Here is a 46,222-nt window from a genome sequence, read left to right as displayed (position 1 = left end):
GCCCTGCGCTCCATGAAGGCGCCCGGGACCGCGTACGACGACGACGTGCTCGGCAAGGATCCGCAGCCGGACTCGATGGATTCCTATGTCCGCACCAGTTCGGACAACGGCGGGGTGCACCTTAACTCCGGGATCCCGAACCGCGCGTTCTACCTTGTGGCGGCGGCTATCGGAGGAAACGCCTGGGAAACCCCCGGGCGGATCTGGTACGAGACCCTGACCGGAGGTTCGCTGAAGCCCACTGCCACGTTCAGTGCCTTCGCCAAGGCCACGGCGGCCTCCGCCCAGGAGCTCTTCGGTGCGGAGTCGGCAGAGCATGACGCCGTCCGGAAGGCGTGGGAAACTGTGAAAGTGAGGCTGTAAGCGGCACGTGCCGACCGAGCACGACGACGAGTCCCGGTGGAGAGACACCCATGAAGATCACGGTTCAGCGCAGCGGCGGCGTAGCCGGGATCCAGCGTGTCTGGAGCGTGCAGCCGGAGACTCCCGACGCCCTGGACCAGTGGCAGGGCCTCATCGAAGCCTGCCCGTGGGACAACCTGCCCGGGGACGACACCGGACAGCCCGACCGCTTCGTTTACCGGATCCGTGCCGGCCAGCGCCGCGCCACCCTGCCCGAGCGGCACGTCACCGGACCCTGGCGTGCCCTGGTTGACTGTGCCCGGGCTTCCGCCGGCGACGTGCCGCCGGACGAGGCTTGATAGAGGCCTAGCACCAGGTCAGAGGGACCTAGACCGCCGCCAGGTGCCCGCGGAAGGTGCGCCGGTATGACTGCGGGCTGGTGTCGAGCACCTTGGCGAAGTGGTGGCGGAGCAGCACTGAGTGGCCGAACCCGGATTCGCGGGCGATCTCGTCAATATTGAGGTCGGTCGTTTCCAGGAGTTCCTGGGCGCGGAGGACCCGTTGGGAGTTCAGCCAGGCGGCCGGCGTGGCGCCGGTCTCGGCACGGAAACGGCGGGCGAACGTCCGCGGGGACATATGCACGCGCGCGGCGAGTTCATTGACGGAGTGGTCCTCGTCCAGGTTCCGGACCATCCAGCGCAGGAGTTCCTCCATCGGCTGGGATCCGCAGCGCGGCATCGGGCGGTCAATGAACTGCGCCTGCCCTCCGTCGCGGTGCGGCGGAACCACCATGTCGCGCGCGATGCTGGCTGCGACGTTGGCGCCCAGTTCCACCCGGACCAGATGCAGGCTGGCGTCGATTCCCGCGGCCGTTCCGGCGCTGGTGATGATTCGGCCGTCCTGGACGTAGAGCACGTTTTCGTCCACAAGCGCCGCCGGGTACCGGCTGGCGAGCTCCTGCGAGTAGTGCCAGTGGGTGGTGCAGCGGCGGCCATCCAGCAGGCCCGCCCGGGCCAGCGCAAAGGCCCCGGAGCAGATCGACATGACCCAGGCCCCGCGTGCGTGCGCGGCCCGCAGCGCCTCCAGCACGGACTCCGCCACATCGGAGTCCTTGCCGAACGGAGTCATGATGACCAGGTCCGCGTCCGCGGCCGCCGCCAGTCCGAGCGGCACGTGCATGGACAGCCCCGACTTCATGGGCACATCCCCGGGCTCCGGCGTGCAGACCCGGAAATCAAAGGCGGGGACCCCGGATCCGCGGTCCGACCGGTCCACGCCGAACACCTCGAAAGCGGTCCCGAATTCGAAGACCGAGAAGTTGGGAACCACAATCATTGCCACTGATTTGATCATGTATCCAGTGTGGCAGAAATTATAGTTTTTTGGTCGTTTCTGCCACTTTTTTTGGATCCAGTACCGGAGAACCATGGAGGTATGGAACTCATCGGAATTGCCCTCATCATCCTGGTCCTCGCCGCCGTGGCCGCCACCCTCCGGAGCCTCCGGAAGGACGGGCTCGGCCACAATCCCCCTGTCCGTTCGGAAGAGTACTGGATGGCCCACGACCTTCCCAGCACCAGCTACAGCCTGCGGTTCTTCTAGCCCGCAGGGCGCCCCGCACCCCCAATCACCAACCCCACCTGCTGCCCGGCCCCGCCAGGGACCGGGCAACTCTCTGCCCGGCGCGGCGGACAGTAGACTGTTTTCAGCCATGACACTGCATATCTCCTACCCCGCCGATCTGCCGGTCTCCGAACGGCGCGAGGACCTGATGGCCGCCATCGCCGCGAACCAGGTGACCATCATCGCCGGCGAGACGGGCTCCGGTAAGACCACCCAGATCCCCAAGATGTGCCTGGAGCTCGGACTGGGCGAGAACGGCCTGATCGGACACACGCAGCCCCGGCGGCTCGCCGCCCGGACCGTGGCTGAGCGCATTGCCGAGGAACTTGGTGTGGAGATCGGCCAGGAAGTCGGTTTCCAGGTCCGCTTCACCGGCGAGGTCAGCCGCTCCACCAAGGTCAAGCTGATGACCGACGGCATCCTGCTGGCCGAGATCCAGCGCGACAAGCTGCTGCGCAAATACAACGCGATCATCATCGACGAGGCCCACGAACGCAGCCTCAACATCGACTTCATCCTCGGCTACCTGAAGYGCATCCTGCCCCAGCGCCCGGACCTGAAGATCATCATCACCTCGGCCACCATCGATCCGGAGCGCTTCGCCAAGCACTTCGGCAGCGAGGAGGACCCCTCCCCCATCATCGAAGTGTCCGGCCGGACATTCCCGGTGGAAATCCGCTACCGTCCGCTGTCCCAGCCGGCCGGTGGTCCAGGCGCCGATGGTGACGGCGAGGGTTCCGACGACGAACTCGAGGAAGACCGCGACCCGCTGGACGCCGTGTGCGACGCCGTCGACGAGCTCGCCACGGAGGCCCCCGGCGACATCCTCATCTTCTTCTCCGGCGAGCGCGAGATCCGGGACGCCGCGGAGGCGCTCAACGCCCGGATCCAGGCCAACCGGCGGCTCGCCGGCACCGAAGTGCTGCCGCTCTTCGCCCGCCTGAGCCTCCAGGAACAGCACAAGGTGTTTCACCCCGGCAGCAAGCGCCGGATTGTCCTGGCCACCAACGTCGCCGAAACCTCGCTCACTGTTCCCGGCATCAAGTACGTCATCGACACCGGCACCGCCCGCATTTCGCGGTACTCGCACCGGACCAAGGTCCAGCGCCTGCCCATCGAACGGGTCTCCCAGGCCTCGGCCAACCAGCGCTCCGGCCGGTGCGGGCGCGTCTCCGACGGCATCGCCATCCGGCTCTACTCCGAGGAAGACTTCGAGTCCCGCCCGCAGTTCACCGATCCGGAAATCCTCCGCACCAACCTCGCCGCCGTCATCCTGCAGATGACCGCCATGGGCGTGGCCCGGGGACCCAAGGACGTGGAGAACTTCCCGTTCGTTGAGCCGCCGGATTCCCGCGCCATCAACGACGGCGTCTCCCTCCTGCGCGAGCTCGGCGCCCTGAATGCCGTCCGCAGCCAGGAGCCCGCGGGCGACGCCGGCGCGCGCGGCGGCCGGAACGGCGGGACCAACCGCAACAACCGCAACGGCGGCGGGCTGACCGCCGTCGGACAGCAGCTGGCCCAACTCCCGGTGGATCCGCGGCTGGGCCGGATGATCGTCGAGTCCGGGAAGCGTGGCTGCGTCCGCGAGGTCATGATCCTGGCCGCTGCGCTGACCATCCAGGACCCGCGCGAGCGCCCGACCGACAAGCAGCAGCTCGCCGCGGAGAAACACGCGCGGTTCCGGGACGAGAACTCCGATTTCACGGGCTACCTGAACCTGTGGAACTACCTGCAGGAGAAGCAGCAGGAGCTCTCCTCCACCGCTTTCCGCCGGCTGTGCCGCACCGAGTTCATCAACTACCTGCGCGTCCGGGAGTGGCAGGACCTCTTTGCCCAGCTGCGCCAGCTCGCCCGGCCGCTGGGCATCAGCCTCGACAACAAACGGCTCACCGATCCCGTGGGCAACCACGAAGGCATCCATATCAGCCTGCTCTCGGGCCTGCTGAGCCACATCGGTATCCTCGACGAACGCAAACGCGAGTACGCCGGCGCCCGCGGCAGCCGGTTCGCGATCTTCCCCGGCTCCGCCCTATTCAAGGAATCCCCCACCTTTGTGATGGCCGCCGAGCTGGTGGAAACGAGCAGGCTCTGGGCCCGGGTAGCCGCGAAATTCGATCCCCTCTGGGCCGAGCAGGTGGCGCCCGACCTGGTCAAACGCAGCTACAGCGAGCCGCACTGGTCCAAGAAGATGGGCTCGGTGATGGCCCATGAGAAAGTCACGCTGTACGGCGTGCCGATCATCCCCAGCAGGCGGGTTAACTACGGGCGGGTGGATCCGGAGCTGTCCCGCGAGTTATTCATCCGGCATGCCCTGGTTGAGGGTGACTGGCAGACCCACCATAAGTTCTTCCACCGCAACCGTGCCCTGCTGCAGGAAGTCGAGGAGCTTGAGGCCCGGATGCGCCGCCGGGACATCCTCGTGGACGATGAGGCTCTGTTCGGGTTCTACGACGCCCGCGTCGGCAAGGACGTAGTGTCCGAACGCCACTTCGACAAGTGGTGGAAGGAAGCACGCCAGCAGGACCCCGCGCTGCTGGACTTTGACCAGTCGCTGCTCATCAGCGAGGACGCCGACGCCCTGGATGACTCGGCCTACCCGAAGATCTGGCAGCACAAGGGCTTCGACCTGCCGCTGAGCTACGAGTTCCATCCGGTGGCTCCGGGCTCGCCACCGAATCCGTCCGACGGYGTCACAGCCGAAGTCCCCGTCCTGTTCCTGAACCAGCTGGACGACGCCGCATTCCGCTGGCTGATTCCCGGCCAGCGGGTGGAGCTGGTGACGGCCCTGATCAAGTCCCTGCCCAAGCAGGTCCGGAAGAACTTCGTCCCGGCTCCCGACGTCGCACGGCAGGCCGTCGCAGCCCTCGAAGCCGACTTCGATCCCGCCGCCGATGAACTCGAGCCGTCACTGGAACTGGTGCTGCGCCGGATCCGCGGCCAGGTCATCCCGGCGGGGTCCTGGAACTGGGACGCCGTGCCGGCCCACCTGCGGGTCAGCTTCCGCGTGGTCGACTCCAGCGGCAAGGTCCTGGACGAAGGCAAAGACCTCGCCGCCCTGCAGGAGAAGCTGGCCCCCGCCACCCGCCGCGCCATTGCCGAGTCCCTCGGCGCCACGCCCTCCACAGTGGGGGCCAAGTCCGGTAACCGTGGCAATGGACAGAGGGACGGCAAGAACGCTGCGCCTGACGCCGCGCCGGCACGCCAGGCTGCCGGCCCCGCCGGATTCACTGAACTGTCCGGGCTGAAGGACTGGACCTTCGGGACCGTCCAGCGCCAGGTACAGGGCACCGTCAAGGGTCACACAGTCACCGGCTACCCGGCGCTGGTGGACGAGGGTACGTCCGTGGCGTTGCGGCTGTTCCAGACCACGTCCGAGCAGGAACAGGCCATGCGGGGCGGGGTCATCCGGCTGCTCGCCCTGAAGGTGCCGCCGCCGGACCGCTATGTCCTGGAGCACCTGAACAACACCGAGAAATTGACGTTCAGCCAAAACCCGCATGGCTCCGTGTCCGCCCTCATCGCGGACTGCTCCCTGGCAGCGATCGACAAGCTCACGCCGGAGGCCCTGCCCTGGGACGAGGCGTCATTCAAGGACCTGTACGAACTGGTCCGGGCCGAGCTGATCGATACGGTCTTCACGGTGACCGTCGTCGTCGAACGCGTCCTGGCGAGCACGCGGAGGATCGAAAAACAGCTTAAGGGGACCACCAGCCTGGCCCTGATCAGCGCGCTCAATGACGTGAAAAGCCAGCTGGAACAGCTGGTCTTCCCCGGCTTTGTGGCACGCACGGGTTACGCCCAGCTCAGCCAGCTGCCGCGCTACCTCGCAGCCATCGAAAAGCGCCTGGAGAAGCTTCCCGGGAACGTCCAGCGCGACGCCCAACACATGGCAGCCGTCCAGGCCCTGGAGGACGATTACGACGACGCCGTCTCGGCGCTGCTGCCGGGCCGGCGCCTGGGCACCGAGTTAACCCAGGTCCGCTGGATGATCGAAGAACTCAGGGTGAGCCTCTTCGCCGTCGAACTCGGCACCGCCTATTCGGTCTCCGAAAAGCGGATCCGGACAGTGCTGAACAAGGCCCTGGCACCGGCCTAGCGGCTTCGCGGCCCTAGGCGTCCGGCACGTACGCGCCGTGGCCGGCGTCGCGCAGCCCTGCCCGCAACTTCTCCGCGTTGGCGTCCAGCCGGGCGGGGTCCGGGTGCTGATCCACCGCGCCGAAGTCGAAGTCGGCCATCGAGTTGGAGGGCCAAACATGCACGTGCATGTGGTTGATCTCGTAGCCGGCCACGATCAGGCCCGCACGGGCGGCGTCGAACACCTTCACCTGGACGGCGCCGATCCTGCGGGCCACCTCCATGACCCTGCCCACCGTGTCCGCCGACGCATCGGTCCAGCGGTCGACTTCCTCGGTGGGGACCACCAGGGTGTGGCCGTCGGCCAGCGGACCCACGGTCAGGAAGGCGACGACGTCGTCCTCGCGCCACACGAAGCGGCCCGGGATCTCGCCGTTGATGATCTTGGTGAACAGGGTGCTCATGCGTCCGCCTTTTCCGCCGGGGACCCCAGGGTGCTGGCGTCCAGAACAAACCGGTACTTCACGTCGCCGGCCACCATCCGGTCGTAGGCTTCGTTCAGCTGGTCCGCGCTGACCACTTCGACGTCGGACACCACGCCGTGCTCGGCACAGAAGTCCAGCATTTCCTGGGTCTCTGCAATCCCGCCGATGAGAGACCCGGCATAGGCGATACGGCGGCGGATCAGGGCGCCGGGGTTGACCGGCGGCATCGCCTCGGAGGGCAGACCGAGCTGGAACAGGGCGCCGTCCACGCGCAGGGTCCGGAAGAAGGGGTTGAGGTCGTGCGGGGCGGCGACGGTGTCGATGATGACGTCGATGCTGCGGTCCGTGGCCTCCATCGCCGCCGGGTCCGTGGACAGGACCACGTGGTCGGCACCGAGCTCGCGGGCGGCCTCAAACTTGCGCTCCGAGGTGGTGAAGACCGTGACCTCTGCCCCCATGGCTTTGGCGATCTTGACCGCCATGTGCCCGAGTCCGCCCAGGCCCACCACACCCACAACGTCGCCCTCTTCAACCTCGAAGTGGTTGAGCGGCGAATAGGTGGTGATACCGGCGCAGAGCAGGGGTGCCGCGGCGGCGGGGTCCAGTCCTTCCGGAACCCGGAGGACGTAGTTCCRGTCGACGACGATCGACGTCGAGTAGCCGCCCTGGGTGATGGCGCCGCCGTTGCGGGCATCCTTGGCGCCGTAGGTTCCGGTCATGCCGTTTTCGCAGTACTGCTCGAGGCCGTCGAGGCAGCTGTCGCATTCGCGGCAGGAATCAACCATGCAGCCGACGCCGACGCGTTCCCCGACCGTGAAGTCGTCGACGGCGGAGCCGACGCGGGTGACGCGGCCGACGATTTCGTGCCCGGGAACGAGCGGGTAGTTCTGGGTGCCCCATTCGCCGCGGGTGGCGTGCACGTCCGAGTGGCAGAGGCCGCAGAACTCAATGGCGATCTCGACGTCGTCGGCCTTGGGCGCGCGCCGGGCGACGGTCAGCGGGACGAGGCCGCTGTCGCTGGCGGTGGCGCCGTACGCGGCGGCGAGCGTGGCGCTGGCGTCAGCGCCGGCCGCGGTGAGGTCGGGAAGCGGCTTGGCGAGGGGCGGCGGTACGGGGCGTCCTGGAGTCATGGCTCGACGCTACCCCCGGGAGCGCTTTCGGTGCCAGTTTGCCCGCACGGGCGGGGGTGGGCGGAGCCGGCGTTCTGGCGCTTTTCCGCAGTTCAGCCGCCCTATCCTTGGAGGGTGACTGTCTATCAAGCCGTTCTCTCTTTCGCCGTTGTCGCCGGGCTGCTGACCCTGGTGCCCGGCATCGACACCGCACTGGTGCTCCGCTCTTCCATTTCGCGGTCCCGCGGCTTCGCTTTTGCCACCGCCCTAGGCATCAGCACCGGCGCCATGGTGTGGGGCATTGCCGCGGCCGTGGGGGTTTCGGCGCTRCTCGCGGCCTCCGAACTCGCATACCGCCTCCTGACACTGGCCGGCGCGGCGTACATGATCTGGCTGGGTCTGTCGCTGCTCTGGAAAAGCTGGCGCAGCAGTGACGGGACGACGGCGGGGCACGCCGAAGCGTCCCTGCCTGCGGCCGGCGGACGCCAGCTGCTCAGGGGCTGGCTCACCGGGGCCGGCACCAACCTGCTGAATCCGAAGGTCGGGGTCTTCTACATCGCCACGATCCCGCAGTTCATTCCTTCCGGGGCCTCTCCCCTGCTGATGGGAATGCTGCTGGCCGGGGTGCACTGCGCGTTCTCCATGCTCTGGTTCACGCTGCTGATCTTCGCGACCGGCTTTGCCTCCAAGTGGCTCAAAAGTGCCCGGAGCATCCGGGTGATCGACCGGATCACAGGAACGGTCCTGGTTGGCTTTGGCCTGAAGCTCGCCCTGGAGCCGGGGCACTAGGAACCTGCCAAGGTTGGCCGGCTACGACGCCGGCGGTCCGGGTTGGAGTGCGTCCTCCGGGCAGGGAGGCCTGGTCACAGGCCCTGGACATCTGGCTCTGCGGCGGGGGCGCCGTGGCCTGAGCGCTGCTTCAGGAGATTGACCGCCTCACCCCGTTGCGGCACAGGGGTCTCAGGAGCCAGCGGCCCTGCTGCACGGCCGATTCTGCCGCTGCTTATATTGTCAGAGGTCGCTGGAACAGTATGACTATGGACGGCAACAGCAATCCGGCAATGGTTTCGGCGGGGCATTCCGGCGCGGTTTCGGCCGGCCGGCCCCTGACCCACCGTGTGACGGTCGAGGACTTTGCCAAGCTCCTGCCCGGCATCCCGACGCCGGCCAGTCCGGCTGCCCTCATTGACGAAATACGGGCCCTGGAGAACCTGAGGTCCGCCGTTTCAGCCCGCCAGGCCAGGCTGGCGGTTGCCTTTGACATGCTTCAGCGCCGCGCGCAGGCCGACGCCGGCCTACCGGCGGACAGGCTGGGCACCGGCATTGGCGCCCAGATTGCCCTGGCCCGCCGTGAATCGCCTGCTCGGGGTGGCCGCCTCCTGGGACTGGCCACCGCGCTCGTTACGGAGATGCCTCGCACCCTCGCCGCGCTGGAGACCGGACAGCTCAACGAATGGCGCGCGACCCTTGTGGTGCGAGAAACAGCATGCCTGTCCGCTGCAGACCGCACTGCCGTGGATCAGGAGTTGGCGGCCGACGCAGGCAGCTTCGAGGGCTCAGGAGACCGGGCCATTACCGCCGCAGCGAGGGCGGCAGCCTACCGCCGGGACCCACGGTCCGTGGCAGACCGTGCCAGTCGCGCCGAAGGGGAGCGCCACGTCAGCCTCCGTCCGGCCCCGGACACCATGTGTTACCTGACAGCCTTGCTGCCCGTCGCCGCTGGTGTGGCAGTGCACGCCGCACTGATCCGGCACGCCGATGCGCTGCGCTCCGACGGCGATCCCCGCTCGCGCGGCCAGATAATGGCCGACGCCTTGGTGGAGCGCGCCACCGGGAAAGCCGGCGGCCTGTCGGGGACCGAAATTCAGCTTGTTATGACCGATCGCACCCTGTTGCAGCGAGACAGTGAGCCCGCGAGAGTGCCCGGCTACGGCATCGTGCCTGCGGGGTGGGCGCGGAAGCTCCTATCCAGCGGCCCCGCCCGCAGCCCGGGCGACGGACGGACCATGGCCGCCTGGCTGCGCCGGCTCTACACCGCACCGGCCACCGGTGAACTCCTGGCAATGGACTCGCGGGCCCGGCTCTTCCCCGCGGGACTGCGTCGCTTCATCCACGCCCGCGACGACACCTGCCGCTCCCCCTACTGTGACGCACCGATCCGTCACCTGGACCACGTGGTCCCGTGGCACGCCGGTGGCACCACCTCCGCCAGCAACGGCGCGGGGCTCTGCGAAGCCTGCAACCACACCAAGGAGACGCCCGGGTGGAGCGCCACGCCGCGGCCTGGCCCCACGCACACCATTGAGGTCACGACGCCGACAGGCCACAAGTATGCCTCCGCCGCTCCCCGTCTGCCCGGATGTCCGGCAGCGCCCCGACCCGATCCGCATCCTGATCCGCGTCATCATCAGCGGAGGGTGCAGCGACACCTTGCCCGAAGATCCCTGATGGGCTCCCGGTCGGCGCGGCTGCCCGCTGCCTAAGCCGGGTCGGCGCCGGTGACCACGCTGTTGGACGGGTTGTTCGACCACTCCGAGAATGACCCGGGGTACAGGACCGCGGGGAAGCCGGCGATCTCCAGTGCCGCCACTTCGTGGGCTGCTGTCACCCCGGACCCGCAATACACGGCAGTGGGCGCATCCTCGCGGACCCCCAGGTCGAGGAAACGCTGACGGAGGTCGCCGCCCGGGAGGAACCGGCCGTCTGCCGCCAGGTTGGCCGTGGTCGGTGCGCTCACGGCACCCGGGATGTGTCCCGCGCGCGGGTCCACGGGCTCAATCTCGCCGCGGTAGCGCTCCCCCGCCCGGGCATCGAGCAACAGGCCCCGGCCGGACCAGGCCGCCGCCTCGCTGGCGCCAATCGCCGGCATGGCACCGTCTGTCAGTGCGACGTCGCCCGGCTCCACGCCGGCGTCGCCGCTTTCGACGTCGAAGCCCGCGGCGCGCCAGGCGGCCAGGCCGCCGTCGAGCAGGGAAACGGACTCGAATCCGGCGTTGCGCAGCATCCACCAGAGCCTGGCTGCTGCGAGGTTACCGGTGTTGTCGTAGGCCACCACCACGTCGCCGTTACGGATACCCCACGAGCGGGCGGACTGCTGGAACTGCGCGGGCGGCGGCAGCGGGTGGCGGCCGCGGGCGGGGTCGGCCGGACCGGCAAGCTCGGAGGCAAGGTCCACAAAGACCGCGCCGGGGATGTGGGCCTCCCGGTAGTGGGCCCGGCCATGCGGGTCGCCGAGGGCCCAGCGGACATCCAGCAGCACCGTTCGGGCGCCGGAGTCCATTCGGTCCTTGAGGTCGGCCACAGTCATCAGCGTGTTCATCCGCCCACTCTAACGGTGCCAYTGCTACCGCCGCGTAGGCACCCCCGCGGGTAGGCTGGGGCGGTGACGAACGAGCGCGAGCAGGACCGGGCCTGGGCCGATGAGGCTATCCGCCGGATCAATGCGGAGAACAACAGGTCGGCCGACACCCATCTCTACTCGGTGCCGCTGCCCGAGCACTGGGGTGTTCAGCTGTACCTCAAGGACGAATCGACGCACCGCACCGGGAGCCTCAAACACCGGCTGGCCCGGTCGCTGTTCCTCTTCGGGCTGGTCAACGGCTGGATCCGCGAGGGCACCACCATCGTCGAGGCCTCAAGCGGAAGCACCGCCGTCTCCGAAGCGTATTTCGCCCAGCTGCTGGGACTGCCGTTCATTGCCGTTATGACCCGGACCACCAGCCGCGAAAAGATCGCCCTGATCGAGCAGTTCGGCGGTACTTGCCACCTTGTGGACCATGCCTCCGAGGTGTACGCGGCCGCCGAGGAGCTGGCCCGCAGCACCGGCGGCCACTACATGGACCAGTTCACCTACGCCGAGCGCGCCACCGACTGGCGGGGCAACAACAACATCGCGGAATCCATCTTCGGCCAGCTCGCCCTGGAGGAGCACCCGGTCCCGCGTTGGATCGTCGTGGGAGCCGGCACCGGAGGGACCAGTGCCACGATTGGCCGCTACTTGCGCTACCAGCGCCACAACACGTCACTCGCCGTCGTCGATCCCGAGAACTCGGCTTTCTTCCCGGGCTGGCTAGCCGGCCGGGACGGCGGCACCACGACGGACGCCACCGGGCTGCCGTCCCGGATCGAGGGGATCGGGCGGCCGCGCCTGGAGCCGAGCTTTGTTCCGGCTGTCATCGACCACATGATCCAGGTGCCCGATGCCGCCTCGGTCGCCGCGATGCGCCACCTGCGCCGGCACGTCGGGCTCCACGCGGGCCCGTCCACCGGAACCAATCTCTGGGGCGTGTGGCAGCTGATCGCGGAGATGGTCGCCGAGGGCCGCCGGGGCAGCGTGGTGTCGTTGATGTGCGACGGCGGCGACCGCTACTCGGGCAATTACTGCAACCCGGACTGGCTGCAGGCGCAGGGCCTGGACCCGGCCCCATATGAGGCCGTTATCGAGGAATTCTTCGCGACCGGTGCCTGGCCCGCGTAGGGAGCGGGGCCCCGGAGGGTTAGACCTCCACTGACTCGCCGCTGGAAAGGTGCCGGTATTCGGTGCCGTACCTGGCACCGATCCGGGTGACATGGTTCTCCACAAGCCCCCGCCCGAGGTCGTTCAGCAGCGCGTCGTGGACCGGGAAGGCTCGCGGAGCACGGACGCCGATGACAAAATCGACCACCTCGCCGATCTTGTTCCAGGGCGCGTGGATCGGAACCAGCAGCGTCTGGACGTCGATCCCGTCCGGAATCGCGAAGGAATCCCCGGGGTGGTAGACGTTGGAATCCACCAGGTAGCCGACGTTGGCCACCACCGGGATCTGCGGATGGATGAGCGCATGCTGGCCGCCAAAGCTCCGGACGTCGAAGCCGGCCGCCTCGAACGCCTCATCCGCGGCGACGGTGTGGATCCGCCCGGCTGCGGCCGACGCTTTCTCCCGCAGCCCCGAGGCCACGCCGTCGGGGGCATAGAGCTCCAGCTCCGGGTTGGCCAGCAGGGCGCCGGTAACGGCGTCGACGTCGATGTGGTCCGCGTGCTCGTGGGTGATGAGCACGGCCGACGCGCCGTCCAGCGCCTCCGCCGTCTCGGAGAACGTGCCCGGATCCAGTACCAGGACGCGCCCTTCCTTCTCGAGGCGGACGCAGGCATGGGTGAATTTGGTCAGCTTCATCCGGCCAGCCTATGGCGCGGTCCGAGGCGGTGTCCACGGGACCCGGCTGGTAATCTGGGAGCCTGCCCACCCCGCAGTACCACCCCCAGCGAAGCGAGTTTCCCCATGTCCCAGGGCGCCACCACCGGCGGCAGCCAGGCACCGGCCCGCGCCGCTGCCGGAACCACGGAACACGCCGCAGGCAAGGACCAGGGCCGGGAACAGGGCAAGGAACAGCGCGTCACCAAGCAGCGGCTGGCCGTCAGCGCCGCCCTGGACGAGCTGGCCGACTTCGTCAGCACGCAGGAGCTGCACCGCATCCTCCAGGAACAAGGCACCTCCGTCTCGCTGGCCACGGCCTACCGGATCCTGCAGTCGCTCGCCGACGACGGCCTGGTGGACGTGCTGCGGAACGCCGACGGCGAGGTGGTGTACCGTCGGTGCGCCGTGACCGGCCACCACCATCACCTACTGTGCCGGAACTGCGGCAAGGCCGTCGAGGTCGAGGCACCCGCGGTTGAGGCGTGGGCCGCGCGGATTGCCAGCGAGCACGGCTACACCGCCGTCGAGCACACCGTGGAAATTTTTGGGCTATGCCCCGAGTGCACGGTTCTCCTGGCTACGGAAAAGAAGCCCCAGCCTTAGCCCTGCTTGAACCGGATCTGGCCGGCGTCGCTGGTAAGCACGAGCTCCGTGGAATCCAGCTGGTACACCATTGGTGCCTTGAAGAAGGCGCTCGTCCAGCCCCGGTGTTCCGCGTCCGCATCCACACAGCCGTCCGCCGACTCCGCCGTACGCGCCGGGTCGGGCACTATCCCGAAATCATCGACCGTCGCAGGGACATTGAGTACGCCACACGGCATCCGGACCACCAGGACCATCGTTCCGTTCATCGTGTCGAAGCCCAGGTGCAGCGGCGCAGACGTCAGCCAGTACATGTTGTGGCCGCGGGCGTAGCCCCACGTCGAGGTGAACTTCCGGCAGGTCAGGGCCGCGGCTCCCTGCCAGGGCGCAGGGGCCACCCCGGCGGCTGCAGAACGCGGGCAGGCCGCGGGCGGCCGGCCAAGCGTCGTTGGGGTGACGACCGGCTGCGGCGGCGGACTGGTCTCACCCGGCRGGATTTTGGGGTTGGAGCCCGGCCCGTAGGGCTTGGCCCCGAGGCTTGCGGAGCCGGTCGGCCGGTCCTTGGCCTCCCCCAGCTGCAGGGTCCAGCGCCCGTCACGCCACGCGATCCCGAAGTGGACCGCAGCGCCGCGGCCATCCCGCATGGCCGTGACGTTGGCCGCCGACGGGAAATCACTGCTGATATCCAGCTGCCAGGACCCCGGCATCCAGCCCCGGGTGGCGTCGACCAGCTGCTGGGCTTCGGGCCGCGTATTGGTCAGGGCCGGGCCCACCAGCGCCTGGACGCGTTCCACGGAGCCGGACGCCGCCGCCGTCACAACGCTGCGGGCGAAGTCTTCCCGGAGGGACAGATCCGGCTGCGGCGGCTCCTCCAGGCAGGCCGAAACAGACGTCAGCAACAGCAGCAACAGCGCAACGGCCCGCAGGCGCCGCAACAGCGGCATTCCTGCCCGATTCCCCCGGTCATCCCCCATGCGTGCATCGTACTGCCACCGGTCAATCCAGGGCCGCACCTCCGGAGTGAACTAGGCCGCAGACGGCGCCGGACGTACCAGGCGCCCGCTGTTGCCGCGTTTGTCCCGGATGCCGCCGATTACCCGGCACACCACGTAGATCAGGAAGGACAGCGTGGTGACGTAGGGGCTGATCGGAAGGCGTCCGCCGAGCGCCAACAGGATCCCGCCCACAGTTGCCGTCACCGCGAAGACCACGCTCAGGACCACCACCAGGCGCGGCGAAGAACTGACCCGCAGGGCCGCGGCGGCCGGGGTAATTAGCAGGGCCAGTACCAGCAGGGCGCCCACAATCTGGATGGACAACGCCACGCTCACACCGAGCAGCAGCATGAACCCCAGCGCCAGCCCCCGCACCGGAACGCCGCGCGCTGCGGCCACCCGGGGGTCCACACTGGCGAAGGTCAGCGGCCGCCAGATGGCGATCAGGGCCAGCATCACCACGACGGCGGCGACCGCCAGGACCTGCAGCTGTACGGTGCCGACGGACACGATCTGGCCGGTCAACAGACCGAACTTGTTCGCCGCGCGGCCTTCATAGAGGGACAGGAACAAGATGCCAAGGCCCAGGCCGAACGGCATCAGGACCCCGATGGTGGAGTTCTTGTCCCGCGCCCGGACGCCCATCAGTCCCAGCAGCAGGGCTGCTACCACCGACCCCGCGAGCGAGCCCAATACGACGTCGGCGCCCACCAGCAGCGCAAAAGCGGCCCCGGCGAAGGACAACTCGGAAATGCCGTGCACGGCAAAGGCGAGGTCGCGCTTCACAACGAAGGTCCCGACGAGGCCGCCGAGCAGGCCCAGCACCGCGCCGGCCCAGATGGAGTTCTGCACCAGGGCGAGGAGCTCGCCGTAGTTCTCGAAGTTGAAGATGGAGTGAATCACGCTGTCCAGGTCCACTAGCCAACCTCCCCGGCGATCGCGTGCGCGTCCTCGTGGTGGTGCGTGGTGGCATCCGGAAGGCCCACCACGATCATCCGGCCGTTGGCGTGGACCACTTCCACGCGGCTGCCGTAAAGGTCGGACAGGACTTCGGTGGTCATGACTTCCTCCGGGGTACCGAGCCGGAACCGGCCGCCGGCCAGGTACAGGACGCGGTCCACGTAGTCCATGATCGGGTTGATCTCGTGGGTGACGAAAATGACCGCGCTGTGGTGCTCGTGGCACTGCTTGTTGATCAGCGCGCTGACGGCCTGCTGGTGGTGCAGGTCCAGGGACAGGAGCGGCTCGTCGCACAGCAACACGCGCGGCTCGGTGGCGAGGGCCTGCGCCACACGCAAACGCTGTTGTTCGCCGCCGGAGAGCTTGCCGACGGGAACCTTGGCGTAGTCCTGGGCGCCCACTTCGGCCAGCAGGTTATCCACCCTGCGGCGGACCGTGGCCCCGCCCAGCCTGATGCCCCACCGGTGCCCGTCGACGCCCAGGCCCACGAGGTCTCGGGCCCGGAGCGGGGTGTCCGGATCGAAGGATTCCTGCTGGGGCACGTACCCGATCCGGCGGCTCCCCCGGGCAATGGGCTGGCCCTCCAGGACCGCCGTCCCGGAGCTCAGTTCCTGCAGTCCCAGCATGACCTTGAGGAACGTGGTCTTGCCGCTGCCGTTCGGGCCCAGGACGGCGAGGAATTCGCCCGGGTTGATGTCGAGGTCGAGGTTCTCCCAGAGAGTCCGGTCGCCAAACTTAAGGGACGCTCCGCGAAGGCTCACTACGGGTGTCAACTGGATTTTCCTCGATTTCTGCAGGGCCGGACGGCCACGCCGTTGCGATTATCTTAGGCGGGGCTAGCCCCGGGCGAGTGCCTTGGCCAGGCTGTCCACGTTGGCGGACATCCACTGCAGGTAGCTTTGGCCCTCCGGCAGCGTCTCGCTGAATTCCACCACGGGGACCCCTGCCGCCACCGCCGCGTCCTTGAGGGCGCGGGTTTGCGGTCCCTCAGTCTGCGGGTTGTAGGCCAGCAGCCGGATGCCACCGGACTTCACGACGTCGACGGCGGACCGCAGGATGGCGGGCGGCACATCCGAACCTGATTCGATGGCAGAGGTGTAGGCGGCCGGTGTCCGGTTTTCCAGCCCCGCGGCCTCCAGCATGTACAGCGGAACAGGTTCCGTGACAGCGGCGCCGCCGTGCCTGGCCGAGGCCTTCAGCTCCGACAGCCGGGTCTCCAGCCCGCCCAGGCTCTTCTTCAGGGCCGCCGCGTTGGTGCGGAAGTCCGCGGCCTTGGACGGTTCAAGGGCGCCGAGTTTCTCTGCCAGCACATCGGCCAGCCGCGTCATGGCGGCCGGGCTGTACCAGACGTGTTCGTTGAAACCCGAGGGCGAGTGGTCGTGTCCGTCCGCGTCCGGCGCTGCCGCCGCCGACGCTGATGACGACGCCGGATTGAGCCCCGAGGCGTCGACGACGTTGACCAGGTCCGCTCCGCCCAGACCCGTGTCGTCGGCCAGTTTGTGCAGGAAGTCGTCGTAGCCCCCGCCGTTCTCCACCACCAGTTCGGCTTTGGAGACGGCCAGCTTGTCCTGCGTTGTGGCCTCGTAGGAATGCGGGTCCTGGCTGGTCCGGTTGATGATGGACGTGACCCGGACGTTGTCGCCGCCCACAGCGTGGACCAGGTCTCCGTACACGCTGGTGGAGGCGACCACGTCAACCACGCCGTCGCCGGCGCCTGCCCGGTCACCGCCCGACGTCGGCCCGCAGGCGGTCAGCAGGAGACTGCCGACACCGGCAAGGAGGATAGCGGCGGCGGAACGGCGCACAGAAGGACCTCGGATCTGTTATTGAGAAGCGTTAGCAATACAGCCAGCCTACCCCTAAATAGGAATCATTCCTATTTAGGGGCAGGCCGTGTTGGCTGAGCCGCTAGTCCTGGCCGAGCCTGCGGTACCCGGTGGCCTGCGTGGCGTCGCGGATCTCACCGACCAGCTGCTCGATCACATCCTCGAGGAACAGCACTCCCTGGGTGTGCCCGTCCGGACCGATCACGCGCGCCAGGTGCGAACCGGTGCGCTGCATCACGGACATTGCCTTCTCGATCTCGTCCTCCATGGCCAGGTTGGCCAGGGACCGGATACGGCTTTCGGCAATCGGGTGCTGGTAGCCGGCCTCCGGGATGGACAGGACGTCCTTGATGTGGAGGTAGCCCGAGAGCATGCCCTCGTCGTCGAGCATGGGGAAGCGGGAGAACCCGGTGCGGCTGACCGCCTTCTCAAACTCCTCCGGCGTCGTGGCGTCCTTGAGCATCACGAGCTTTTCCAGCGGGACCATAATCTGGGAGGCCGTGTATTCGGAGAACTCGAGGGCGCCGGTAATCAGTCCGGCGTCGTCGTCCACCAGGCCGTGCCGGGTGGATTCCTGCACGATCGACTGGACCTCTTCCAGCGTGAACGAGGACGTGACCTCGTCCTTGGGCTCAATCCGCATGAGCCTCAGGATGTGGTTCGCGGACCAGTTCAGGGCCACGATAACCGGCTTGACCGCCCTGGCGATGAACATCAGCGGCGGGGCCAGCAGCAGCGCCGCTTTGTCCGCCACGGACACCGAGATGTTCTTCGGAACCATTTCGCCGAAGGTCACGTGCAGGAACGTGACCGCCAGCAACGCGATGGCGAAGGCCACGACGTCGGCCATTTCGGTCGGGACACCGGCTGCCTCCAGCGGGACGGCCAGCAGATGGTGGATGGCGGGCTCGGCCACCTGCAGGATCAGCAGCGAGCAGACGGTGATGCCCAACTGCGCGCAGGCGAGCATCAGCGAGACGTTTTCCATGGCCTTAAGCGTGGTCTGTGCCCGCTTGGACCCGGACTCGGCGAGGGGCTCGATCTGGCTGCGGCGGGCCGACATTACGGCGAATTCGGCCGCGACGAAGAAAGCGTTGCCCACCAGCAGCAAGGCGAGCCAGAGAATTCCCAGCCAGTCGCTCATGCGGCACCGGCCTTTCCGGCAGCGTCGATCCGCCCGTTGTGGTCACCGTGAGCTTCGTGCTCCGCGGGTGCCGGCTTGAAGCAGATCCGGTCGATCCGGCGCCCGTCCATGCGGGTGACACTGAGCTTCCCGCCGACGACGTCCACCGTGTCCCCCACGGCCGCAATGCGGCCGAGTTGGCTCATGACGTAGCCGCCGACAGTTTCGTACGCAGCCTCATCCGGAACCGTCAGGCCCGGTATCTGCTCGGAGAGTTCGTCGGGCCGCAGTAGGCCGGGGAAGTACCAGTCCCCCGAGGCGCTCTGCAGCAGTCCGGGCCGGACCTTGTCGTGCTCGTCGGCCACTTCCCCGACAATTTCTTCCACGAGGTCCTCGAGGGTGGCGATTCCGGCGGTTCCGCCGTACTCGTCCAGGACGACGGCGAGCTGCAGGTTGCCCTCGCGCAGTTCGGCGAGCAGTCCGTCCAGGTGGATGGTTTCGGGGACGCGGAGCACCTCGGTCATGATGGCGCCGGCCTCCAGGTTGGCGCGCCGGTCCACCGGAACGGCGATGGCCTTCTTGACGTGCACCACACCCCGGATGTCGTCCGAGGACTCCCCGATGACGGGAAAGCGCGAGTATCCGGTGCGCTTGGCCGCCTCCACAATGTCCGAGACGGGCTGGTGCCCGTCGATGGTCTCCACCCGGATCCGGGGCGTCATCACGTCCGCGGCGGTCCGTCCGGAGAACTTCAGGGTCCGGGAGATGAAGTTGGCGGTGCGCTCGTCCAGCGTTCCCATGGCGGCGGAGCGGCGTACCAGGGAAGCGAGCTCAGCGGGCGTGCGGGCCCCCGAGATCTCTTCCTTGGCCTCGAGGCCAAAGACGTTAAGGACCTTGTTGGAGAAGCCGTTGAGCACCACGATGGCCGGCTTGAAGATGGCAGTAAAGACCAGTTGCGGGCGGGCCAGGGCTTTGCCGACCCGGAAGGACAGGGCGATCGCCATGTTCTTCGGGACGAGTTCGCCGATCAGCATGGAGAGCAGTGTGGCCAGCGCCATGGCCAGCACCAGGGAGACCGACGTCGAGGCGGCCTCCGGCAGGCCGAGGGCAGTCAGCGGGCCTTCCAGCAGCTTGCCGACCGACGGTTCCATCACGTAGCCGGTCAGCAGCGTGGTGAGGGTGATGCCGAGCTGGCAGCTGGAGAGCTGCGTGGAGAGGGATTTGAGGCATTTGAGCAGCGGCGCGGCGGCGGTGTCGCCGTTATCCACGGCGCGCTGGACGGTCGCCTGGTCAAGGGCGACCAGGGAGAACTCGACGGCGACGAAGAAGCCGGTGCCGAGAATGAGGAGCACTCCGGCTCCAAGCAGTAGCCACTCCATTTAGCGGCCCGCTTCGGAGCGTAAGGATGCCTGCCGGGGGAAACGTCCCGGCGGAGGATGGTCAGCCGGGGCCGACGCTGTTTCCTGTAGGGCACTGTGTCCGCGTAGAGATGGCCGATGGGCGGCGGAGGAGTGATGGGCGCGTGAACGGGGTTTGCCGGCTCTGTGGGTGGACTGCGCGGGAACGTATGAGGTTCCTCGCTGACAGCCCCCAGGCCGGCACCTAGATTTACTGTCCATAAGGATTTCAGTCTACAGGAGCAGCAACAGCGGGCCTCCGCCGTGACGCCCGGCGCCGTAACGTCCGGCACGCTGCGGGGGTCACCAGCTTTGCGGGACCGGGCGGCCTTCCTCGTAGCCGGCCGAGGACTGGATGCCGGCCACCGCCCGCTCCCGGAACGCTTCCAGATCAGCGGCGCCCGCGTAGCTCATGGAACTGCGCAGCCCGGCGGTGATCATGTCCAGCAGGTCCTCGACGCCGGGGCGTGCGGAGTCAAGGTACATCCGGGACGTTGAAATACCTTCCTCAAAGAGAGCCTTACGGTCCTTTTCGAAGGCGCCTTCGCGCTGGTTGCGGTTTTGCACCGCACGGGCCGAGGCCATGCCGAAGCTCTCCTTGTACTGCCGCCCGCTGGCGTCCTGCTGCAGGTCCCCCGGGCTTTCGTGGGTTCCGGCGAACCAAGAGCCGATCATGACCTGGCTTGCCCCGGCCGCGAGGGCGAGGGCCACGTCGCGGGGGTACCGGACGCCGCCGTCGGCCCAGACCCGTCCGCCCGCGGCGCGGGCAGCGGCCGAGCATTCCAGGACGGCGGAGAACTGCGGCCGGCCGACGGCGGTCATCATCCGGGTGGTGCACATGGCACCGGGCCCGACCCCGACCTTGACGATGTCCGCACCGGCCCGGATCAGCTCGCGGGTGGCATCGGCGGTGACCACGTTCCCTGCCACAACCGGCACGGCCGGATCCAGGCCCCGCACGGCGGCCAGGGCATCGAACATCTTCTGCTGGTGGCCGTGGGCGGTGTCCAGCACCAGGACATTGACCCCGGCGGCGAGCAGCTCAGCGGCCCGGCCGGCGACGTCGCCGTTGATGCCGACGGCGGCCGCCACCTTGAGGGCGCCGGCGCCGTCCAGGGACGGACGGTAGAGGGTTGAGCGGAGGGCACCTTTACGGGTCAGGACGCCGGCGAGGCCTCCGGCCTGCTGCACCGGGGCGAAGTCAGTCCCCGCGGCGTCCATGGCATCGAAGGCCCGGCGGAGCGAGGCAGCGGCGGCGGCAGCGTCCGCACCGGCGTCGAACTCGGCCGCGTCGAGCACCAGGGGCTGGTGGCGCATCACCGAGGCAAGGGAGGCGAAACGGTCCTGGCCTTCGAAGTCGGCTGCGCGGACCACCCCGGCCACGGCCCCGGCGTCGTCCACCACCACCACCGCGCCGTGCGGACGCTTGCCCATCAGGTGCAGGGCATCGATCACCGTGTTGGAGGACTTCAAGCTGACCGGGGTCTCAAAGACCGTGTGGCGGGCCTTGACCCAGGCGGTGACATTGCGGAGAACCTCCAGCGGGACGTCCTGCGGCAGGACGGCCAGGCCGCCGCGGCGGGCCATCGTCTCAGCCATCCGCTTCCCGGTCACCGCCGTCATGTTCGCGACCACCAGCGGGATGGTGGAACCGGTTCCGTCGTCGGCCGAGAGATCCACGTCCAGCCGGGAGGTGACGTCCGAGCGGGACGGCACCAGGAAGATGTCCGAGTAGGTCAGGTCGGTGGTCGGCTCACTCAAAAAACGCACGGCTGCTCCTTCAGGAAGGGTCTCAGTGCGATTCTAGGTGACCCCGGGCAACGGGCCTGACCCGGGCCGCGTGACGGGTCCCGCGGGCCCGGCCGGACGCCTTTGCGGCTCATGAATGATTTGAGTCACCCTTATTGGYGGTTTGGCCGGAATCGTCACTAGACTGGCAAAGGTCTGGGTTCACTGGACGCGGAGAACTGGTTCGATTGACGTGCTGCGGCACCGTGGAAACCAGCGGGAATCAAACTCATGGAAGAGGCGTATTTCAAGTGCCAGAGCAGCCTAGCCACCGTCTACCCGAGGAATTTGGCGGAAACGAGTGGCTCGTTGACGAACTGTACGAGCGGTACCAGCAGGACAAGAACACGGTGGACGCCAAGTGGTGGCCGCTCTTCGAATCCTTCGATGCCAGCGACGGTTCCTCGACCAACGGCGCCTCGGCAGCGGCCGTCGCCAACCCCTCCACCCGTGAGCTTCCCGTCGTAGCCCAGGCCCCGGCAACGCAGGCCGCCGCGCCCGCGGCTCCGGCCGCCGCTGCTGCACCGGCCGCCCCGGCACCCGCCGCGGCCCCGGCTCCTGCAGTCGCCCCCGCACCGGCCGCCGCCCAGAAGGCACCGGCCACGGTTGCCCGCGACGGTTCCAAGACCGCCGAACCCGGCGCCGGCACGCAGCCGATCCCGGCCCAGCTGCCCAAGAACGTCAAGGCCCCCACGGCGCCGGAGGAAGACGTCGTCTCCGTCCTCCGCGGGCCGGCCAAGGCCATCGCCGCGAACATGGTGACCAGCCTGGAGGTGCCTACCGCGACCAGCGTCCGGGCCATCCCCGCCAAGCTGCTGATCGACAACCGCGTCGTCATCAACTCCAACCTTGCCCGCGCCCGCGGCGGGAAGGTCTCCTTCACGCACCTCATCGGCTACGCCGTGATCCGGGCCCTGGCCCAGTTCCCCTCGATGAACGTCTACTACGACGTCGTCGACGGCAAGCCGGTCGCCGTGCAGCCCGCGCACGTGAACTTCGGCATCGCCATCGACATGCCCAAGCCGGACGGCACCCGCCTGCTGATGGTCCCGAACATCAAGAAGGCGGAGACGCTCAACTTCTCCGAGTTCTGGCACACCTACGAGGACCTGATCAAGCGCGCCCGCAACGGCAAGCTGACGGCCGATGACCACTCCGGCACCACCGTCTCGCTGACCAACCCGGGCGGCATCGGGACCGTGCACTCGGTTCCCCGCCTGTCCAAGGGGCAGGCAGCGATCATCGGCGTCGGTGCCCTTGATTACCCGGCAGAGTTCCAGGGCGCCAGCGAGAAGATCATCGCGCACAACGCCATCAGCAAGGTCCTGACGCTGACCTCCACCTATGACCACCGCGTCATCCAGGGTGCCGGCAGCGGCGAGTTCCTGAAGCTTGTGCACCAGCTCCTCCTCGGTGCGCAGAACTTCTACGACGAGATCTTCGAATCCCTGCGCATCCCCTACGAGCCCGTGCGCTGGAGCCCGGACCTGCAGGTTGACCCGGCCGACGAGATCAACAAGGTCGCCCGGATCCAGCAGCTGATCCACTCCTACCGCGTCCGCGGCCACCTGATGGCGGACACCGACCCGCTCGAGTACGTCCAGCGCAAGCACCCGGACCTCGACGTCCTGACCTACGGCCTGACCCTGTGGGACCTGGACCGCGAGTGGCCCACCGGCGGCTTCGGCGGCAAGCCGATGCTGAAGTTCCGCGACATCCTTGGCGTCCTCCGAGATGCCTACTGCCGCACCACCGGCATTGAATACATGCACATCCAGGACCCGGCCGAGCGCAAATGGTTCCAGGACCAGCTGGAGCACCCCTACTCCAAGCCGAGCCGTGACGAACAGCTCCGCATCGTCTCCAAGCTCAACGCCGCCGAGGCATTCGAGACGTTCCTGCAGACCAAGTTCGTCGGGCAGAAGCGCTTCTCGCTTGAGGGCGGCGAGTCGCTGATCCCGCTGCTGGACGCCATCATTTCCGACGCGGCCGACGACGAGCTCGACGAGGTAGCGATCGGCATGGCCCACCGCGGACGCCTGAACGTGCTCACCAACATCGCCGGCAAGACCTACGCCCAGGTCTTCCGCGAATTCGAGGGCACCCAGGACCCGCGCTCCGTGCAGGGTTCCGGCGACGTGAAGTACCACCTCGGCACCGAAGGCACCTTCACCTCGGACAACGGCAAGGAGACCAAGGTCTACCTCGCCGCCAACCCGTCCCACCTCGAAGCCGTGGACTCTGTCCTTGAAGGCATCGTCCGCGCCAAGCAGGACCGCCTGGACCAGGGCGAAGCGTTCCCCGTGCTGCCGATCATGGTGCACGGCGACGCGGCGTTCGCGGGCCAGGGCGTCGTGGCGGAAACGCTGAACCTGTCTCAGCTGCGCGGCTACCGCACCGGCGGCACCATCCACGTGGTGGTCAACAACCAGGTGGGCTTCACCACCGCGCCGTCTTCCTCACGCTCCTCGACCTACTCCACGGACGTCGCCAAGATGATCCAGGCGCCGGTGTTCCACGTGAACGGCGACGACCCGGAGGCCGTGGTCCGCATCGGACAGCTCGCCTACGAGTTCCGCCAGCGGTTCCACAAGGACGTTGTCATCGACATGGTCTGCTACCGCCGCCGCGGCCACAACGAGGGCGACGATCCCTCGATGACGCAGCCGCTGATGTACAACCTGATCGAGGCCAAGCGCTCGGTCCGCAAACTGTACACCGAGTCGCTGATCGGCCGCGGGGACATCACCGAGGAAGAAGCAGAGCAGCTGCTCCGCGACTACCAGGAACGCCTCGAGCGGGTCTTCGCCGAAACGCACGCCGCGCAGACCTCCCCGATTCCGATCATCACCGCCGATTCCGCCGCGGTGTCCGATCTGGAACGGCCCTCCGCCCAGCAGTCCGACTCGGGGATCAGCGCCCCGGAATCCACCGCGATCTCCGCCGAGACGCTGGCCCGGATCGGCAAGGCACACGTGGACTTCCCCGAGGGCTTCACGGTCCACGCGAAGCTCAAGCAGCTGCTGGAGAAGCGCGAGCAGATGTCCCGCGAGGGCGGCATCGACTGGGGCTTCGGTGAGCTCGCCGCCTTCGGCTCGCTCAGCATGGAGGGCATCCCGGTCCGGCTCGCCGGCCAGGACTCCCGCCGCGGCACCTTCGTGCAGCGCCACGCCGTGTTCCACGACCGCGTCAACGGCGACGAGTGGATGCCGCTGTCCCAGCTCTCCGACGACCAGGCCAAGCTGTGGATCTACGATTCCCTGCTGTCCGAATACGCGGCCATGGGCTTCGAGTACGGCTACTCCGTCGAGCGCCCGGACGCCCTGGTGCTGTGGGAAGCGCAGTTCGGTGACTTCGTCAACGGCGCGCAGACCATCATCGACGAGTTCATCTCCTCGGCCGAGCAGAAATGGGGCCAGCGCTCCTCGCTGGTACTGATGCTGCCGCACGGCTACGAGGGCCAGGGCCCGGACCACTCCTCCGCCCGGATCGAACGCTTCCTGCAGATGTGCGCCGAGGAGAACATGATCGTGGCCAACCCCACGACCCCGGCCTCGCACTTCCACCTGCTCCGCCGCCAGGCATACAGCAGGCCCCGCAAGCCGCTGATCATCTTCACCCCGAAGCAGCTCCTGCGCCTCAAGGCAGCGGCGTCCTCGGTGGAAGACTTCACCACCGGCGCCTTCCGCCCGGTCATCCCCGAGCACGAGCAGCTGCAGGCGGACGCCGTCGAACGGGTACTGCTGGTCTCCGGCCGGCTTTATTACGACCTCCTGTCCACCCGGCAGAAGACCGGCGACACCACGACGGCGATCATCCGGGTCGAGCAGCTCTACCCGCTGCCCGCTGCGGACATCGCCGCCGAGCTCGCCAAGTACCCGAACGCCGACGTCGTCTGGGCGCAGGACGAGCCGGCGAACCAGGGCCCGTGGCCGTTCATCGGCCTGAACCTGCCGGACGCCCTCGACCGCCGCGTGCGACTCGTTTCCCGGCCCGCCTCGGCATCCACCGCGGCAGGATCGATGAAGCGCCACGCAGCCGAGCAGGACGCCCTGCTCAAGCAGGCATTCGCRCGTAAGTAAACCCAGGCTGCCCGGCCGGAAGTGGAACCCCACGACTCCGGCCGGGCAGCTTCGTTTAATGCAGCCGCCGGGCACGGACCAAAGCCGGCACCTGCACAGGGAATGATGAGGTAGTCGTGGAAGATCGGAAGCTGCGGATCGCGGCCGTAGGAGACGAACTGCTGGCCGGMCTGGGCGACCCCCGGGCRCTGGGCTGGCTGGGACGGGTGCTCGCCCGCACCCCGGATGACGGGTTGACGCTCGAAAGCTATTCGCTGCCCTGCCCCCAGGAGGGCACGGAAGGCCTGGCGGAGCGCTGGCTCGACGAGGCCGGACGGCGCTTCGGCCCGCAGCACGAGAACCGCCTGGTCATCGGGTTGTCCGGCCGCGACATCGAATTCGGGCTCTCCACCGCGCGCAGCCGGCTTAACCTCGCCAACATCCTCGACTCGGCGTCGCAGAACAAGATCGAGGTCTTTGTCGTTGGGCCGCCGCCGACACTTGACCCGATCCAGAACCGCCGGCTCGGGGAGCTGAACACCGCTTTCGCCGACGTCACGACGCGCCGCAAGCACCTTTACGTGGACACCTTCTCCCCGTTGCTCAGCCACGAACAGTGGCGCCAGGACCTCGCGGCCAACGGCGGAACCCCCGGCCAGGCCGGATACGGACTGATGGCCTGGCTGGTACTGCACCGCGGCTGGTTCCAGTGGCTGGGCATCGACGCCCCGGAGTAGGCCCGCCATAATTCTGTCGCGATATATCTTGACCGCGCCCAAAGCGCGATATATCGTGTTTCCATAGTCGCGATATATCGCAAGCAACGAGGCTCGCCAGATCGCACCCGTCCGCATCCGGAGGAAGTATGGAACAGAATTCCTGGACCGTAACAGGTCCCCAGACGATCGACGTCGACGGCGTCCGCTCGCTCAAACTCGGCATCGTCCGCGGCCGCTTTGACATCGTCACCCACGAGGAGGCGGTGGCGCGCATCGAGGTCTCGGAGGTCGACGGCGATCCGCTGGCGGTCAGCCTCACCGACGGCCGGCTTGAGGTGCGCCACCAGCTCCACGGCGCGCAGGGCTGGTTCAAGAACCTCATGGGCACGGTGAACAACAACTCAAGCAACTCCGTGGTCATCAGCATCGCCCTTCCGGCCGGCGTCGACGTCGAGGCGGGCACGGTCAGCGGCGACGGGATGGTCTCCGGCCTCACCGGACACACGCGGCTGAACACGGTCTCCGGGTCCGTCTTGGCCGACGGCACCCAGGGCGAACTGGGTGTCAGCACCGTCAGCGGTGAGGTGATCGCCCGCAACCACAACGGCGTCCTGACTGCCAAGAGCGTCTCCGGCGAGGTCACGGCCTCCGGCGAGTTCAGCAACATCCGCGCCAACACGGTCAGCGGAGACCTCAGCTTCGACCTGCACGGGTTCACGCAGGACTTCGGCGCCAACTCCGTCTCCGGCGACGTCACCATCCGGCTCCCGCACGACGTCGGGGTGGACATCATCGCGAAGTCGGCCAGCGGCGCTGTGGTCATTGACGACCAGCGGTACATGCAGYCCGGAGGAACCCTGCAGACCATCGCCGGGCCCGACGCGAAGCTGATGCTGGTGCGCACCAACTCGGTCTCCGGCAAGACCTCGATCTTCCACAGCCAGCCGGGCACGGACACCGAAGCGGGACTCTGATGCCCCCGGTCTTCGCCCACGGCGCCCTGCGGCTGTACCTGCTGGCACTGCTGGAATCCGGCCCCAAACACGGCTACGAGCTGATCAAGGCCCTCAGCGACCGCTTCGGCGGCACCTACTCCCCCAGTGCCGGAACCATCTACCCGCGGCTCGCCAAGCTGGAGGACGAAGGGCTCGTGGCCACCCACACCGAAGGCCGGCGCACCAACTACAGCATCACCGCTGCCGGCCTGGTGGAACTGGACCGGCGGCGCGGGGAGCTGGCCACGGTGGAGGACGACATTTCCGCCTCCGTCCGGCGCCTCGCGGACAAGCTGCGCCAGGACATCCGGGTCAACATGCAGGGGCTCCGCGCGGACCTGGCAGCCACGGCGGAAGCCGCCCGCTCCACCGCCCGCAACGCCGCGTCCCCCGCCACGGCGCGTTACTCCAAGGAAAGCGACGGCAGGCTGAGGGAGGCCGAAATGCTGGTGCAGTCCTTCCGGGACGATATCCGGGTGGAACTGCGCCGGCATGCCGGCGCCAAGCCCGTCACCCCCGTCACCCTGGAGACCGTCAAGACGGTCCTCGACCAGGCCCGGATTTCCATCCGGAACTCACTGGGCGATTGAGCCGGCCCTACCCCTGTCTCGGTTCGCGGCGGCCCCGCTGATGTGGGAGACTTGAGGGCAGCTCTTTTGAGTACCAAGATTAAGGAGGCCAGCTATGAGCAAGCGTGCACGTAAACGTCGTGACCGTAAGCGTGGCGGCGCGAACCACGGTAAGCGCCCCAACACCTAAGCCACGGCTAGGATAGACAGCTTTAAGCAGAAGACCCCGGGAACCTCACGGTTCCCGGGGTCTTTCGCTTTGTGGCGGCGCGTCCGCGCCGGTACTTACGCTCCGGCGTCGGCCTCGACCGGACGGACCGAGTGGATCCGGTCCAGGATGGAGTTCTTGAGGTTCTCCGGCGCGGCCTCCGTGCAGGAGCGTTTGACCATAACGCGGATGACGCATTCGAGGTCGTACTGCTCGTGGCACTCCGGGCACTGGTCCAGATGGTCCTTGATCTCGGCGATGTCGTCGCGCGTCAGGGCACCGTCGAGGTACTCGTAGATGCGCTGCATCCGAGTGTCGTCGCAGTCGCCCAATCCCTGGCAGTCGCTCATTTCCCGTTCTCCTGATTGTTGCTCGCGGCCGCCGAGGCGGGATCGCCCGCGGCCCTGAATCCCCGCTCTGCCGCATAGTCGGCCAGCATGTCCCGCAACATCCGCCGGCCGCGGTGCAGCCTGGACATAACGGTCCCGATCGGGGTGTTCATGATGTCTGAAATTTCCTTGTACGCGAACCCTTCGACGTCGGCGAAGTAGACAGCCAGCCTGAACTCTTCCGGAATGGACTGCAGGGCCCGCTTCACGTCCGAATCCGGCAGGTGGTCCAGCGCTTCAGCCTCGGCGGAACGCAACCCCGTCGAGGTGTGCGACTCCGCGCGGGCCAGCTGCCAGTCCTCGATGGTGTCCGAGTTGGACTGCAGCGGTTCGCGCTGCCGCTTCCGGTACAGGTTGATGTACGTGTTGGTAAGGATCCGGTACAGCCACGCTTTGAGGTTGGTGCCGGGCTTGTACTGGTGGAACGCGGAGAAAGCTTTGGTGTACGCCTCCTGCACGAGGTCCTCGGCGTCGGCCGGATTACGGGCCATTCGCATGGCCGCCGAATACAGCTGGTCGACATACTGCATCGCGTCGCGCTCAAAGCGGACGCGGCGTTCCTCCGAAGTCTCGGCGGACGTGTCCAGCGGCTGGCCGGTGCCGTCGGCCGCCACGGTTTCCGTGGCTGTGCGTTCAGCGGCTGCTGCGTCGTCTTTTCCGGCTACTTCGTGCGTGGCCGCTACGGCCGGATCCATGGTGCTCATTGCGTTCAAGTCTACTGTCACCTTCCGGCGGGTGCCTGAAGCTCCCGTCAGGGCAACGCCCCACGGTTCCTCCAAGGCTGCGTCCTGCACCCGGAATTCCTTTACCAGAACCAAACTTCCGCCTTTCTGCACCGCATCCGCACCGGACAGCCGCAGACCGGACAACGGCCCGCTGCCCTGGGTTTGCCTGTACGTTTTTGCCCCTGTTTTTCGGTCCCCTTCTCCGCGGAGACCTGTCAAGCACAACTGCACACAACGGGCAAATATTCCGCAAAAGTGCAAGACTAGAACCGGTTCTCCCGCAGAGCGTCCGCGGTTCATCCATCCAGGAGGAAATTCATGTCCTTTGTCCGCTTTCTCGCCCGCCCCATGCTCGCCTCCAGCTTCGTCCTCGCAGGCATGGACAAGCTCCGGAATGCGGATGACACTGCGGCACAGCTGTCTCCCCTCCTCCGCCGCGCCGCCGACACCCTGCCGTTCCAGACCAACGAGCTCGTTCTGGCCCGCGTTATTGGCGGCTCCCAGGTGGGCGCCGGCGTCCTCTTCGCCCTGGGAAAGTCAGCCCGCCTCGCCGCCACCGTCCTCGCCGTGATCTCGGCCCTGAACGGCTTTGTTGAATGGCGCAGCGCGGACATCTCCTCCAAGGAAGGCCGCAACGCCCGGCGCAAGCAGCTGCTGAAGAACGTGTCGCTGACCGGCGGAGTACTGCTGGCCGCCGTTGACACCGCGGGCAAGCCGAGCCTGGCCTGGCGCGCCGAGCACCTCGCCGCCGACGCGCGGAAGACCACGGCCCACCTCGCCGCCGACGCACGGAAGACCACCGGCAAGAAGCTGAAGAAGGCTGACAAGGCACTCCGCAAGGCCGTCGACAACACCGTCGGAGCCTAAGACTGAAATGACCGGCACCACACCCTCCGCAGCTGCCATTTCCTCCCCGGCCGGCGGCGGTCCGCACTGGCGCGCGCCGTTCGCGGACGGCCCCGTCGATGCCACTGTCACGGTTCCCGGCTCGAAATCCCTGACCAACCGGTACCTGGTCCTGGCCGCCCTCGCGGACGGTGTCTGCAGGCTGCGGGCTCCGCTGCATTCCCGGGACTCAGCCCTGATGATCGAGGCACTGCGGCAGCTGGGGGCCACGATCACGGAAGTCCCCGGCGACGGCGCCTTCGGCCCTGACCTGGAGATCACCCCGATCAGCGCGGGCGCTGCCGGCTCCGACGCCGCCGTCGACTGCGGCCTGGCCGGGACGGTGATGCGATTTGTTCCGCCCGTCGCGGCCCTGCGCCGCGGGACCACCGTGTTCGACGGCGACCCGCATGCCCGCAAGCGCCCGATGGGCACCATCATCGAGGCCCTGGCCGGACTCGGTGTAGCGGTAAGCGCGCCCGACGGCGGTCCCGCGTCATCGCTGCCCTTCGCGGTCCGCGGCACCGGGGAAGTCCGCGGCGGCCACCTCGTGATCGACGCCAGCGCGTCCTCCCAGTTTGTCTCGGCCCTGCTGCTCACCGGAGCCAGGTTCGAGGAGGGCCTGCACCTGGAGCACGTCGGCAAGCCGGTTCCCAGCCTGGACCACATCAGCATGACGGTCACGGCGCTCCGCGGAGTCGGCGTGGCCGTCGATGATTCCGTGCCGAACCACTGGATTGTCTCCCCCGGACCCATCCGCGCCTTCGACCAGCGCATCGAACAGGACCTCTCCAATGCGGGACCGTTCCTGGCTGCTGCCCTGGCCACCCGCGGCACCGTCCGGATTCCCAACTGGCCCGCCGGGACCACCCAGGTGGGTGACCTCTGGCGCGAGATCCTGGCCGCCATGGGCGCCACCGTTTCCCTCGACGACGGGACCCTGACTGTCACCGGCGGCGCCGAGATCACCGGCGGTGACTTCGACGAGACCAGCGAACTAGCCCCGACTGTTGCCGCCCTGTGCGCCCTGGCCACCGGCCCGTCCCGGCTCACCGGCATCGCCCACCTGCGCGGCCACGAGACGGACCGGCTCGCCGCTTTGGTCGCCGAAATCAACCGCCTGGGCGGCGACGCCGAGGAAACCGCCGACGGCCTCATCATCCGGCCGGCCACCCTGCATGGCGGCGTGGTGCACAGTTACGCTGACCACCGGATGGCCACCGCCGGAGCCATCCTTGGACTCGCCGTCCCTGGTGTGGAGGTGGAGGACATCGCCACCACGGCTAAGACGATGCCGGACTTCCCGCAGCTATGGGCGGCGATGCTCGGCGGGGCAGCCGCACAACAGACGACCGCACAGACGGCCCCGGTAGTGCAGGACAGCGCAGAGAAGGACACCACCGGTGGCACGCAGCACTGACTCCTGGGACGAATCKGACGTCCGGATCCGCCCCAACAAAAAGGGCTCGAGGCCCCGCACCAAGGACCGGCCCAGCCACGACGACGCCGTGACCGGCCGCATCATCACCGTGGACCGCGGACGCTACACCGCCGTCGTCGACGAAGGCAGCAGCGGCGAACGGAAGATCATTGCCGCCCGGGCCCGGGAACTGCGCCGCAATCCCGTGGTGGCCGGCGACTTCGTCTCCCTGGTCGGTGACGTCAGCGGTGAGGCCGACACGCTGGCCCGCCTGGTCAAAATCCAGGACCGCCGGACCCTGCTGCGGCGCAGCGCCGACGACACGGACCCAATCGAACGCGCCGTCGTCGCCAATGCCGACCAGCTGGTGGTGGTGGTCGCCGCCGCCAACCCGGAGCCCCGCACCGGGTTCATCGACCGTGCCCTCGTGGCGGCCTACGACGCCGGCATCGAACCGCTGCTCCTGGTCACCAAAGCGGACGTCAAGGACCCCGCCGAGCTGCTCGCCAACTATCAGCACCTCGACTTCCCCGTCATCATTTCCAAGACGGCCGACTCGGCCGCCTCGGGCATCGACGCCCGCTCGGACGACGGCCTGTCCGCCCGGCTGGACAAGAACGCGGTCTCGCAGCTGCGCGGGTACCTCGACGGCAAGGTCACCGTCATGCTGGGCCATTCCGGCGTCGGCAAATCCACCATGGTCAACGCGCTCACAGGGGCCGAACGTGCCACCGGCGGCGTCAACGCCGTGACCGGACGCGGCCGCCACACCTCCTCCTCCGCCCTGGCGCTGAAGGTCAACGACGCGCCCGCCGGCAGCTGGATCATCGACACCCCCGGCATCCGTTCCTTCGGCCTGGCCCACGTGGACCCGGACCGGATCCTGCGTTCGTTCCCCGACCTGGAGCCGGGCACCGCGGACTGCGAACGGGGCTGCAAGCACGACGCCACCGCCGTTAACTGCGGCGTGGACGCCTGGGTGCAGGGCGGCCACGCCGGACCGTCCGGCCCTGCGCGCCTTGCCTCCCTGCGCCGGCTCCTCGGCACGGATCCGCGCATGGAAGCACAGGAAACCAAGGAGCTGGGCAGCGTCTCCTAACAGGGTCCGCCCGGCCGGCAGCGACGTGGCCTCCCGGTCCCGGGAGCTTTTTGACGGTAGCTTGGAGGCATGAGCCAACCCGCTTCGAGCTACAACGATGACCTGCGCCTCGCCCATGTACTGGCAGATTCCGTAGATTCCCAGACCATGAGCCGCTTCAAGGCGCTCGACCTTCGGATCGAAACGAAGCCGGACCTCACCCCCGTCACTGACGCCGACAAGTCCGCCGAGGAAGCCATCCGCGGCCAGCTGTCCCGCTCCCGGCCGCGCGACGCGGTCCTGGGCGAGGAGTTCGGCAGCTCCGGCCACGGCTCCCGCCGCTGGATCATCGACCCCATCGACGGAACCAAGAACTTCGTCCGCGGCGTCCCCGTCTGGGCCACCCTGATCGCCCTCGTGGACGAGGGCGAGCCGGTGGTCGGCGTCGTCAGCGCCCCGGCCCTGGGCAAGCGCTGGTGGGCTGCCAAGGGCGCCGGCGCCTACATGGGCCGGTCCCTGGCCGCCGCCACCCGGCTTAAAGTCTCCAACGTCTCGCGCCTCGAAGACGCCTCGCTGTCCTACTCGAGCCTGGGCGGCTGGAAGCAGCGCGGCAATCTCGACGAATTCCTCGGCCTCACCGAGGAAGTCTGGCGCACCCGCGCATACGGCGACTTCTGGTCTTACTGCCTGGTGGCCGAGGGTGCCGTGGACATCGCCTGCGAACCCGAGCTCAACCTTTACGACATGGCGGCGCTGGTCCCGATCGTGACCGAGGCCGGCGGGCGATTCACCTCCCTCGAAGGCGAGGATGGCCCGTTCGGCGGGAACGCGCTCGCAACGAACTCCATCCTGCATTCGGAAGTCCTCAAGCGCCTTAACCCCGGCCTCGACGACCTCCTCTAGCCCGCTCCGCGGCAGGCAGCCGTAACACAACGCTTCACATTCCGGACCTCCCTTTCCCGGGCGGCACGCCATGTCCTAGGCTCGAACCAGGTCACGAGTGCCAGCGCTAAACCCCGGTTTGCTGGCCGGCAACCCTCCATTCGCGGCGGGGTGCCCCGGGTGACGACCTGGCCGGTCCGGAGCGGACCCGGCAAGCGCGGATCCCCTGTGAGCGGGGTCCTTTCAAGCGAGGTCCCATGACGACTGCCACCATTTCCACCCACCCCACCTCTTCCGCCGGCGCCCAGGAGCCGGCCGACACACGGTTCAACGCCGCCCGCAGGCCGCTGTCCGCCGTGTCCGGCGCCGAAATCCAAGCGCCGCTGATTCAGGGCGGCCACGTCCGCTACGCCAACCTGGACTACGGCGCATCGGCGCCGGCCCTGTCCGTGGTCTCCGCCTACCTCAACGAGATCCTGCCGTACTACGCCAGCGTCCACCGCGGCGCAGGCTACGCCTCGCAGCTCAGCACCTCGGTCTACGAAAACGCCCGGAACATTGTCCGAGGCTTTGTGGGCGGCCGTGCGGACGACTCGGTGATCTTCACCCGGAACACCACCGACTCCCTGAATCTCCTGGCCGGTTGCCTCCCGGCGGTTGACGGACGCCCTACGGGCGAGGTGCTCTACCTCGACATCGAACACCACGCCAACCTGCTGCCCTGGCAGAACGTCCCGCACCGCAGTGTGGTCGCGGCCCCCACCCTGGCCGGCACCGTGGCGCGGCTCCGCCAGGAACTCGCCCGCGGCGGGGTGAGCCTGCTCGCCGTCACCGGCGCGTCCAACGTCACCGGCGAGATCCTGCCCATCGGCGAGCTCGCCGCCCTGGCGCACGAGTTCGGCGCCCGGATCGCCGTCGACGCCGCCCAACTGGCCCCGCACCGCAGGATCAACATCAGCGCGGACGACGTCGACTACCTCGCGTTCTCCGGCCACAAGCTCTACGCCCCGTTCGGCGCCGGGGTGCTGGTGGGCCGCCCGGACTGGCTCGACGCCGGAACCCCGCACCTGGCCGGAGGCGGCGCCGTGCGGGACGCGAGGCTCGACTCCGTCAGCTGGACCACGGGACCGGCGCGCCACGAGGGCGGCTCCCCGAACGTGCTGGGGGCCGCTGCCCTGGCCCGGGCCAGCCAGGTCATCGAGGCGCTCGACGACGCGCAGTGGCACGCCCACGAAGACGCCATCCGGTCCTTCCTGGTGGAGGGACTGCAACGGATCGACGGCGTGAGCGTCCACCACATTTTCGAGGACACCGCCGCCGGTAACGGGCCCGGGACGATCGGCGTGGTCAACTTCTCCGTGGCCGGGTACGACGCCGGCCTGGTCGCCGCCTACCTCTCAGCGGAGCATGGCATCGGCCTGCGCGACGGCCGGTTCTGCGCCCACCCGCTGCTGAAACGGCTGGGCCTGCCGGCCGGGTCACTCCGTGCCAGTTTTGGCCTCGGGTCCCGCCTCGACGACGCCCAGCGGCTCCTGGCCGGGCTGCAGGAGCTCCGGCGCAACGGGCTCGGCTGGGACTACGTGGTGGACGCGGGCCGCTGGGTTCCGGCCAACGACACCCGCAGCTATCCGCACTGGGCACCCAACACCCCGGGCACGGCCGGCGCGGCGCCCTGCACGCTGGACTGACACCAGCGCCGGCCACAAGCGCCGGGCCCCCGCGTGCGGTAAATTCGGTAGGTACCAAATTCGAGCTGCCGGAGGAGACGACACGTGGCACGCGGGGGCCCAAAACTGCAGCACCAGCGGCGGCAGGAGCTCGGCCAAAGCTTCCGGGACGGCGGGGAACACTACGACCGGGTGCGGCCCGGCTACCCTGCTGATTCCGCCGACTGGCTGATACCCGCCGGAGCCAGCGACGCCGCCGACCTCGGCGCCGGGACGGGCAAGTTCACGGCGCTGCTGGTCCGGCGCGGCCTCCGGACCGTGGCCATCGACCCGTCAACGGACATGCTGGAACAACTGCGCGCATCATTGCCCGGAGTCGCCGCCGTCGAGGGAACCGCCGAACGTACCGGCTTGCCGGCGGACGCCTTCGACCTCGTCACCGTGGCCCAGGCCTGGCACTGGTGCGATCCCCTGCTGGCCAGCACCGAGGCCGCGCGGATCCTGCGCCCGCACGGGGTCCTCGGCCTGATCTGGAACCAGCTCGACACCTCCGTGCCCTGGGTACACCGGCTCTCCCGCATCATGCATGCCGGCGATGTCCACAAACCCCACTTCCGGCCGCCCGTCGGCCCGGAGTTCACCGGGCTGGRAAGCCACCTCACCCGCTGGGAAGATCCGGTCAGCACGCAGGACCTCATGGAACTCGCCAAGTCCCGCAGCTACTACCTGCGGGCCGGCGAGGCCACCCGCCAGAAGGTGCTTAGCAACCTCGACTGGTACCTGCACGAGCACCTCGGCCACGTTCCGGGCGAGATCCTTCCGCTGCCTTACCTGACGCAGAGCTGGCGCGCCTTCAAGGCCTAGTCCCTACCCGGCCACTCCCCCGGCAATCCAGCCGACGGCCATTGCACGGGCCACCCGCTCACGCCTATGATTTCGGTGTGCCTAACTTTTATGTTCAGGCATTCGGAAACTTAATGGGAGCCCCGCAGTGCTGGACGTAACAGGACACCAACCCCGCCCCGATGCCCAGCCCCCGGCCCGAAAGGTCAGGGGCCGGCGCAGGGCGCTGCTTGGCCTGCTCGGTCCAGCCTTCGTCGCTGCCATCGCCTATGTCGATCCCGGCAACGTCGCGGCGAACCTCACCGCCGGCGCCAAGTACGGGTACCTGCTGGTCTGGGTCCTGGTCGCCGCGAACGCGATGGCCGTGCTGGTCCAGTACCAGTCCGCCAAGCTCGGCATCGTCACGGGGAAAAGCCTGCCGGAGATCCTCGGTGAGCGGCTCAGGCCCGCCTGGCGCCGTGCCTTCTGGGTCCAGGCCGAAATCGTGGCCGCGGCAACCGACCTTGCCGAGGTGGTGGGCGGCGCCGTGGCCCTCTACCTGCTGTTCGGCCTCCCCCTCCCCCTGGGCGCAGTGATTGTCGGCGGCGTTTCGATGGTGCTGCTCGCTGTCCAGAGCCGGAACCAGCAGCGGCCCTTCGAGTTCGTCATCATGTTCCTGCTCGGCATCATCACCGTCGGGTTCCTGGCCGGCCTGTTCATCAGCCCCGCCGATCCGGGTGGTGTGCTGGCCGGGCTGGTACCGGCCTTCCAGGGACCGGACACCGTGCTGCTGGCTGCGAGTATGCTCGGGGCCACCGTGATGCCGMACGCCATCTACGTCCACTCGGCCCTCTCCCGCGACCGGCACCGGCCCAACCCACACCTGCACGTCCCGCCACACGCGATGTCGCGGCTGGTCAGGGCCACCCGCTGGGACGTTGTGGCCGCCCTGGCCGTCGCCGGCATCGTCAACATCGGCATGCTGCTCCTGGCCGCATCCACCCTCGGCGGCGTCGAGGGAACTGACACCATCGAGGGCGCCCATTCGGCCATCTCCGCCAGCCTCGGCCCCGTGGTCGGTGTGGTTTTTGCCGTCGGCCTGCTGGCTTCGGGCCTGGCCTCCACCTCGGTGGGCTGCTACGCCGGCGGCACCATCATGCAGGGCCTGCTGAAGATCAGGATCCCGCTGATGACGCGCCGGGTGCTGACCCTGATCCCGGCAGTCGTGCTGCTGGCCGTCGGCTTCGACCCCACCTGGGCGCTGGTCCTCAGCCAGGTGGTGCTGAGCTTCGGAATCCCGTTCGTCTTGGTTCCGCTGGTGGTGCTGACCAGCAACAGTTCCCTGATGGGCCAGTTCGCCGACGGGATGGCGCTGCGGGTGGCCGCCATAGTCAGCGTCGTCCTGGTGGTCGCGCTGAACCTGGTGCTGCTGTGGCTCACCTTCACCGGCGCCGCCGGACGGTAGGCTGGGGACTGTGAAGACCAGTCCGCCCTCCTCCTCGATCGAGGACTACGTCAAGGTCATCTACTCCTTTACGGAGTGGCAGGACAAGCCGATCACCTCCACCCAACTTGCCCAGCGGCTGGGCGTCGCGAATTCCTCGGTCTCGGAGATGGTCCGCAAACTCAAGGACCAGGGCCTGGTGGACCACAAACCATACAGCGCCGTGACCCTGACCGACGACGGCGTCCGGCTGGCCCTCTCGATGGTGCGGCGGCACCGGCTGATCGAAACGTTCCTGGTCCAGGAGCTCGGGTACCGCTGGGACCAGGTCCACGACGAGGCGGAACTGCTTGAGCACGCCGTCTCCGAAACGTTCATCGAGCGGATGGCTGCCAAGCTGGGCCACCCGGTCCGGGACCCGCACGGCGACCCGATCCCGGCGGCGGACGGCTCCGTCCTGATGCCGCCCGCTTACCGGATGAGCGAACTCGATAAGGGCCACACCGGCCGAATCACCCGCATCAGCGACGAGAACCCCGAACTGCTCCGCTACCTCGCCGCTGAACAGATCGATCTGGACGCCGACGTCGAGGTCCTGGGACGCAAACCGTTCGGCGGCCCGCTGATGGTCCGCATCGGCGCCGGAGGCGTCATGCGCGACGTCGACCTCGCCGACGAGGTCGCGGCGGCCCTCTGGGTCCACAGCGACGCGGCCCACTCCGGCTGCAGCGTCGCGGACCGTTAAGGGGYGCACCATGAACCGCACACCTCAACCACGCCCCGCCGCGCGGCCGGGGCTCCCGGGCTGGCGGGCCTGGGCAGCTGTCGCCGTCGGCGGCCTGATCGGGACCGAACTGCGCTATGGCGCGGGCCTGGTGTTCCCCGAGGCGCCAGGCGGCGTCCCCTGGACCACCCTTGCGATCAACGTCCTGGGCAGCTTCGTCCTGGCGGCCCTCACCACGCTCTGGATCGCCCGTCCCCGGACTGCGTTCTGGCTCAGGGCCGGCCTCGGCCCGGGCCTGCTGGGTTCCTTCACCACGTTTTCGGCCCTGGCCCTGGCCGTCGACCAGCTGATCCGGGGCGGCTTCCATGCCGTCTGGCTGGCCTACCTGGCCCTGTCGCTGGTCCTGGGACTGGAGGCGGCCGCGGCCGGGTGGAAGTCCGGCAAAGCCTTGGCCGACCTCAGCGGGACTGCCCAATGACCGCCGCGCTGCTGGTGGGGGCCTTCGGCATAGCCGGCGCCCTGCTCCGTTTCGCCGTCGACTCCTGGTTCGCGCACCGGCCCGGACCCCACCCGCACTGGCCGTGGGCCACCCTGGCGGTCAACGTCGTCGGGTCCTTCATCATCGGGCTGTCCCTAGGCGTGACGCCGCACCTGGGCCTCGGTGCGGAATGGCAGGCGGCGGTGGCCAGCGGCCTGGCCGGCGGCCTGACCACATTCAGTTCCTGGACCACGGCCACCATCAGGCTGGTCAGCGAGGCGCGCTACCGCGCCGCCGCCCTCAATGTCGCCGTCAACCTGGCGGCGGGACTCGCCGCGGCGGCCCTCGGCGTGGCCCTGGCCCGTTAGCTCTCCACCGCGGTTTGCGGCGGGTTCCGGATGCCGACGGCGGACGCCGCGGCACCCACCAGGAAGAGTGCGGCGGTGACCGCCGCCGTGGCGTGCAGGCCCGACGTCGTGATCACCGGCCCGGTGATCAGCCCGGCGAAGGCGATAGCCACCAGCCCGGCGATGCGGGCGACGGCGTTGTTCACCGCGGAGCCGATGCCGGCTTCCTCAGGCACCACGGCGCCCAGGATCGCCGCGGTCAACGGCGCCACGGTGACCGCCAGGCCGACGCCAAACACCATCAGCCCCGGGAAGACCTGGGCGAAGTAGTCCAGCGGCAGCCCGATGCCGAGCATCATCAGGAACCCGGCGGCGCAGAGCAGCGGCCCGGCCGTCATGAACCAGCGGGGACCGAAGCGGCCGGAGAGCGTTCCTACCTTGGAGGACAGCAGGAGCAGGATCAGCGTGGAGGGCAGCATGGCGACGCCCGCCGCCGTCGCACCCAGCCCGGCGACCTGCTGCAGGAACAGTCCCAGGACGAAGAATCCCAGGCTCAGGGCACCGTAGATCACCGTCGTGGCCACGTTGCCCCAGCCGAAGTTCCGGATGGTGAAGAGCCGCAGGGGCATCATGGGGGCCGGGGTCCGGCGTTCATGGAGCAGGAAGCCCGCGAGACCGGCGAGGCCCACTACCAGCGGGATCCAGACCTGCGGAGAGCCCCAGCCGAGGGTGCCGCGTTCGATAAAGGCATACACAACGCCGCCGAGGCCGATGATTGCCAGGATGGTTCCGGTGACGTCGATGCTGCTGCCGGGGGCGCGGCCCAGGTCCAGTTCGCGCAGCCGCCGGAGGGCGGGCCACACCGCAACCGCGGGGACGATGTTAAGGAAGAAAATAACCCGCCAGGTGAAGACATCCACGGAGACACCGCCGAGTACGGGAGCGGCCACGATGGCGCCGGAGGTCCAGGCGGACCACTTGYCGATCGCCGCTGACTGGGCCGGTCCGCTGAAGACCGTCACGATCAGGGCCAGCGAACTGGGCACCAGCAGGGCGCCGGCCACACCCTGCAGGCCACGCGCCACAATCAGCGATTCGCCGCTCCAGGCGAGGCCGCAGAGGACCGAGGTGGCGGTGAAGCCGGCGAGGCCCCACTGCAGGACGCGGACTCGGCCGAACTGGTCCGAGAGGGAGCCGGCCACCAGGATCAGCGCCCCGAGCGTGAGCAGGTAGGCGTYCACCACCCACTGCTGGACCACCAGTCCGCCGCCGAGTTCGCGGCTGATGGCGGGGAGGGCCAGGTTGACCACCGAGCCGTCAAGGAAGGCGATGAAGGACGCGACGATCGCGACGTAGAGGACACGTCGTTCCAGGACTGACAAGGCTGCGGCGGGGGTGCCGGGCATGGCTGCTGCTTTCCTCACTGCCTGCCTGACGGCGGGGCACCGGGTTTGGAATGAGCCTAGCACCGGGGGCCCGCTGACGGTCCGCATCCCCGGATCGCGTAAAGTTGAGGGATGGTTACGAGACGAGAAGCTGCCCAGATCCTTGATATTCCGCTGGAAATGGCCAACCGTCACGGTATCCCGACCCGCCTGTCCGAGGCCGAACTGGGCGAGCTCCTCGACAGCCCGCCGGCGTGGCTGCTTCAGTCCCGGGCCAACCGCACGGGCAAGCGCCCGGTGTGGGTCCAGCTGACCTGTGCCGTGTGCGGGTTCGCAGAAACCGCGCGGCCCAAGAAGTGGTGGCCTGACTTCAGCCACGTCTGCTGCGCGCACCACTCCCCCTACGAGCTTCCTCCCCTGGACGACGGACTGGTCCGCAGCGAGTACGAGGGCGTCGGGAACCGGTTCATCGGCATCGTGGACGTTGAGGTACCCGGAGCGTAGCCTTAAAAGCACGGGCTCATCCCGGGCCCCCACCTTTAGGGAGCGCGCAATGCCTGACAAGTCGCCGCACCGGCACCTCACCAAGAAGCCGGTCAAAACCATCAAGGAAAAACGGGCCGATAAGAAGGCCAAGCACATTGTCGATGAGCACACTGACCCGGTAGCGCACATCAAGAAGCGCTGACCGTGTGAGCAAACAAAAAGGCCGGAAGCTGATGCTTCCGGCCTTTTGCTACGGGGTGGAGCCCCGCTCCCGGGGTTCCTGCTGTGGAGATGGGGGGAATTGAACCCCCGTCCGATGTCGTGTTGTCAGGGCTTCTCCGGGCGCAGTTTGCGTCGGATTTTCTCGGCCCCGGCCATGCTGCAAACAGCTGGCCGATCCGGGCCCAGTCATCTAAGAGTCCCGTTCACCCCGATGACGGAGGTAAACAGCAGTGGCTATCTAAATGACGCCAGGATCCGGGGCAATAGCAACCTCGGGCTGACGGACTGTCTTACTGCTTAGGCAGCGAGAGCGAAGTCAGTGCGTTTTGATTCGGCACTTATTGGTTTGCAGACAGCGTTTACGAGATAATTCTGCATCCTCGGCCCGCTTCACCTGTCGCGACTAACATCGTCGAAACCGATCATCCCCGTATTTTGTTACCAAACCGGTCCGGATCTGTTCGATCCTTCCCGGACTATCAAGCATAACGCACCGTCCGCCGGAATCATTCCCCGGCGCAGTAGGGCGGGCCGGGCACCGCCCGCGGCCCCGACCCTGAGGTCAGGCGCGGTTACGCTCGCGCATCACCCGCAGGGCCTCGCGCTTGTCCTGCTGCTCGCGCAGGGTCTGGCGCTTGTCGTATTCCTTCTTGCCGCGGGCGACGCCGATCTCCACTTTGGCGCGCCCGTCGACGAAGTACAGCTGCAGGGGCACGATCGTGAAGCCCGACTCGCGGATCTTGTGCGAGATCTTGGTCAGTTCATCGCGGTGCAGCAGCAGCTTGCGGCGGCGCCGTGCGGCGTGGTTGGTCCAGCTCCCCTGGTTGTACTCGGGGATGTGGATGCCCTCCATCCACAGCTCATCGTTGTAGAACGTGCAGAAGCCGTCGACCATGGACGCATGGCCCTCGCGCAGGGACTTCACTTCGGTGCCCATGAGTGCGATGCCCGCCTCATAGGTATCCATGATGTGGTAGTCGTGCCGGGCCTTGCGGTTGGTGGCCACTACCTTCCGGCCACTTTCTTTAGGCACGGTAAAACTCCTCAGTCGTTACGTTGGGTCAGTTCCAGTCTAGAGCAGGCCCATCGGGTCCACGGCCTGGCCGTTGACCCACGTCTCGAAGTGGGAGTGGCAGCCGGTGGAGTTACCGGTGGTGCCCGAGTACGCGATCAGCTGTCCCTGGCTGACCTGCTGGCCGTCCGAGACCACCACGGAGGTGTTGTGGTAGAAGATCGTCGTCAGCGAGTTGCCCTGGACAACGCCGTGGGAGATCTTCACGTGGTAGCCGCCGCCGTCGTTACCCCAGCCTGCGGAGAAGACGGTGCCGGCTGCCGGGGCGTAGACCGGAGTGCCGCAGGGGGCGCCGAAGTCGATGCCCGTGTGCATGTAGCCGCCCTGGCCGTAGAAGTCGATGGTACCCGGCGGGGTCGCACGCCAGCCGAAGCCCGAGGTGATCGGGATGCCGTTGAAGGGGCTGCGCAGGCCGAACGCCGATGCCGGTCCCGGAGGCGCCGGAACGTAGGGCGCCGGCGGGGGCGGAGCCTGGCCCTGGGCCCGGGCTGCTGCGGCGGCCGCGGCAGCTGCTGCCGCCGCGATCCGGCGCTGCTCGGCTTCCCAGGCCTCACGCAGTTTCCGGTCGCGTTCGACGATTTCCGCGGCGACGGCGGCCTGGCGGGACTTCACCTGGGCGATCTGGCTCTGGATGCCGGGCTTGGCGGCCTTGAGCTGGCTGCTCAGGCGGGAGGTGTCCGCGATGAGCTTGTCCACCTTGGCTTTTTGGGCTTCCGCCTCGTCCCGCGCCGCTTTCTCGCGGACCAGAGCCTCGTCGGCCTTGGCCTTGAGATCGGCGATCTCGGCCTCGACGGCCTGCAGGCGTGCCTGGGAGTTCACGTTGGTGGCGTTCTGCTGCGTCAGCTTGTCCATCGCGGAGTTCTGGCTGCGCAGGGCCTGGTCCGCGAGGTCGATCGTGTCGGTCAGGCTACCGCTTTTGTTGGAGCCGAAGAACAGCGAGAGGTTGGAGGGCACCCCACCGGACTTGTACGCCTGCGTGGCGATCTGTCCGATCAGTTTCCGGGTGTCGTTGATCTTCTGCTTGTCGTTTTCCAGCTGCTGGGTGATCTTGGCCTTGTTCTGCTGGGCCAGATCCACCCGGGCTGCGAGGGCTTCGACTTCCCTGACAGCGCCGGCCACACGGCCCTGCGCGTCGAGCAGCGCCTGCTGGGCCCCGGGCAGCTGGCCCTGGTACAGGACGAGGTCGCCGGCGGCCTTGGCGATTTTCCCGTCGACGAACTCGAGCGACTGCTGGGCCCGCTGGGCCTCCGCCCGGAGGGCGGCCTGCTGGTCCTCGAGCGAGTCGGCGAATGCCACCGGAGTGGACGCGCCGAGGTTGGCGGCGAGGACCAGTGCCACCGCGGCGCTGATCATACGGCCGCGGCGGTTGGGGGTGCGGGCCGGTGCGGTGCGTCGGACCATCGGGTTCATGAGCGTTCCTCTTCGTTGCGCAAGGCTAGACCCGCAGGTAGCGGCGGAGGGTCAGGAGTGATGATGTCCCGGCCAGCAGGACGCCCAGGCCAATCAGGGCCGGAGCCAGGATCAGGGTCTGCCCGGGGGAAATGAAGGCGGTGTCCGGGTACTGCTTGGACAGGACCTCGCCCAGGAAGAAGTGCGCGACGGCCCACAGTGTGCCGGAGGCCAGGGCAGCGCCAATAACGGCGGCAATCACGCCCTCCAGGATGAAGGGCAGCTGGATTACTGTCTTGGAAGCACCCACCAGGCGCATAATGCCGGTCTCCCGGCGTCGGCTGAAGGCCGAGAGCCGGATGGTGGTGGCTATCAGCAGGATGGCGCAGACAATCATCACGCCGGCGATGCTGACGGCCACCAGGGAGGCCGCGTTCATCGCCGAGAACAGCCGCTCCAGGAGCTGCCGCTGGTCGATGACGGATTCAACACCGGGCTGCGAGGAGAAGTTTTCGCTGATGACCTCGTACTTTTCCGGGTCCTTCAGGTTGATGCGGAAGGAGGCGGGAAGCTGGTCCGGGGTGACCGAGTCCACGATCGGCGAATTGGAGAACTGCTCCTTGAAGTGCTTGAAGGCCTCGTCCTTGGATTCGAACTGGAAATCGTTGACGTACTGCGCCACGGACGGGGACTGGAGCAGCTTGCGCAGGTTGGCCTGCTGCTCCTGGGTCACGGGACCGGAGGCGCAGCCGGGCGCCGTCGACCCGTCGCTGCAGAGGAAGACCGCMACCTGGACTTTGTCGTACCAGTAGCCCTTCATCTGGTTGATCTGCAKCTGCAGCATKCCRGCKGCRCCAACGAACGTCAGSGAYACAAAGGTCACGAGGATGACGGAAACCACCATGGAAAGGTTGCGGCGCAGGCCGCTGCCGATTTCGCCGAGGATGAATGCGAGCCTCACAGTGCTCCCTCCCCCGCGCGCCGGGTTTCGCTTTGGGCGGCGTCGACGTCGGACGCCTGCCGGCCGCTCGCGTCCCGCAGCCTGCGGGACTGGCCTACCACGGGCATCATCGAGGTGTAGAGGGCCTTGGCCTCGTCGCGGATCACCACGCCGTTGCGCAGTTCCACCACGCGTTTGCGCATCTCGTTGACGATGTCGTCGTCGTGGGTGGCCATCACCACGGTGGTGCCGTTCTGGTTGATCTTGTCGAGGACGCCCATGATGCCCATGGACGTGGTCGGGTCGAGGTTGCCGGTGGGCTCATCGGCCAGCAGGATGCCGGGACGGTTGACGACGGCGCGGGCGATCGCCACGCGCTGCTGCTCGCCGCCGGAGAGCTCGTGCGGAAGGCGGTTTTCCTTGCCTTCCAGGCCCACGGTCTTGAGGACTTCGGGGACAGTCTCGCGGATGACGCTGCGGCTGCGGCCGATAACCTGCATGGCGAAGGCGACGTTGGCGAACACGGTTTTTTGCGGCAGCAGGCGGAAGTCCTGGAACACGACGCCGATCCCCCGACGGAGCCGCGGGACCCGCCAGCTGGAAATCTTCGCCACATTCTGTCCGGCGACGTAGACGGTGCCCGAGGAGGCGCGGTCTTCCTTCAGCACCAGCCGGAGGAACGTCGACTTGCCGGAACCGGAGGCACCCACGAGGAAGGCGAACTCGCCGCGGTCGATCTCAAGGTTGATCGAGTCCAGCGCCGGCCGCGCGTTCTGGTCATAGACCTTGGTGACATTTTCGAAACGGATCATGGCCCTAGTACCCTGCAGGAGCCGGGCATGTTTCAGACCAGTTCTGCTGCCGGGGCGCGGGCTTTCTTTTGGGGGAAGTAGGGCACCGGCCCTCCGACTATACGCAGGGACAACGTCCCCGACGCCGGAACGCGGGGGCGTGTCGCGGGATTCCGGCGCTACTTTTCGGCGTTGCGGTTATCGGTCCGCCAGCGGATCCCGGCGTCGATGAAGTCGTCGATTTCGCCGTCGAACACTGCGGAGGTGTTGCCCACTTCGTGTTCGGTCCGGAGATCCTTGACCATTTGGTACGGGTTGAGCACGTAGGAGCGCATCTGGTCGCCCCAGGAAGCTTTCACGTCGCCGGCGAACGCCTTCTTCTCGGCGTCTTCCTGCTCTTTCTTGAGCAGCAGGAGGCGGGACTGCAGCACACGCAAGGCGGCCGCACGGTTCTGCAGCTGCGACTTCTCGTTCTGCATGGACACCACGGTGCCGGTTGGGATGTGGGTCAGCCGGACGGCGGAGTCCGTGGTGTTGACGGACTGTCCGCCCGGGCCGGAGGAGCGGAAGACGTCCACGCGGATATCGTTGTCCGGGATCTCGATGGAGTCGGTCTGCTCGATCAGCGGGATGACCTCGACGGCGGCGAAGGACGTCTGGCGGCGGCCCTGGTTATCGAAGGGGCTGATCCGGACGAGGCGGTGGGTGCCTGCCTCGACGCTGAGCGTGCCGTAGGCGTACGGGGCCTTGACCTCGAACGTGGCGGACTTCAGCCCGGCTTCTTCCGCGTAGGAGGTGTCCATGATGGTGGTGGGGTAGCCGTGGCGCTCGGCCCAGCGCAGGTACATCCGCAGCAGCATGTCGGCGAAGTCTGCGGCATCCACGCCGCCGGCGCCGGCCCGGATGGTGACCACGGCCTCGCGCTCGTCGAATTCCCCGGAGAGCAGGGTGACCACTTCCAGGTCAGCCAACGCCTTACGGACGGATTCGAGTTCCGCGGCGGCGTCCGCCATGGAGTCGGCGTCGTCCTCGTCCTGCCCCAGCTC

Annotated in this window: 45 protein-coding genes, 1 other RNA gene and 1 riboswitch; of the genes, 25 read left to right on the top strand and 21 right to left on the bottom strand. The window is 67.9% G+C overall.

Annotation, left to right across the window (positions count from 1 at the left end):
- A partial coding sequence (locus tag AC1DHD_RS00230) for a M4 family metallopeptidase (protein ID WP_476877749.1) occupies positions 1–363 on the top strand: 363 nt, incomplete at its 5' end.
- A 50-nt stretch (positions 364–413) separates the two neighbouring features.
- Positions 414–701, top strand: coding sequence for a protealysin inhibitor emfourin (locus tag AC1DHD_RS00225; RefSeq protein ID WP_476877748.1), 288 nt, complete (start codon positions 414–416; stop codon positions 699–701).
- Between the two features lie 28 nt (positions 702–729).
- Here AC1DHD_RS00225 and AC1DHD_RS00220 read toward each other — a convergent pair whose 3' ends face one another.
- Complete coding sequence (locus tag AC1DHD_RS00220) at positions 730–1,695, bottom strand: GlxA family transcriptional regulator (RefSeq protein WP_476877747.1); 966 nt, start codon at positions 1,693–1,695, stop codon at positions 730–732.
- Between the two features lie 81 nt (positions 1,696–1,776).
- Here AC1DHD_RS00220 and AC1DHD_RS00215 point away from each other — a divergent pair, with 81 nt between their 5' ends.
- Together AC1DHD_RS00215 and hrpA are read left to right on the top strand one after the other, a co-directional pair.
- Positions 1,777–1,944, top strand: a complete 168-nt coding sequence (locus tag AC1DHD_RS00215) for a hypothetical protein (RefSeq protein WP_476877746.1) — start codon at positions 1,777–1,779, stop codon at positions 1,942–1,944.
- A 109-nt stretch (positions 1,945–2,053) separates the two neighbouring features.
- Positions 2,054–6,061, top strand: a complete 4,008-nt coding sequence (gene hrpA / locus AC1DHD_RS00210; protein WP_476877745.1) for an ATP-dependent RNA helicase HrpA — start codon at positions 2,054–2,056, stop codon at positions 6,059–6,061.
- A 13-nt stretch (positions 6,062–6,074) separates the two neighbouring features.
- Here hrpA and AC1DHD_RS00205 read toward each other — a convergent pair whose 3' ends face one another.
- Both AC1DHD_RS00205 and AC1DHD_RS00200 read right to left on the bottom strand, forming a co-directional pair.
- The gene (locus tag AC1DHD_RS00205; RefSeq protein ID WP_476877744.1) at positions 6,075–6,503 is read right to left on the bottom strand and encodes an HIT family protein; all 429 of its coding nucleotides are present in this window, start codon (positions 6,501–6,503) and stop codon (positions 6,075–6,077) included.
- Entirely contained in the window at positions 6,500–7,654 is a 1,155-nt protein-coding gene (locus AC1DHD_RS00200; protein WP_476877743.1) for an NAD(P)-dependent alcohol dehydrogenase, read from the bottom strand. Before AC1DHD_RS00200 ends, AC1DHD_RS00205 begins: the two co-directional genes overlap by 4 nt.
- A gap of 114 nt (positions 7,655–7,768) precedes the next feature.
- Here AC1DHD_RS00200 and AC1DHD_RS00195 point away from each other — a divergent pair, with 114 nt between their 5' ends.
- Positions 7,769–8,422 carry a LysE family translocator gene (locus AC1DHD_RS00195; protein WP_476877742.1) on the top strand — a complete coding sequence of 218 codons (654 nt, stop codon included), beginning with the start codon at positions 7,769–7,771 and terminating at the stop codon, positions 8,420–8,422.
- Positions 8,423–8,670: 248 nt separating this feature from the next.
- Entirely contained in the window at positions 8,671–10,116 is a 1,446-nt protein-coding gene (locus tag AC1DHD_RS00190) for an HNH endonuclease (protein ID WP_476877741.1), read from the top strand.
- Here the strand turns inward: AC1DHD_RS00190 and AC1DHD_RS00185 are convergent.
- Positions 10,113–10,952, bottom strand: a complete 840-nt coding sequence (locus AC1DHD_RS00185; RefSeq protein ID WP_476877740.1) for a sulfurtransferase — start codon at positions 10,950–10,952, stop codon at positions 10,113–10,115. The genes AC1DHD_RS00190 and AC1DHD_RS00185 overlap by 4 nt on opposite strands.
- Before the next feature lie 63 nt (positions 10,953–11,015).
- Here AC1DHD_RS00185 and cds1 point away from each other — a divergent pair, with 63 nt between their 5' ends.
- Positions 11,016–12,110, top strand: coding sequence for an L-cysteine desulfhydrase Cds1 (cds1, locus tag AC1DHD_RS00180; protein ID WP_476877739.1), 1,095 nt, complete (start codon positions 11,016–11,018; stop codon positions 12,108–12,110).
- Positions 12,111–12,129: 19 nt separating this feature from the next.
- Here the strand turns inward: cds1 and AC1DHD_RS00175 are convergent, their stop codons facing one another.
- Positions 12,130–12,786, bottom strand: coding sequence for an MBL fold metallo-hydrolase (locus AC1DHD_RS00175; RefSeq protein WP_476877738.1), 657 nt, complete (start codon positions 12,784–12,786; stop codon positions 12,130–12,132).
- A gap of 105 nt (positions 12,787–12,891) precedes the next feature.
- Here AC1DHD_RS00175 and AC1DHD_RS00170 point away from each other — a divergent pair, with 105 nt between their 5' ends.
- Positions 12,892–13,410: a Fur family transcriptional regulator gene (locus tag AC1DHD_RS00170; protein ID WP_476877737.1), complete on the top strand. Its 519-nt coding sequence runs from the start codon at positions 12,892–12,894 to the stop codon at positions 13,408–13,410.
- Here the strand turns inward: AC1DHD_RS00170 and AC1DHD_RS00165 are convergent.
- From AC1DHD_RS00165 to AC1DHD_RS00135, 7 genes are all read right to left on the bottom strand, one after another.
- The gene (locus AC1DHD_RS00165) at positions 13,407–14,333 is read right to left on the bottom strand and encodes a hypothetical protein (RefSeq protein ID WP_476877736.1); all 927 of its coding nucleotides are present in this window, start codon (positions 14,331–14,333) and stop codon (positions 13,407–13,409) included. The two genes, AC1DHD_RS00170 and AC1DHD_RS00165, sit on opposite strands and share 4 nt — an antisense overlap.
- A gap of 81 nt (positions 14,334–14,414) precedes the next feature.
- Positions 14,415–15,302 carry a metal ABC transporter permease gene (locus AC1DHD_RS00160; RefSeq protein ID WP_476877735.1) on the bottom strand — a complete coding sequence of 296 codons (888 nt, stop codon included), beginning with the start codon at positions 15,300–15,302 and terminating at the stop codon, positions 14,415–14,417.
- Complete coding sequence (locus tag AC1DHD_RS00155) at positions 15,302–16,117, bottom strand: metal ABC transporter ATP-binding protein (RefSeq protein WP_476877734.1); 816 nt, start codon at positions 16,115–16,117, stop codon at positions 15,302–15,304. Before AC1DHD_RS00155 ends, AC1DHD_RS00160 begins: the two co-directional genes overlap by 1 nt.
- A 63-nt stretch (positions 16,118–16,180) precedes the next feature.
- Positions 16,181–17,149: a metal ABC transporter solute-binding protein, Zn/Mn family gene (locus tag AC1DHD_RS00150; protein ID WP_476877733.1), complete on the bottom strand. Its 969-nt coding sequence runs from the start codon at positions 17,147–17,149 to the stop codon at positions 16,181–16,183.
- 103 nt (positions 17,150–17,252) lie between these two features.
- Positions 17,253–18,314 (bottom strand): hemolysin family protein, encoded by a 1,062-nt coding sequence (locus AC1DHD_RS00145; RefSeq protein WP_476877732.1) that lies wholly within the window; start codon positions 18,312–18,314, stop codon positions 17,253–17,255.
- A complete protein-coding gene (locus tag AC1DHD_RS00140) occupies positions 18,311–19,672 on the bottom strand; it encodes a hemolysin family protein (RefSeq protein ID WP_476877731.1) in 1,362 nt (453 codons plus the stop codon). The genes AC1DHD_RS00145 and AC1DHD_RS00140 overlap by 4 nt, the downstream gene beginning before the upstream one ends.
- Before the next feature lie 321 nt (positions 19,673–19,993).
- Positions 19,994–21,460, bottom strand: a complete 1,467-nt coding sequence (locus AC1DHD_RS00135) for a GuaB1 family IMP dehydrogenase-related protein (protein WP_476877730.1) — start codon at positions 21,458–21,460, stop codon at positions 19,994–19,996.
- Positions 21,461–21,729: 269 nt separating this feature from the next.
- On the opposite strand from AC1DHD_RS00135, the gene AC1DHD_RS00130 reads away from it, so the two are divergent.
- The 5 genes from AC1DHD_RS00130 to AC1DHD_RS00110 all read left to right on the top strand — a co-directional run bounded on the left by AC1DHD_RS00130 (position 21,730) and on the right by AC1DHD_RS00110 (position 28,012).
- Positions 21,730–25,560, top strand: coding sequence for a multifunctional oxoglutarate decarboxylase/oxoglutarate dehydrogenase thiamine pyrophosphate-binding subunit/dihydrolipoyllysine-residue succinyltransferase subunit (locus tag AC1DHD_RS00130; protein WP_476877729.1), 3,831 nt, complete (start codon positions 21,730–21,732; stop codon positions 25,558–25,560).
- Positions 25,561–25,676: 116 nt separating this feature from the next.
- Positions 25,677–26,276 carry a GDSL-type esterase/lipase family protein gene (locus AC1DHD_RS00125; RefSeq protein ID WP_476877728.1) on the top strand — a complete coding sequence of 200 codons (600 nt, stop codon included), beginning with the start codon at positions 25,677–25,679 and terminating at the stop codon, positions 26,274–26,276.
- 128 nt (positions 26,277–26,404) lie between these two features.
- Positions 26,405–27,232, top strand: coding sequence for a DUF4097 family beta strand repeat-containing protein (locus AC1DHD_RS00120; RefSeq protein WP_476877727.1), 828 nt, complete (start codon positions 26,405–26,407; stop codon positions 27,230–27,232).
- Positions 27,232–27,843, top strand: coding sequence for a PadR family transcriptional regulator (locus tag AC1DHD_RS00115; RefSeq protein ID WP_476877726.1), 612 nt, complete (start codon positions 27,232–27,234; stop codon positions 27,841–27,843). Before AC1DHD_RS00120 ends, AC1DHD_RS00115 begins: the two co-directional genes overlap by 1 nt.
- A 94-nt stretch (positions 27,844–27,937) precedes the next feature.
- Entirely contained in the window at positions 27,938–28,012 is a 75-nt protein-coding gene (locus AC1DHD_RS00110) for a 50S ribosomal protein bL37 (RefSeq protein WP_369299106.1), read from the top strand.
- Between the two features lie 95 nt (positions 28,013–28,107).
- On the opposite strand, the gene rsrA is transcribed toward AC1DHD_RS00110, so the two are convergent.
- Together rsrA and AC1DHD_RS00100 are read right to left on the bottom strand one after the other, a co-directional pair.
- Positions 28,108–28,380, bottom strand: a complete 273-nt coding sequence (gene rsrA, locus AC1DHD_RS00105; RefSeq protein WP_476877725.1) for a mycothiol system anti-sigma-R factor — start codon at positions 28,378–28,380, stop codon at positions 28,108–28,110.
- Entirely contained in the window at positions 28,377–29,123 is a 747-nt protein-coding gene (locus AC1DHD_RS00100; RefSeq protein ID WP_476877724.1) for a sigma-70 family RNA polymerase sigma factor, read from the bottom strand. The genes rsrA and AC1DHD_RS00100 overlap by 4 nt, the downstream gene beginning before the upstream one ends.
- 339 nt (positions 29,124–29,462) lie before the next feature.
- Here AC1DHD_RS00100 and AC1DHD_RS00095 point away from each other — a divergent pair, with 339 nt between their 5' ends.
- From AC1DHD_RS00095 to AC1DHD_RS00050, 10 genes are all read left to right on the top strand, one after another.
- The gene (locus tag AC1DHD_RS00095) at positions 29,463–30,011 is read left to right on the top strand and encodes a DoxX family protein (RefSeq protein WP_476877723.1); all 549 of its coding nucleotides are present in this window, start codon (positions 29,463–29,465) and stop codon (positions 30,009–30,011) included.
- Between the two features lie 7 nt (positions 30,012–30,018).
- The gene (aroA, locus tag AC1DHD_RS00090; protein ID WP_476877722.1) at positions 30,019–31,449 is read left to right on the top strand and encodes a 3-phosphoshikimate 1-carboxyvinyltransferase; all 1,431 of its coding nucleotides are present in this window, start codon (positions 30,019–30,021) and stop codon (positions 31,447–31,449) included.
- Positions 31,433–32,548 (top strand): ribosome small subunit-dependent GTPase A, encoded by a 1,116-nt coding sequence (rsgA, locus tag AC1DHD_RS00085; protein ID WP_476877721.1) that lies wholly within the window; start codon positions 31,433–31,435, stop codon positions 32,546–32,548. The genes aroA and rsgA overlap by 17 nt, the downstream gene beginning before the upstream one ends.
- A gap of 69 nt (positions 32,549–32,617) precedes the next feature.
- Positions 32,618–33,430, top strand: coding sequence for a histidinol-phosphatase (gene hisN, locus AC1DHD_RS00080; RefSeq protein WP_476863165.1), 813 nt, complete (start codon positions 32,618–32,620; stop codon positions 33,428–33,430).
- Positions 33,431–33,519: 89 nt separating this feature from the next.
- A riboswitch (SAM riboswitch) is annotated at positions 33,520–33,633 on the top strand.
- Between the two features lie 33 nt (positions 33,634–33,666).
- A complete protein-coding gene (locus AC1DHD_RS00075) occupies positions 33,667–35,097 on the top strand; it encodes an aminotransferase class V-fold PLP-dependent enzyme (protein ID WP_476877720.1) in 1,431 nt (476 codons plus the stop codon).
- Positions 35,098–35,181: 84 nt separating this feature from the next.
- The gene (locus tag AC1DHD_RS00070; protein WP_476877719.1) at positions 35,182–35,940 is read left to right on the top strand and encodes a class I SAM-dependent methyltransferase; all 759 of its coding nucleotides are present in this window, start codon (positions 35,182–35,184) and stop codon (positions 35,938–35,940) included.
- Between the two features lie 127 nt (positions 35,941–36,067).
- Complete coding sequence (locus AC1DHD_RS00065) at positions 36,068–37,363, top strand: Nramp family divalent metal transporter (protein WP_476877718.1); 1,296 nt, start codon at positions 36,068–36,070, stop codon at positions 37,361–37,363.
- A gap of 10 nt (positions 37,364–37,373) precedes the next feature.
- A complete protein-coding gene (locus AC1DHD_RS00060; RefSeq protein ID WP_476877717.1) occupies positions 37,374–38,087 on the top strand; it encodes a metal-dependent transcriptional regulator in 714 nt (237 codons plus the stop codon).
- Between the two features lie 10 nt (positions 38,088–38,097).
- On the top strand, positions 38,098–38,544 hold the full coding sequence (locus AC1DHD_RS00055) for a fluoride efflux transporter FluC (RefSeq protein WP_476877716.1): 447 nt from the start codon (positions 38,098–38,100) through the stop codon (positions 38,542–38,544).
- Entirely contained in the window at positions 38,541–38,912 is a 372-nt protein-coding gene (locus AC1DHD_RS00050) for a fluoride efflux transporter FluC (RefSeq protein ID WP_476877715.1), read from the top strand. Before AC1DHD_RS00055 ends, AC1DHD_RS00050 begins: the two co-directional genes overlap by 4 nt.
- On the opposite strand, the gene AC1DHD_RS00045 is transcribed toward AC1DHD_RS00050, so the two are convergent.
- The gene (locus tag AC1DHD_RS00045) at positions 38,909–40,297 is read right to left on the bottom strand and encodes an MFS transporter (protein WP_476877750.1); all 1,389 of its coding nucleotides are present in this window, start codon (positions 40,295–40,297) and stop codon (positions 38,909–38,911) included. The genes AC1DHD_RS00050 and AC1DHD_RS00045 overlap by 4 nt on opposite strands.
- 111 nt (positions 40,298–40,408) lie before the next feature.
- Here AC1DHD_RS00045 and AC1DHD_RS00040 point away from each other — a divergent pair, with 111 nt between their 5' ends.
- Positions 40,409–40,780, top strand: a complete 372-nt coding sequence (locus AC1DHD_RS00040) for a hypothetical protein (protein WP_476877714.1) — start codon at positions 40,409–40,411, stop codon at positions 40,778–40,780.
- A gap of 49 nt (positions 40,781–40,829) precedes the next feature.
- Positions 40,830–40,964, top strand: a complete 135-nt coding sequence (locus tag AC1DHD_RS00035) for a hypothetical protein (RefSeq protein WP_307035254.1) — start codon at positions 40,830–40,832, stop codon at positions 40,962–40,964.
- 81 nt (positions 40,965–41,045) lie between these two features.
- Here the strand turns inward: AC1DHD_RS00035 and ssrA are convergent.
- The 6 genes from ssrA to prfB all read right to left on the bottom strand — a co-directional run.
- Positions 41,046–41,414, bottom strand: a transfer-messenger RNA (tmRNA) gene (gene ssrA, locus AC1DHD_RS00030).
- A 132-nt stretch (positions 41,415–41,546) separates the two neighbouring features.
- Positions 41,547–42,017, bottom strand: coding sequence for an SsrA-binding protein SmpB (gene smpB, locus AC1DHD_RS00025; RefSeq protein ID WP_476877713.1), 471 nt, complete (start codon positions 42,015–42,017; stop codon positions 41,547–41,549).
- Between the two features lie 39 nt (positions 42,018–42,056).
- Positions 42,057–43,466 (bottom strand): peptidoglycan DD-metalloendopeptidase family protein, encoded by a 1,410-nt coding sequence (locus AC1DHD_RS00020; RefSeq protein ID WP_476877712.1) that lies wholly within the window; start codon positions 43,464–43,466, stop codon positions 42,057–42,059.
- A gap of 25 nt (positions 43,467–43,491) precedes the next feature.
- Entirely contained in the window at positions 43,492–44,406 is a 915-nt protein-coding gene (ftsX, locus tag AC1DHD_RS00015) for a permease-like cell division protein FtsX (RefSeq protein WP_476877711.1), read from the bottom strand.
- On the bottom strand, positions 44,403–45,197 hold the full coding sequence (ftsE, locus tag AC1DHD_RS00010) for a cell division ATP-binding protein FtsE (protein WP_476877710.1): 795 nt from the start codon (positions 45,195–45,197) through the stop codon (positions 44,403–44,405). The genes ftsX and ftsE overlap by 4 nt, the downstream gene beginning before the upstream one ends.
- 158 nt (positions 45,198–45,355) lie before the next feature.
- Positions 45,356–46,222: peptide chain release factor 2 (prfB, locus tag AC1DHD_RS00005; protein ID WP_476877709.1), on the bottom strand; the 867-nt coding region annotated here is incomplete at its 5' end.

Source organism: Arthrobacter sp. 05L45_2 (genome assembly GCF_056397525.1).
The sequence above is the reverse complement of the archived record's forward strand: the minus strand, read 5'-3'. Positions and strand labels throughout refer to the sequence as shown.

Bases quoted from the DNA above. Each gene is read 5' to 3' on its own strand.
- AC1DHD_RS00225 (WP_476877748.1), top strand. From the start codon at position 414: ATGAAGATCACGGTTCAGCGCAGCGGCGGCGTAGCCGGGATCCAGCGT.
- AC1DHD_RS00220 (WP_476877747.1), bottom strand. From the start codon at position 1,695: ATGATCAAATCAGTGGCAATGATTGTGGTTCCCAACTTCTCGGTCTTC.
- AC1DHD_RS00215 (WP_476877746.1), top strand. From the start codon at position 1,777: ATGGAACTCATCGGAATTGCCCTCATCATCCTGGTCCTCGCCGCCGTG.
- AC1DHD_RS00205 (WP_476877744.1), bottom strand. From the start codon at position 6,503: ATGAGCACCCTGTTCACCAAGATCATCAACGGCGAGATCCCGGGCCGC.
- AC1DHD_RS00190 (WP_476877741.1), top strand. From the start codon at position 8,671: ATGGACGGCAACAGCAATCCGGCAATGGTTTCGGCGGGGCATTCCGGC.
- AC1DHD_RS00185 (WP_476877740.1), bottom strand. From the start codon at position 10,952: ATGAACACGCTGATGACTGTGGCCGACCTCAAGGACCGAATGGACTCC.
- AC1DHD_RS00175 (WP_476877738.1), bottom strand. From the start codon at position 12,786: ATGAAGCTGACCAAATTCACCCATGCCTGCGTCCGCCTCGAGAAGGAA.
- AC1DHD_RS00170 (WP_476877737.1), top strand. From the start codon at position 12,892: ATGTCCCAGGGCGCCACCACCGGCGGCAGCCAGGCACCGGCCCGCGCC.
- AC1DHD_RS00145 (WP_476877732.1), bottom strand. From the start codon at position 18,314: ATGAGCGACTGGCTGGGAATTCTCTGGCTCGCCTTGCTGCTGGTGGGC.
- AC1DHD_RS00140 (WP_476877731.1), bottom strand. From the start codon at position 19,672: ATGGAGTGGCTACTGCTTGGAGCCGGAGTGCTCCTCATTCTCGGCACC.
- AC1DHD_RS00115 (WP_476877726.1), top strand. From the start codon at position 27,232: ATGCCCCCGGTCTTCGCCCACGGCGCCCTGCGGCTGTACCTGCTGGCA.
- rsrA (WP_476877725.1), bottom strand. From the start codon at position 28,380: ATGAGCGACTGCCAGGGATTGGGCGACTGCGACGACACTCGGATGCAG.
- AC1DHD_RS00100 (WP_476877724.1), bottom strand. From the start codon at position 29,123: ATGAGCACCATGGATCCGGCCGTAGCGGCCACGCACGAAGTAGCCGGA.
- AC1DHD_RS00095 (WP_476877723.1), top strand. From the start codon at position 29,463: ATGTCCTTTGTCCGCTTTCTCGCCCGCCCCATGCTCGCCTCCAGCTTC.
- aroA (WP_476877722.1), top strand. From the start codon at position 30,019: ATGACCGGCACCACACCCTCCGCAGCTGCCATTTCCTCCCCGGCCGGC.
- hisN (WP_476863165.1), top strand. From the start codon at position 32,618: ATGAGCCAACCCGCTTCGAGCTACAACGATGACCTGCGCCTCGCCCAT.
- AC1DHD_RS00075 (WP_476877720.1), top strand. From the start codon at position 33,667: ATGACGACTGCCACCATTTCCACCCACCCCACCTCTTCCGCCGGCGCC.
- AC1DHD_RS00055 (WP_476877716.1), top strand. From the start codon at position 38,098: ATGAACCGCACACCTCAACCACGCCCCGCCGCGCGGCCGGGGCTCCCG.
- AC1DHD_RS00050 (WP_476877715.1), top strand. From the start codon at position 38,541: ATGACCGCCGCGCTGCTGGTGGGGGCCTTCGGCATAGCCGGCGCCCTG.
- AC1DHD_RS00040 (WP_476877714.1), top strand. From the start codon at position 40,409: ATGGTTACGAGACGAGAAGCTGCCCAGATCCTTGATATTCCGCTGGAA.
- AC1DHD_RS00035 (WP_307035254.1), top strand. From the start codon at position 40,830: ATGCCTGACAAGTCGCCGCACCGGCACCTCACCAAGAAGCCGGTCAAA.
- AC1DHD_RS00020 (WP_476877712.1), bottom strand. From the start codon at position 43,466: ATGAACCCGATGGTCCGACGCACCGCACCGGCCCGCACCCCCAACCGC.
- ftsE (WP_476877710.1), bottom strand. From the start codon at position 45,197: ATGATCCGTTTCGAAAATGTCACCAAGGTCTATGACCAGAACGCGCGG.